This is a genomic window from Acidobacteriota bacterium (genome assembly GCA_039683095.1).
Taxonomy (GTDB): domain Bacteria; phylum Acidobacteriota; class Aminicenantia; order Aminicenantales; family Saccharicenantaceae; genus RBG-16-66-30.
Window position 1 is genome coordinate 1 of the sequence record JBDKSB010000001.1, and the last position, 55,175, is coordinate 55,175.

At 66.4% G+C, this 55,175-nt stretch carries 59 protein-coding genes and 1 tRNA gene (1 of these 60 running past the window's edge); 47 read left to right on the forward strand and 13 right to left on the reverse strand.

Annotation, left to right across the window (positions count from 1 at the left end):
* Positions 1-205 precede the first annotated feature (205 nt).
* The gene (gene rpmB / locus ABFD52_00005; protein MEN6559142.1) at positions 206-397 is read left to right on the forward strand and encodes a 50S ribosomal protein L28; all 192 of its coding nucleotides are present in this window, start codon (positions 206-208) and stop codon (positions 395-397) included.
* A gap of 11 nt (positions 398-408) precedes the next feature.
* On the opposite strand, the gene ABFD52_00010 is transcribed toward rpmB, so the two are convergent.
* The 4 genes from ABFD52_00010 to amrB all read right to left on the reverse strand — a co-directional run bounded on the left by ABFD52_00010 (position 409) and on the right by amrB (position 4,995).
* On the reverse strand, positions 409-2,556 hold the full coding sequence (locus ABFD52_00010) for a bifunctional (p)ppGpp synthetase/guanosine-3',5'-bis(diphosphate) 3'-pyrophosphohydrolase (protein ID MEN6559143.1): 2,148 nt from the start codon (positions 2,554-2,556) through the stop codon (positions 409-411).
* The gene (locus ABFD52_00015) at positions 2,543-3,127 is read right to left on the reverse strand and encodes an HAD family hydrolase (protein MEN6559144.1); all 585 of its coding nucleotides are present in this window, start codon (positions 3,125-3,127) and stop codon (positions 2,543-2,545) included. The genes ABFD52_00010 and ABFD52_00015 overlap by 14 nt, the downstream gene beginning before the upstream one ends.
* Positions 3,128-3,167: 40 nt before the next feature.
* Positions 3,168-3,479: an FmdB family zinc ribbon protein gene (locus ABFD52_00020; GenBank protein ID MEN6559145.1), complete on the reverse strand. Its 312-nt coding sequence runs from the start codon at positions 3,477-3,479 to the stop codon at positions 3,168-3,170.
* Positions 3,480-3,558: 79 nt separating this feature from the next.
* Positions 3,559-4,995, reverse strand: a complete 1,437-nt coding sequence (amrB, locus tag ABFD52_00025; GenBank protein ID MEN6559146.1) for an AmmeMemoRadiSam system protein B — start codon at positions 4,993-4,995, stop codon at positions 3,559-3,561.
* Positions 4,996-5,136: 141 nt separating this feature from the next.
* Here amrB and ABFD52_00030 point away from each other — a divergent pair, with 141 nt between their 5' ends.
* The 26 genes from ABFD52_00030 (at position 5,137) to pdxA (ending at position 26,089) form a co-directional block, all read left to right on the forward strand.
* A complete protein-coding gene (locus ABFD52_00030) occupies positions 5,137-5,271 on the forward strand; it encodes a hypothetical protein (protein ID MEN6559147.1) in 135 nt (44 codons plus the stop codon).
* Positions 5,272-5,343: 72 nt separating this feature from the next.
* On the forward strand, positions 5,344-5,529 hold the full coding sequence (locus ABFD52_00035) for a hypothetical protein (protein MEN6559148.1): 186 nt from the start codon (positions 5,344-5,346) through the stop codon (positions 5,527-5,529).
* Positions 5,516-6,205 carry a hypothetical protein gene (locus ABFD52_00040; GenBank protein MEN6559149.1) on the forward strand — a complete coding sequence of 230 codons (690 nt, stop codon included), beginning with the start codon at positions 5,516-5,518 and terminating at the stop codon, positions 6,203-6,205. Before ABFD52_00035 ends, ABFD52_00040 begins: the two co-directional genes overlap by 14 nt.
* Entirely contained in the window at positions 6,202-7,068 is an 867-nt protein-coding gene (ispE, locus tag ABFD52_00045) for a 4-(cytidine 5'-diphospho)-2-C-methyl-D-erythritol kinase (protein MEN6559150.1), read from the forward strand. The genes ABFD52_00040 and ispE overlap by 4 nt, the downstream gene beginning before the upstream one ends.
* Positions 7,059-7,129 (forward strand) — tRNA-Gln (locus ABFD52_00050). Before ispE ends, ABFD52_00050 begins: the two co-directional genes overlap by 10 nt.
* 29 nt (positions 7,130-7,158) lie before the next feature.
* Complete coding sequence (locus ABFD52_00055) at positions 7,159-8,088, forward strand: ribose-phosphate pyrophosphokinase (GenBank protein ID MEN6559151.1); 930 nt, start codon at positions 7,159-7,161, stop codon at positions 8,086-8,088.
* Between the two features lie 10 nt (positions 8,089-8,098).
* Entirely contained in the window at positions 8,099-8,767 is a 669-nt protein-coding gene (locus ABFD52_00060) for a 50S ribosomal protein L25 (GenBank protein ID MEN6559152.1), read from the forward strand.
* 3 nt (positions 8,768-8,770) lie between these two features.
* Complete coding sequence (gene pth, locus ABFD52_00065; GenBank protein MEN6559153.1) at positions 8,771-9,352, forward strand: aminoacyl-tRNA hydrolase; 582 nt, start codon at positions 8,771-8,773, stop codon at positions 9,350-9,352.
* A gap of 84 nt (positions 9,353-9,436) precedes the next feature.
* Complete coding sequence (gene rpsF / locus ABFD52_00070) at positions 9,437-9,820, forward strand: 30S ribosomal protein S6 (protein MEN6559154.1); 384 nt, start codon at positions 9,437-9,439, stop codon at positions 9,818-9,820.
* 1 nt (position 9,821) lies between these two features.
* Positions 9,822-10,097, forward strand: a complete 276-nt coding sequence (rpsR, locus tag ABFD52_00075) for a 30S ribosomal protein S18 (GenBank protein MEN6559155.1) — start codon at positions 9,822-9,824, stop codon at positions 10,095-10,097.
* Between the two features lies 1 nt (position 10,098).
* Positions 10,099-10,602 (forward strand): 50S ribosomal protein L9, encoded by a 504-nt coding sequence (rplI, locus tag ABFD52_00080; GenBank protein ID MEN6559156.1) that lies wholly within the window; start codon positions 10,099-10,101, stop codon positions 10,600-10,602.
* 37 nt (positions 10,603-10,639) lie between these two features.
* The gene (dnaB, locus tag ABFD52_00085; protein MEN6559157.1) at positions 10,640-11,995 is read left to right on the forward strand and encodes a replicative DNA helicase; all 1,356 of its coding nucleotides are present in this window, start codon (positions 10,640-10,642) and stop codon (positions 11,993-11,995) included.
* Positions 11,996-12,008: 13 nt separating this feature from the next.
* Positions 12,009-13,373, forward strand: a complete 1,365-nt coding sequence (radA, locus tag ABFD52_00090; protein MEN6559158.1) for a DNA repair protein RadA — start codon at positions 12,009-12,011, stop codon at positions 13,371-13,373.
* Between the two features lie 55 nt (positions 13,374-13,428).
* On the forward strand, positions 13,429-14,418 hold the full coding sequence (locus tag ABFD52_00095) for a PIN domain-containing protein (protein ID MEN6559159.1): 990 nt from the start codon (positions 13,429-13,431) through the stop codon (positions 14,416-14,418).
* Positions 14,415-15,080, forward strand: a complete 666-nt coding sequence (ispD, locus tag ABFD52_00100) for a 2-C-methyl-D-erythritol 4-phosphate cytidylyltransferase (protein MEN6559160.1) — start codon at positions 14,415-14,417, stop codon at positions 15,078-15,080. Before ABFD52_00095 ends, ispD begins: the two co-directional genes overlap by 4 nt.
* Complete coding sequence (ispF, locus tag ABFD52_00105) at positions 15,073-15,552, forward strand: 2-C-methyl-D-erythritol 2,4-cyclodiphosphate synthase (protein ID MEN6559161.1); 480 nt, start codon at positions 15,073-15,075, stop codon at positions 15,550-15,552. Before ispD ends, ispF begins: the two co-directional genes overlap by 8 nt.
* A gap of 304 nt (positions 15,553-15,856) precedes the next feature.
* Entirely contained in the window at positions 15,857-17,770 is a 1,914-nt protein-coding gene (locus ABFD52_00110) for a M14 family metallopeptidase (protein ID MEN6559162.1), read from the forward strand.
* Positions 17,771-18,028: 258 nt separating this feature from the next.
* On the forward strand, positions 18,029-18,613 hold the full coding sequence (locus ABFD52_00115; GenBank protein MEN6559163.1) for a sigma-70 family RNA polymerase sigma factor: 585 nt from the start codon (positions 18,029-18,031) through the stop codon (positions 18,611-18,613).
* Positions 18,594-19,082, forward strand: a complete 489-nt coding sequence (locus ABFD52_00120) for a zf-HC2 domain-containing protein (protein ID MEN6559164.1) — start codon at positions 18,594-18,596, stop codon at positions 19,080-19,082. The genes ABFD52_00115 and ABFD52_00120 overlap by 20 nt, the downstream gene beginning before the upstream one ends.
* On the forward strand, positions 19,079-19,531 hold the full coding sequence (locus ABFD52_00125) for a hypothetical protein (protein MEN6559165.1): 453 nt from the start codon (positions 19,079-19,081) through the stop codon (positions 19,529-19,531). The genes ABFD52_00120 and ABFD52_00125 overlap by 4 nt, the downstream gene beginning before the upstream one ends.
* A 12-nt stretch (positions 19,532-19,543) precedes the next feature.
* Complete coding sequence (locus ABFD52_00130) at positions 19,544-20,932, forward strand: efflux RND transporter periplasmic adaptor subunit (protein MEN6559166.1); 1,389 nt, start codon at positions 19,544-19,546, stop codon at positions 20,930-20,932.
* A 32-nt stretch (positions 20,933-20,964) separates the two neighbouring features.
* Positions 20,965-21,654 (forward strand): ABC transporter ATP-binding protein, encoded by a 690-nt coding sequence (locus tag ABFD52_00135; GenBank protein ID MEN6559167.1) that lies wholly within the window; start codon positions 20,965-20,967, stop codon positions 21,652-21,654.
* Between the two features lie 34 nt (positions 21,655-21,688).
* Positions 21,689-22,933: an ABC transporter permease gene (locus ABFD52_00140; GenBank protein ID MEN6559168.1), complete on the forward strand. Its 1,245-nt coding sequence runs from the start codon at positions 21,689-21,691 to the stop codon at positions 22,931-22,933.
* 48 nt (positions 22,934-22,981) lie between these two features.
* Positions 22,982-24,577, forward strand: coding sequence for a TolC family protein (locus ABFD52_00145; protein ID MEN6559169.1), 1,596 nt, complete (start codon positions 22,982-22,984; stop codon positions 24,575-24,577).
* A 169-nt stretch (positions 24,578-24,746) separates the two neighbouring features.
* Positions 24,747-25,115, forward strand: coding sequence for an RNA chaperone Hfq (locus tag ABFD52_00150; GenBank protein ID MEN6559170.1), 369 nt, complete (start codon positions 24,747-24,749; stop codon positions 25,113-25,115).
* Complete coding sequence (gene pdxA, locus ABFD52_00155; protein MEN6559171.1) at positions 25,112-26,089, forward strand: 4-hydroxythreonine-4-phosphate dehydrogenase PdxA; 978 nt, start codon at positions 25,112-25,114, stop codon at positions 26,087-26,089. Before ABFD52_00150 ends, pdxA begins: the two co-directional genes overlap by 4 nt.
* Here pdxA and smpB read toward each other — a convergent pair.
* The 3 genes from smpB to ABFD52_00170 are packed head-to-tail and all read right to left on the reverse strand — an operon-like array spanning position 26,070 to position 28,322.
* A complete protein-coding gene (gene smpB / locus ABFD52_00160; protein MEN6559172.1) occupies positions 26,070-26,522 on the reverse strand; it encodes an SsrA-binding protein SmpB in 453 nt (150 codons plus the stop codon). The genes pdxA and smpB overlap by 20 nt on opposite strands.
* A complete protein-coding gene (locus ABFD52_00165) occupies positions 26,519-27,793 on the reverse strand; it encodes a hemolysin family protein (GenBank protein ID MEN6559173.1) in 1,275 nt (424 codons plus the stop codon). Before ABFD52_00165 ends, smpB begins: the two co-directional genes overlap by 4 nt.
* 10 nt (positions 27,794-27,803) lie before the next feature.
* Complete coding sequence (locus ABFD52_00170) at positions 27,804-28,322, reverse strand: CarD family transcriptional regulator (protein MEN6559174.1); 519 nt, start codon at positions 28,320-28,322, stop codon at positions 27,804-27,806.
* A gap of 113 nt (positions 28,323-28,435) precedes the next feature.
* Between ABFD52_00170 and rpmH the strand changes: the two genes are divergently transcribed.
* The 15 genes from rpmH (at position 28,436) to ABFD52_00245 (ending at position 44,189) form a co-directional block, all read left to right on the forward strand.
* Positions 28,436-28,573, forward strand: coding sequence for a 50S ribosomal protein L34 (gene rpmH / locus ABFD52_00175; GenBank protein MEN6559175.1), 138 nt, complete (start codon positions 28,436-28,438; stop codon positions 28,571-28,573).
* Positions 28,570-28,926 (forward strand): ribonuclease P protein component, encoded by a 357-nt coding sequence (rnpA, locus tag ABFD52_00180; protein MEN6559176.1) that lies wholly within the window; start codon positions 28,570-28,572, stop codon positions 28,924-28,926. The genes rpmH and rnpA overlap by 4 nt, the downstream gene beginning before the upstream one ends.
* Positions 28,923-29,132: a membrane protein insertion efficiency factor YidD gene (gene yidD / locus ABFD52_00185; GenBank protein MEN6559177.1), complete on the forward strand. Its 210-nt coding sequence runs from the start codon at positions 28,923-28,925 to the stop codon at positions 29,130-29,132. Before rnpA ends, yidD begins: the two co-directional genes overlap by 4 nt.
* 12 nt (positions 29,133-29,144) lie before the next feature.
* On the forward strand, positions 29,145-30,815 hold the full coding sequence (gene yidC / locus ABFD52_00190) for a membrane protein insertase YidC (GenBank protein ID MEN6559178.1): 1,671 nt from the start codon (positions 29,145-29,147) through the stop codon (positions 30,813-30,815).
* A 2-nt stretch (positions 30,816-30,817) separates the two neighbouring features.
* Positions 30,818-31,519: a R3H domain-containing nucleic acid-binding protein gene (locus tag ABFD52_00195; protein MEN6559179.1), complete on the forward strand. Its 702-nt coding sequence runs from the start codon at positions 30,818-30,820 to the stop codon at positions 31,517-31,519.
* Positions 31,520-31,673: 154 nt separating this feature from the next.
* On the forward strand, positions 31,674-33,044 hold the full coding sequence (gene mnmE, locus ABFD52_00200; GenBank protein ID MEN6559180.1) for a tRNA uridine-5-carboxymethylaminomethyl(34) synthesis GTPase MnmE: 1,371 nt from the start codon (positions 31,674-31,676) through the stop codon (positions 33,042-33,044).
* An 8-nt stretch (positions 33,045-33,052) separates the two neighbouring features.
* The gene (mnmG, locus tag ABFD52_00205) at positions 33,053-34,933 is read left to right on the forward strand and encodes a tRNA uridine-5-carboxymethylaminomethyl(34) synthesis enzyme MnmG (protein MEN6559181.1); all 1,881 of its coding nucleotides are present in this window, start codon (positions 33,053-33,055) and stop codon (positions 34,931-34,933) included.
* A complete protein-coding gene (locus tag ABFD52_00210; protein ID MEN6559182.1) occupies positions 34,930-35,685 on the forward strand; it encodes a ParA family protein in 756 nt (251 codons plus the stop codon). Before mnmG ends, ABFD52_00210 begins: the two co-directional genes overlap by 4 nt.
* Positions 35,682-36,530: a ParB/RepB/Spo0J family partition protein gene (locus ABFD52_00215; protein ID MEN6559183.1), complete on the forward strand. Its 849-nt coding sequence runs from the start codon at positions 35,682-35,684 to the stop codon at positions 36,528-36,530. The genes ABFD52_00210 and ABFD52_00215 overlap by 4 nt, the downstream gene beginning before the upstream one ends.
* Entirely contained in the window at positions 36,527-36,919 is a 393-nt protein-coding gene (locus ABFD52_00220; GenBank protein MEN6559184.1) for a polymer-forming cytoskeletal protein, read from the forward strand. The genes ABFD52_00215 and ABFD52_00220 overlap by 4 nt, the downstream gene beginning before the upstream one ends.
* A gap of 94 nt (positions 36,920-37,013) precedes the next feature.
* Entirely contained in the window at positions 37,014-38,675 is a 1,662-nt protein-coding gene (locus ABFD52_00225) for a CTP synthase (GenBank protein ID MEN6559185.1), read from the forward strand.
* Between the two features lie 36 nt (positions 38,676-38,711).
* On the forward strand, positions 38,712-40,079 hold the full coding sequence (locus ABFD52_00230) for a phosphomannomutase/phosphoglucomutase (GenBank protein ID MEN6559186.1): 1,368 nt from the start codon (positions 38,712-38,714) through the stop codon (positions 40,077-40,079).
* On the forward strand, positions 40,076-41,164 hold the full coding sequence (locus ABFD52_00235) for a sugar phosphate nucleotidyltransferase (GenBank protein MEN6559187.1): 1,089 nt from the start codon (positions 40,076-40,078) through the stop codon (positions 41,162-41,164). Before ABFD52_00230 ends, ABFD52_00235 begins: the two co-directional genes overlap by 4 nt.
* A 36-nt stretch (positions 41,165-41,200) precedes the next feature.
* Positions 41,201-42,718, forward strand: a complete 1,518-nt coding sequence (locus ABFD52_00240; GenBank protein ID MEN6559188.1) for a pitrilysin family protein — start codon at positions 41,201-41,203, stop codon at positions 42,716-42,718.
* Between the two features lie 10 nt (positions 42,719-42,728).
* Positions 42,729-44,189: a pitrilysin family protein gene (locus ABFD52_00245; protein MEN6559189.1), complete on the forward strand. Its 1,461-nt coding sequence runs from the start codon at positions 42,729-42,731 to the stop codon at positions 44,187-44,189.
* A gap of 164 nt (positions 44,190-44,353) precedes the next feature.
* Here ABFD52_00245 and aspS read toward each other — a convergent pair whose 3' ends face one another.
* From aspS to rlmB, 4 genes are read right to left on the reverse strand one after another with little or no spacing between them, the layout of a single operon-like run.
* Entirely contained in the window at positions 44,354-46,117 is a 1,764-nt protein-coding gene (gene aspS, locus ABFD52_00250) for an aspartate--tRNA ligase (protein ID MEN6559190.1), read from the reverse strand.
* 16 nt (positions 46,118-46,133) lie between these two features.
* Positions 46,134-47,399 carry a histidine--tRNA ligase gene (gene hisS, locus ABFD52_00255; protein ID MEN6559191.1) on the reverse strand — a complete coding sequence of 422 codons (1,266 nt, stop codon included), beginning with the start codon at positions 47,397-47,399 and terminating at the stop codon, positions 46,134-46,136.
* Entirely contained in the window at positions 47,396-48,352 is a 957-nt protein-coding gene (locus ABFD52_00260) for an acetyl-CoA carboxylase carboxyltransferase subunit alpha (GenBank protein ID MEN6559192.1), read from the reverse strand. Before ABFD52_00260 ends, hisS begins: the two co-directional genes overlap by 4 nt.
* A gap of 38 nt (positions 48,353-48,390) precedes the next feature.
* Positions 48,391-49,137 carry a 23S rRNA (guanosine(2251)-2'-O)-methyltransferase RlmB gene (gene rlmB, locus ABFD52_00265; protein MEN6559193.1) on the reverse strand — a complete coding sequence of 249 codons (747 nt, stop codon included), beginning with the start codon at positions 49,135-49,137 and terminating at the stop codon, positions 48,391-48,393.
* Between the two features lie 81 nt (positions 49,138-49,218).
* Between rlmB and ABFD52_00270 the strand changes: the two genes are divergently transcribed.
* Positions 49,219-49,638, forward strand: a complete 420-nt coding sequence (locus ABFD52_00270) for a hypothetical protein (protein MEN6559194.1) — start codon at positions 49,219-49,221, stop codon at positions 49,636-49,638.
* Positions 49,639-49,647: 9 nt separating this feature from the next.
* Positions 49,648-50,460, forward strand: coding sequence for an undecaprenyl-diphosphate phosphatase (locus tag ABFD52_00275; GenBank protein ID MEN6559195.1), 813 nt, complete (start codon positions 49,648-49,650; stop codon positions 50,458-50,460).
* A 58-nt stretch (positions 50,461-50,518) separates the two neighbouring features.
* Here ABFD52_00275 and ABFD52_00280 read toward each other — a convergent pair whose 3' ends face one another.
* The gene (locus tag ABFD52_00280; GenBank protein ID MEN6559196.1) at positions 50,519-51,169 is read right to left on the reverse strand and encodes a lysoplasmalogenase; all 651 of its coding nucleotides are present in this window, start codon (positions 51,167-51,169) and stop codon (positions 50,519-50,521) included.
* Positions 51,166-51,990 (reverse strand): thymidylate synthase, encoded by an 825-nt coding sequence (locus ABFD52_00285; GenBank protein MEN6559197.1) that lies wholly within the window; start codon positions 51,988-51,990, stop codon positions 51,166-51,168. Before ABFD52_00285 ends, ABFD52_00280 begins: the two co-directional genes overlap by 4 nt.
* 153 nt (positions 51,991-52,143) lie before the next feature.
* Here ABFD52_00285 and ABFD52_00290 point away from each other — a divergent pair, with 153 nt between their 5' ends.
* The 3 genes from ABFD52_00290 to radC form a co-directional block, all read left to right on the forward strand.
* On the forward strand, positions 52,144-52,641 hold the full coding sequence (locus ABFD52_00290; protein ID MEN6559198.1) for a methylated-DNA--[protein]-cysteine S-methyltransferase: 498 nt from the start codon (positions 52,144-52,146) through the stop codon (positions 52,639-52,641).
* 56 nt (positions 52,642-52,697) lie between these two features.
* Complete coding sequence (locus tag ABFD52_00295) at positions 52,698-54,473, forward strand: long-chain fatty acid--CoA ligase (protein ID MEN6559199.1); 1,776 nt, start codon at positions 52,698-52,700, stop codon at positions 54,471-54,473.
* 85 nt (positions 54,474-54,558) lie between these two features.
* Positions 54,559-55,175: the 5' portion of a DNA repair protein RadC gene (radC, locus tag ABFD52_00300; GenBank protein ID MEN6559200.1), read on the forward strand. Its footprint extends 133 nt past the window's final position; only the first 617 of its 750 coding nucleotides appear in the window; the start codon lies at positions 54,559-54,561; its stop codon lies off the right edge, out of view.

Sequence of the window (55,175 nt, forward strand, 5' to 3'; positions counted from 1 at the left end):
CTAACCACCCCTGGCGGAGGTGGGAGCCTCAACTTCATCACAACAGTTACCTGGAACGTGCCTGCCGATGAGAAAAGCGGAAGTATTCACGTTGGTAGAAACCGGAAGTATTCATGTTGGCTTGACAAGCGAGCCGGGGGAACTTGCCTCCGGCCCCGTTTTATGGTATAAAGACGGCTCAATCCGAGACGAAAGAGACACGACCATGCCGAAAGTCTGCGAGATCTGCGAGAAAGGCCCCGTCTTCGGGCATAGCGTCAGCCATTCCCACAAGTCGTCCCCCAAGAAGTGGAAGCCCAATCTCCAGCGGGTCAAAGCCCGGACGCCCTCAGGCGTGCGCCAGATCTGGGTCTGCTCTAGATGCCTGCGCTCCGGCAAGGTGGCCAAGGCCGCCTAGCCCGGGCCGGGTCAAACCCTCTCCACCGACTGAACTTCCTTCAGGCCGTCGATCCGCTTCGCGATGGCCTCCAGCTGCTTGATGTCCCTGATCTTGAGGTCCAGCCGGATGCGGGCCCGTCCTTCCGCGATATTGGCCGCTTCCGCCCGGGTGATGTCGGCCTCGAGGCCGGCCACGGCCGCGGCGACCTTGGCCAGCACGCCCGGCGTATCCTGGGCCTTGACCAGGAGCCGGGCCTTGAACGTCCCGGCCAGGGCCGGGTCCCACGACACCTCGACCAGCCGCTGGCCGTCGAGCATCTCCCGCTTCACGAGCGGACAGCGCAGCGAGTGCACGGTCAGGCCCTGGCCGGCCGTGAGGTAGCCGACGACCGGTTCGCCCTTGACCGGCGCGCAGCACTTGGCCAGCTTGATCATCTGCCCGTCGATGTCCCTGATCCGGACGGACGCGTCGGGCCCGAGGGCCAGCCGATCCGCGGCCTTTTCGATGAGGCCCGGCCGGCGCGGCGCCACGGGGCCGAAGACGGCCTCGACCAGCCTGGCGTCGACGACGACCCGGCCCAGGCCGGCCTGGCGGTAGAACTCCTCGAGCGACGGGGCCTTCGGCCCGAGGGCGGCGGCCAGGCGGGCGGCCGTCGCTTCTTCGCCGCGCAGCTCGGCGGGAATGGAGAACTTGCGGAGCTCCTTCTCCCAGAGCTTGCGTCCCAGCGCGATGCTCGTGGCCCGGCTCTTGACGTCGAGGGCCCGCCGCAGGGCCTGGCGGGCGCCCGAGGTGGCCGCGGCGGCCAGCAGGCTTCGCATCGGGGCCTTGGCCGGATCGGTCAGGATCTCGACGATGTCGCCGGTCCGGAGCGCGGTCTTGAGCGGGGCGGGCGAGCCGTTGACCCGCGCGGCCGCGGCATGGAGCCCGATCTCCGTGTGGACCTTGAAGGCGAAGTCGAGGGCCGTCGCGCCGGGCGGCAGGTTGATGACGCGGCCCTTGGGCGTGAAGACATAGACCTCCTCGGGGACGAGGTTGGTCTTCAGCGTGCGCAGGAACTCCTGGGGGTTCTTCTTCTCCTCGAACAGGGCGGCCATCTCCCGGAGCCAGTGCAGGCGGCGGTCCTCGACCATCGGGCTCGGCGGCGTGTCGTCCTTGTACCGCCAGTGGGCGGCGATGCCGTTCTCGGCCAGGTCGTGCATCTCCCGTGTCCGGATCTGGATCTCGAACATCTGCTTGTTCCCGGTGATGACCGTTGTGTGCAGGGCCTGGTAGAGGTTCGGCTTGGGCATGGCGATGAAATCGCGGAAGCGCTGGGGCAGGTGGGTCCAGCGCTGGTGGATGATGCCCAGTATGCCGTAGCAGTCCTGGACCGAGCCGGTGATGACGCGCAGGGCCAGGAAGTCGAAGACCTGGTCGAAGCCGATGTCCCGCCGTTTCATCTTGCTCCAGACGCTGTAGGGCCGCTTGATCCGGCAATAGATCTCGGCCGGCAGGCCGTTGGCGGCCATGAGCTCCTCGAGGGTCTTCTTCATGGCCGCCAGGTCCGCCTCGGCGGCCTTCCTCTGGGGCTCGATCTCCGCGGCGATCTTGGCGAACTCCTCCGGCTCGACGTAGCGGAAGGACAGGTCCTCGAGCTCGGCCCGGATGCGCCCCATGCCCAGCCGGTTGGCGATCGGCGCGTAGATGTCGAGCGTCTCGCGGGCGATCTGGCGCTGCTTCTCCTCGCCGAGGAATCCCAGGGTCTTGAGGTTGTGGATCCGGTCGGCCAGCTTGATGAAGATGACCCGGATGTCGTCGGTCATGGCCAGGATGATCTTGCGCAAGGTCTCGGCCCGGCGGACCTCCGGCGAGACCTCCTGGACCCGGCTGATCTTGGTCACGCCCTCGACGAGGTCGGCGACCTCGCGGCCGAAGCTCTCCCGGATCGCGGCCGCCGTCGTGTCCGTGTCCTCGAGGACGTCGTGGAGGAGCGCGGCGACGAGGGTCGTCTTGTCGAGGCGCATGTCGGCCAGGCAATCCGCGACCTCGAGCGGGTGGCTGAGGTACGGCTCGCCGGAGCGGCGGACCTGGCCCTTGTGGGCCTGGCCGGCGAAGACGTAGGCCTTGCGGAGGGCGGCGACCTCCTTCTCGCTGACGTAGGAGGAAACCTTCTCGACGATGTCGTCAAACCTGACCATGGCCGTCGGGCCTCTCCTGTCCGAGTATCCAGGACGCCGCCGCGAAAATGTCCGCGGCCGTGTGGGCTGGCCGGACGCCGCGGGCGGCCAGGGCGGCGGCGGACCGGCGGCCGTAGCCGGTGAGGACCAGGACGGGGGCCGCGCCGATGTTCCTTCCGAACAGGACATCGGCCGGCTTGTCCCCGATCATGTACGAGGCGTTGAGATCGAGGCCGAGCTCGCGGGCCGCCTGTAGGCCCAGGCCCGGCCGCGGCTTGGCGCAGGGGCAATCCGGCTCCGGACCCTCGCCGGCGTGAAGGCAGGAATAGATGGCGTCGAGCGGCGCGCCCTGTCGGGCGAACTCTTCGGCGAAGCGGCGGTGCAGGTCCCCGAGCTCCTCCGCGGCGATGTAGCCGCGGCCGACGCCCGACTGGTGGGTCACGACGACGGCGGCGAAGCCGGCCTTCCTGAGGGCGCGGACGGCCTCGAAGGCGGCCGGATAGATGTGGATCTGGCGGAAGTCGGCCGGATAGCCGGTATCCTCGTTGAGGGTGCCGTCACGGTCGAAAAAAACGGCCCTGCGCGTCTTCATGGCTCGGGTTCGCCGGCGGGGAAAACCTCCGCTCGAACGGTCAGGACGAGGACTTGCCGCACCCGGCCCCGGCCGTGCCGCAGGACCCGCTGGCGGCCTCGGACTTGGTCTCGGCCGGCGATTCGGCGCCGGCCTTGCGGTCCCTCGCGGTATGCCCGGCGGGGACGGAATCCTTCTTGGCGTAGTCGGTGATATACCAGCCGCTGCCCTTGAACTGGATGGCCGGCGAGGAGATCCTCTTGGCCACCGGCCCGCCGCACTTGGGGCACTTCTCGAGGGGCTTATCCTTGGCCTTCTGGAGAACTTCGGTCGTCTCCCGGCACTTCTTGCACTGATATTCGTAGATCGGCATTTTGGTCTAACTCCGCATAAACAATAGACCATTATAGCAGAATTCGATCGGTTGATTAAAAACAATGGCCACCGCGAGGCTATTCGTGGAAGACGATCGCCTCGAAGACCGAGAGCTTCGCCCCGCGCTTCCAGGCGTCGGCCGGCAGGCCGGCCTTGAGCGAGGCCTGGGCCAGGAACGTCTCGCGGTCCCAGCCGTTCTCGACCGGCACCTGGGGCAGGAGCAGGCCCTTGCGCCCGTCCCTCTCGACGACGACACCGTGGGTGCCGACCTTGACCAGCCCGGGGTCGGCGATCTCCCGGACCGGCGTCAGGACCGAGATCTCGACCCGCAGGCGCCCGATCTCGGACGCGGCGACGGGCGGGAAGCGGGGGTCCTCCGTGGCCGCGTAGATCGCGCAGCGGATGACGGCCTGGCCGAGCGGCATGACGGGCTCGATGAAGCCGATGCAGCCGCGCAGGTCCCCGCTCTTCGTCAGCGTCACGAAGGCGCCGCGCGGCGTCCGGAACTTCTCCCGGCCGGAGAGGTCGTCGATAGTCGCCCCCCGCTCCAGGAACGCGGCCAGGGAGGCGCGGGCCATTTTCAAGAGCTCGGCCTTTTCGTCCGCGGTCAGCGTGAAGGCCTCGGGCGCCGCGTGGCCCTGCGTCCGGACCGCCGCGGCCAGGTAGCCGACGACCGGGCCGCCGAACGCAGCCGAGTCCGTCCGGGCCAGCACCTTGACCTCGGGCCGGCCGAGCCTGGCCGCGTAGAGAAGAAGGGAGGCGACACCGCCGCCGCCGCACATGATATTCTCGCCCGCCTCGACCCGGCGGATGAGCGTCTCGGTCTTGCGGCCTTCGAGCAGCGCGGCCGTGGCGGCGTCCGTGGACCGGGCCTGAGCCTCCGGCAGGTAGTGCGACAGGTCCGTCGAGGCGACGACCAGGACCTTCCGGTCCCGGCAGTTCTTGGCCAGGGCCGAGGCGAGGGCCCTGATGGTCGTCGCCGCCTGCGCGCCCATGACGATGGGGACGATGGCCGCGCCGGGCAGGACGCGCTGGACGAAGGGCACCTGGACCTCGACCGAGTGCTCTTCGGCGAAGGCCTCCGGCCGGAAGCGGAAGCCCGAGGCCTTGGCGATGGCCTTGGCCAAGTCCGCGTCGACCCGGGCGGTCCCGAGCGGCGTCTCGAACCCTCCGTCCGGCCAGACCGAGACCCCCTCGAAGGCGAAGCGGTGGGACGGCCCGATGATGACGACGGTGTCGATGGCCTGGCCGCGGACGAGGGCGTAGGCGGCGGCCGCCGTCCGGCCCGAATACGCGTAGCCGGCGTGAGGCGCGATTATCCCGATGATGCGACCGGATGCGGCCGGCCTGGCCGGGGCGGCCGCGGCCAGGTAGCCGTCGATATCGGCGGCCAGCCGGGCCGGGTCGGCCGGGTAGAACTGGCCGGCGAACACGGCCGGCCTGAGGCCCTGGGCGAAAGCCGCCGCCGGGGCGAAGACAAGCAGGAGGACGATCGAGCGAAGGGTTCTGGTCATCGGCGCTCTCCCGCGGCGCGTCCGCCGCTTCATCGCCCTCAATATAGGGGCGGGACGGGGAAAAATCAATCTGGTTTCCGCGGCTGAACGAGATTGACTTTTTCACGTAATTTAAGATAAAATGCTCACGGGAAGGATCAGATGAAAGGCTTCTTCAAGTTCCTGCTGGCTGTGTTGACGCTGGGCCTGGTGTTTTTCCTCGGTCATCGTCTCGGACAAGAAAAAGAAAAAGCCAAGATCCCGATCTTCCAGGACGAGCCCGAAGGCCGCGAATAGCGCGTCCGGAACCGGCGCGGCCCGAGCGCGCCCGTTCGGCCGCCGGCCCGGGCGAAGGCAAGGCAACCGACCATGAAGTGGAGCACGACGGCGATCCTGATCATTTTCGCTGCTTTCGTTCTGCTCCTTATCATTAATCCCAACATGTCCTGCTTCGGCCGGCGCCTCAAGTCGCCGTTCTATCCCCTGTTCCGGAAGGGGAAGATGAAGGACGGGGCGAAGAAGCCTCCCAAGACCGAAGATTATGGCTTCAAGTAGAGCGGCCGTCCGGAGCCGGTTCCCGCCCGCGGCAGCCCTGCTCGTCGCTTCGTTCCTCGGGTCCCTGTCCTGCGCGGCCCCTCCGCCGCGTCTCGTGCCGCCGTCCGGCGGCGTCGAGGCCGTCGAGGGCTTCGGCTCCGCGTCCATAGCGGGTGCGGAAGCCTCGATCAGGGGCAAGTTCGGATTCGTCTTCCGCCAGCCGGACCTCGGCCGGATCGAGGCCGTCGATCCGCTCGGCCGCACGGCCTTCCTCATCGTTTTCCGCGGCGAGCGGGCCTGGTTCGTCCTGCCGGCTCGCGGCATCTACGCCGAGGACGCCGCGGCGGTCATGATGGAGCGTTTCCTCGGCGTCGCGCTTCTGCCCGGCGAGGCCGTCCGCCTCCTGTCCGGTTCCTGGGGCGCCGGCGGCGACGGCGCCTGGGCCGTCGAGCGGGACGCCGAAGGCCGCGGCGCCCGCGGCGCCCGCGACGGGTTCGCGCTGGAGGTCCGGGCCTTCTTCCCCGGCGGCGCGGTGCCCCGCGAGATCGCGGTCAAAGGGCCCGGGGCCTCCGGCCGGGTCAAGGTCCTGAAGCTCGGCTTCAATCCGCAGCCGCGCGACGAGCCGTTTGACACGGCTTTCCTGCGCGGCTACGCGGCCAAGACCTGGGAGGAGATCCTGGATCTCGTCGACCGATGACCATCCGCTCTTTCGCCAAGATCAACCTCGGCCTCGAGATCGTCGGCAAGCGGCCCGACGGCTACCACGATATCCGGACGCTCTTCCAGACCATCGCCCTGTCCGACGAGCTCGACCTCGGGCCGGCCCCGGACGGCGTCATCGAGCTTTCCGGCGACGACCGGTCGATCGCCTGGGACCGGACGAACCTCATCGACCGGGCCGCCCGGCGGCTTTGCGAGGAGAGCGGGACGGTCCGGGGCGTCCGGATCGCCGTCCGGAAATCGATCCCCGCCGGGCGCGGCCTGGGCGGCGGCAGCTCCAACGCCGCGGCCACGCTTCTGGCCCTGGACGCGCTCTGGGGCCTGGGGCTGGGCCCGGCCCGGCTGGCCCCCCTGGCCCGGGGGCTGGGAGCCGATGTCCCCTTTTTCCTGAAGGGCGGGCTCTGCCTGGGAGAGGGGATCGGCGACCGGCTGACGCCCCTGCCGGACCTGGCGCCGCTCGCCTGCCTGCTGGTCTTCCCCCCGTTCCCGATCTCCACGCCGTCCGTCTACGCCGGCGTCGAGGCGTCCTTGACTTCCCCCGGGAAAGTCAGTAAAATTGAGCGCTTTCTGGAGTCCGGAGACTTCGGACTGTTGGATAATGACCTGGAACGCGTCATTTTCCGGGCCCATCCCGAGCTCGAGCGCTGGACAAGATTTTTCCGGGAGCGGGGGGCTTTGGTGTCCCAGGTCAGCGGTTCGGGCTCCGCGGTGTACGGGCTGTTCCCCGACGCCGCGAGCGCCGAGGCGGCGCGGAGCAGGCTCCCCGGCACGCCGGACGCCCGCCTCGCGGCAACGCTGCCGCGGGAGCACTATTGGGCCCAGCTCGGTGCTGGGGCGTAGCCAAGCGGTAAGGCAACGGACTTTGGCTCCGTCATCGGAGGTTCGAATCCTCCCGCCCCAGTTCGGACGATATGAGACGAGGATAGGACGATGAAGGTATTCACGGGATCATCGAATCCGGCCCTGGCCCAGGAGATCGTCGATTACCTGAAGATCGACCTCGGGCGCTGCGTCCTCAAGCGCTTCAGCGACGGGGAGATCCGGTTCTACATCGACGAGAACGTCCGCGGCGAGGACGTCTTCATCATCCAGTCGGGCTGCTGTGACGCGAACAGCTACCTGATGGAGCTGTTCATCATGATGGACGCCTTCAAGAGGGCCTCGGCCGGGCGCATCACGGCGGTCGTCCCCTACTTCCCCTACGCCCGCCAGGATTGGAAAGACAAGCCGCGGGTGCCGATCAGCGCCCGCCTCGTGGCCGACCTCATCGAGACGGCCGGCGCCAACCGCGTCCTGACGATGGACCTTCACTCGCCCCAGATCCAGGGCTTCTTCGACATCCCCGTGGACAATCTGATGGCCGCGCCCGTGCTGGCCAACCACATCAAGACGCTCAAGCTCGACGACGTGACCGTCGTCTCCCCGGACGCCGGCGGCGTGGGCCGGGCCCGCGTCTTCGCCAAGCGCCTCGACGCCAAGCTGGCGATCATCGACAAGCGGCGTCCGGCGCCCAACGTGGCCGAGGTCCTGCACGTCATCGGCGACGTCGCCGGCCGGAACGTCGTCATCTACGACGACATGGTCGACACCGCCGGCACGCTGACGCTCGGCGCCGAGGCCCTGGCCAAGGAAGGCGCGAAGAGGATCTTCAGCGCCTGCACCCACCCCGTTCTCTCTGGTCCGGCCGTCGACCGGATCATGCCATCGAAGCTCGAGCGGGTTTTCGTGACCAACACGATCCCGCTGAACCCGCAGGCCGCCGCTTCCGGCCGGTTCGCCGTCCTGTCCGTCGCCGAGCTCTTCGGCGAGGCCATCCGGCGGATCAACGAGGGCAGCTCCGTCAGCTCCCTGTTCGCCTAAGGAGAACACCATGAACATCGTCGTCAAGACCGAAAAACGCCAAGGCCTCGGGACCAACGCCTCGCGGCGGCTACGGGCCCAGGGATTCGTCCCGGCCGTCCTCTATGGGGAGTCCATCGAGACGATGCCCCTGGTCCTGGCCAAGAAGGACATCGTCGAGATCCTCCGCCTGGAGAGCGGCGAGAACACGATCTTCAAGGTCGCCGTCGACGCCGACTCGTACGACGCCATGATCAAGGAACTGCAGGTCGACCCGGCCACGGACGAGCTGCTCCACGTCGATCTCATCCGGATCAACATGGACAAGCCGATCCGGGTCACCGTCCCGGTCATCCACACCGGCGAGCCGTTCGGCGTCAAGAACGAAGGCGGCTTCATCGACTTCGTCACCCGCGAGGTCGAGGTCGAGTGCCTGCCGCGCGACATCCCGGAGAGCCTGACGATCGACATCTCCGATCTTCACGTCAACCAGTCCTTCAAGGCCCAGGGCATGACGGTGCCCGCCGGGGTCAAGGTCCTGACCGACCCGAACACCGTCCTCGTCCTCATCTCCATGCCGCACAAGGAAGAGGAAGCCTTCCCCGGCGAGAAGCCGGAAGGCGAGGTGGCGGCCGAGGAGCCCAAGGAGCCCGAGGTCATCAAGAAGGAACGGGCCGAGAAGGAAGAGCCGGAGAAATAATCCTTGTGGCTGGTCGTGGGCCTGGGCAACCTGGGTGACGAGTACGCGGGGACAAGGCACAACGCGGGCTTCCTCGTCGTCGACCGGCTGGCCCGGGCCTGGGGCGTCGAGCTCCGGGGCCGGCTGTTCAAGTCCCGCACGGCCCTGGCCCGGCGGGGCGGCGAGGACGTCCTCCTGGCCGAGCCCAAGACCTACATGAACCTCAGCGGGACCGCCGTGCGGGCGGCCCTCGAAGGCAAGGGCATCGGCCCTGACCGGCTGGTCGTTATCTACGACGATCTCGATATCCCGCTCGGCGAGATCCGGGTGCGCAGGACCGGCCGGCCCGGCACCCACAAGGGCATGATCTCGATCGTCAACGAGATCGGGTCGGCCGAGTTCCCGCGGGTCCGCGTCGGCATCGGACCGCTTCCGGGCGGCCGGGACGCGGCCGATTATGTCCTCGAGCCTTTCCGCAAGGCCGAGCGGGCCGACCTCGAGCTGGGCCTGGACCAGGCCGCCGAGGCCCTGGAGATGGTCCTCGACGGGGACATCGAGAAGGCCATGACCCGGTTCAACAAGCGGGTGGCCCAGGCCGAGGGTTGATTTTTCGCGGATTTCGTTTAAAATAGCCTTTTCTCCTTGCTCCTTCCCGAAGGAAGGGGCTGCTTAAACCACAAGGAGGTCTCGTTGAGACAGTACGAAACGGGGTTCGTTCTCTCCCCCAGCCTTTCCGAAGAAGAGACGACGCAGTTCGTGCAGCAGATGGCCGAGATCGTGGCCCAGAAGAAGGGGCACATGGTCAAGCAGGACATCTGGGGCAAGCGCCGCCTGGCTTTCCCGATCAAGCGCTTCCAGGAAGGCGTCTACGTGTTCTTCACCTACGACGGCGGTGGGGACGTGTCCGCGGAGCTGGAGCGCCGGTTCAAGCAGACCGACCATGTCATCCGCTTCATGACCGTGCTCAAGGACCCGCGTGACCTGGCCCGGCGGAAGAAGAAGAGGCGCGCCGAAGAGGCCGCCCCGGCCCCGGCCCCGGCGCCCGCCCCGGCCGAAGTGAAAGAGGAGAAGTGACATGCCGCGCGACGAACGACCCGAAAGACCCGAACGCAGCGAACGCGGCGGCTACCGGAAGTATTTCGCCCCCAAGAGGAAATTCTGCCGGTTCTGCCAGCGGGATGTCCGCGGCATCGACTACAAGGCCGTCGAGATCCTGAAGAAGTACATCCCCGACCGGGGCCGCATCACCCCGCGCCGGATCACCGGGACCTGCGCCTTCCATCAGCGCAAGCTGGCCCTGGCCGTCAAGCGGGCCCGCCTCATGGCCCTGCTGCCCTACGTCGAGGACTGACATGAAAGTCATCCTGAAACAGGACGTGGAGAAGCTGGGCCGCCGCGGCGACGTCGTCAACGTCGCCCCCGGCTACGGGCGCAACTACCTCATCCCCCGGAAGATGGCCATGGCCGTCACTGCGACGAACATCAAGGCCATCGAGATCGAGCGGGCGGCCCTGAAGAAGAAGCTCGAGGCCGAGCGCAAGGCCTTCCAGTCTCTGGCCGAGAAGCTCAACCAGGTCTCCCTGACCTTCGCCCGGCGGGCCGGCGACAAGGACGTCATCTTCGGCTCCGTCTCGGCCGGCGACGTCAAGGACGCGCTGGACAAGCTGGGCTACGACATCGACAAGAAGAAGATCCTTCTGGACGAGCCGATCAAGCGGCTCGGCCATTTCGCCGTCCCGGTCAAGATCAGCATGGACGACCGGGCCGAGGTGAAGATCGACGTCGTCCGCGAGGCGGCCGAGGGGGAGGCCCCGGCCGCCGGACCGGCCGAGACCCCGGCGCCCGAGAAATCCTGACCGTTCCCGGCCGCGGCCCGGCCGGACCGAGGGGGCTATGGAACTCGACACGATGTTCCTGAAGAAGACCCCGCCGCACAGCGTCGAGGCCGAACGGACCGTCCTTGGCGGGATCCTCGTCCAGAACAGCAACCTCAACGTCGTCCTCTCGACCATCTCCCCCGAGGACCTCTACCTGGAGGCCCACCGGAAGATCCTCGAGCGCATCATCGTCATGGTCGACAAGGGCCAGCCGGTGGAGCTGCTCAGCCTGACAGAGGACGCCCAGCGGGCCGGCATCCTGGAGGAGGTCGGCGGGGCGGCCTACCTGGCCTCGCTCCTCGACGGCGTGCAACGCAACCTCAACGTCGAGTACTACGCCCAGATCATCAAGGAGAAGGCCCTGCTGCGGCGCCTGATCCTTTCCTCGACCAGGATCATCCAGGACAGCTACGACCAGAAGGAGGACGCCGACGAGCTGCTCAACGCGGCCCAGGCGGCCATAGTCGAGGTCGCCGATCAGCGCATCAAGCCCGGCTTCCGGCCCATGAGCCAGCTGACCGGGCCGACCCTGGAGCTCATCCGAGAGACGGCCGCCCGCAAGGAGGCCGTCACCGGCGTGCCGACGGGCTTCCGCTATCTCGACGCCATGACGGCCGGCTTCCAGCCTTCGGAGCTGGTCATCCTGGCGGCCCGGCCGTCGATGGGCAAGACGGCCCTGGGCCTGAACATCTCCCACCACGTCGGGCTCAAGACCGACAAGGCCGTCGGCTTCTTCTCCATGGAGATGTCGGAAACGCAGATCGTCATGCGCCTGCTCTGCGCCGAGGCCAAGCTCGACATCAAGAAGACCAGGACCGGCTTCCTCAGCGACCGCGAGTTCGAGAGGCTCAAGCTGGCCGGGGAGGCCCTGTCCCGGGCCCGCATCTACGTCGACGAGTCCCCGGCCCTGACCATCATGGAGATGAAGGCCAAGAGCCGCCGCCTGAAGATGGAGCAGCGCCTGGACATCGTCTTCATCGACTACATCCAGCTCATGCGCACGGGCGGGCGGTTCGAGAACCGCAACCAGGAGATGTCGTTCATCTCCCGGTCCCTCAAGGAGCTGGCCAAGGAGCTGCGCATCCCGGTCGTCGGCATCTCCCAGCTCAGCCGGGCCCCGGAGAAGGGCCGGCGCGAGCCCAAGCCCATGCTCTCCGACCTCCGCGAATCGGGGGCCATCGAGCAGGACGCCGACGTCGTCATCTTCATCTACCGGCCTGAGTTCTACCACCCGGACGACGAGAGCCTCCGGGGCGTGGCCGAAGTCAACATCGCCAAGCAGCGGAACGGGCCGATCGGGAACCTCCAGCTGGCGTTCATCCGCGAATACGCCCTCTTCGCCGACATGGAACAGCTCGCGCCGGAGTACTGACGACGGGGCGGGGATGAAGGACAAGACCGTTTTCATCTGCCAGAGTTGCGGCGCCCGCTATCCGAAATGGATGGGCCGCTGCTCGTCCTGCGGCGAGTGGAACTCGCTCGTCGAGGAGATCGAGGAAGAGGCCCAGGCCGGCCCCGGCGGCCTGACGTACGCCCCGGCCGAGCCGGTCCTCTACAAGGACATCCGGGAGATCCCCCGCCAGCGGATCGCCGTCGGCATCGAGGACGTCAACAAGGTCCTCGGCGGCGGGCTGGTCGCCGGCTCGCTCGTCCTGGTCGGCGGCGAGCCCGGCATCGGCAAATCGACGCTCCTGCTCCAGGTGGCCCGCGACATGGCCACGGACGAGACGCCGGTCCTCTACGTCTCGGGCGAGGAATCCCTGGAGCAGATCAAGCTCCGCGGCGACCGCCTGGGCGTCCGCGACGGCCGGCTCTTCCTCCTGGCCGAGACCAACCTCGAGCGCATCCTGGCCCAGGCCGAGCGCCTGGCGCCCGGGATCCTGGTCGTCGACTCGATCCAGACGGTCTTCTCGGCCAAGATGACCTCCGGGCCGGGGACGATCAGCCAGGTCCGCGAGGCGGCCAACCAGATCTTCCGCTTCGCCAAGACCCGCCAGATCCCGGCCTTCATCGTCGGCCACATCACCAAGGACGGGTCGCTGGCCGGCCCGAAATCGCTCGAGCACATCGTCGACGTCGTCCTCCTGTTCGAGGGCGAGCGGGACCACAGCCAGCGGGTCCTGCGGGCCATGAAGAACCGCTTCGGCCCGGTCTCGGAGCTGGCCGTGTTCGAGATGACCGCGGCCGGGCTCCAGCCGATCCTCAACCCGTCGGCCTTCTTCCTCCGCGAGCGGCCCCGCGACGAGGCCGGCAGCGCCGTCGTCTGCACGGTCAGGGGCACGCGCCCGTTCCTGGCCGAGATCCAGGCCCTCGTCTCCTCGACCCTTTTCACCGGCAACCCCAGGCGCATGACCATCGGCCTCGACCACTACCGGACGGCCATGCTGCTGGCCCTGGTCGAGAAGAAGGCCGGCTACAGCTTCGCCGGCGAGGACATCTACCTCAACGTGGCCGGCGGCATGTCGATCGACGAGCCGGCCGTCGACCTGGGCGTGGTCATGGCCGTCGTCTCTTCGCTCAAGAACATGCCGCTGCCCCAGGACATGGCCTTTTTCGGCGAGGTCGGGCTCAGCGGCGAGATCCGCTCCGTGGCTCAGCCCCTCGTCCGCATCAAGGAGGCGCAGGCCCTGGGCTTCGGCGGCATAATGCTGCCGGCCGGCAACCTGGACGCCCTGGACCGGAAGGACCTGCCGGAGATCGAATGCCTGGGCGTCCGGACCGTCCGCGACGCCCTGCAGCGCGTTTTCTGAAGTCCCTATGGATCGCAAGGGATAAGAGATAGGTCCGATCGTAAGGAGCGCGGAGATGGGCATCTTGCTCTTCCGGCTGTTCGTGCTCGGGCTGATCACCGTCGGGGGGTACATCTACCCGCCGTTCAAGCTCGGCCCGGTCCCCGGCGCGGCGGCGGCCGCCGCCATCGGCGTCCTGATGATGGTCCTCGAAACCCGCGTCCGCCGGGCCCCGTTCCGGGTCCTCTGGAGCGCCGGCGCAGGCCTGATACTCGGGCTCGTCCTCGGCTGGCTCTTCGGCGCCGTCTACCATTCGGTCGTCCGGACAGCCGAGATGGGCACCTTCGTCCGCATCTTCTTCGTGGTCATCATGCCCTACTTCGGGGTCCTGGTCGGCATGAAGAAGCCGGAGTGGTTCGACCCGGCCCACCTGGCCGGGCTGTTCAAGGAGAAGCGGGCCGGCCGCAGCTTCAAGATCCTGGACACCAGCGTCATCATCGATGGCCGCATCGCCGACCTCTGCGACACGGGCTTCGTCGAGGGCACGCTGGTCATCCCGCAGTTCGTCCTCAAGGAGCTGCATCTCGTGGCCGACTCCCCCGACGGGCTGAAGCGGCAGCGGGGCCGCCGCGGCCTGGACGTCCTCGATCATCTCCAGAAGTCCTCCCAGGTCGAGACCGTCCTCTCGGACGCGGATTTCCCCGAGGCCCGCGACGTCGATTCCAAGCTCATCGAGCTGGCCAAGACGATGGACGGCAAGATCGTCACCAACGATTTCAACCTGAACAAGGTCGCCCGGATCCACGGCATCAAGGTCCTCAACATCAACGAGCTGGTCAACTCCCTCCGGCCGGTCGCACTGCCCGGCGAGATCATGAACGTCTTCATCCTCAAGGAAGGCAAGGAGAAGGAGCAGGGCGTCGCCTACCTCGAGGACGGGACCATGGTCGTCGTCGACAACGCGCGGCGGGTGATCGGCCAGGCCGTCGACGTCACCGTCACCTCGGTTCTCCAGACGACCGTCGGCAAGATGATCTTCGGCCGCTTCAACGGGGAGGCCAAGTGAGCGGCGCCTCGGCCATCATCGTGGCCGCCGGGGCCGGCAAGCGCTTCGGCCAGCCGAAGCAGTTCGCCTACCTCCGGGCCAAGCCGGTCCTCGAATGGACCCTGGAGCGGTTCCAGGGCCACGCCGAGGTGGAGGCCATCGCCCTGGTCCTGCCCGACGAGCGGGACCTCAAGCATTACCGGCTGCGCTATCCCAAGATCGTCGACATCGTCCGCGGCGGGGAGCGGCGCCAGGATTCGGTCTGGCAGGGATTCCGTCTCCTGGCCGCGACGGCCCCCGAGATCGTCCTCGTCCACGACGGGGCCCGGCCGCTGGCCGGCGCGGACCTCGTCAGCCGGGTCATCGCCGCGGCCCGGGCCGGCGGGGCGGCCGTGCCGGTCCTGCCGGTCGAGGACACGATCAAGGAGGTCCGCGAGGGGCGTGTCACGGCCACGGTCGACCGGGCGCTCCTGGCCCGGGCGCAGACGCCCCAGGGCTTCCGTTATGCCGTCCTGAGCGCAGCCCTCGAGGCGGCCCGCAGGGACCGGTTCTACGGAACGGACGAAGCGGCCCTCGTCGAGCGGATCGGCCTGGCCGTGACGGCGGTCCCCGGCGATCCCCGGAACATCAAGATCACGACGCCCCTCGACATCCCCATCGCGGAGGCCCTCCTCAATGCCTAAGATCGGCTTCGGCTACGACATCCACCGTCTCGGGGCCGGGCCCCGGCTCGTCCTCGGCGGGACGGAGATCCCGTTCGCGTCCGGCCTGATCGGGCATTCCGACGGCGACGCCCTCGTCCACGCCCTGATCGACGCCCTGCTCGGGGCGGTCGGCGAAGGCGACATCGGGACGCATTTCCCCGACACGGACCCCCGCTACAAGGGCGCGAGGAGCCTCGTCCTCCTCGAAACGGTCATGGACCTCGTCCGGCGCCGCGGCGCGGCCGTCGTCAACGTCGATACGGTCATCGTCGCCGAAGAGCCGAGGATGGGGCCGCACATCCCGGCCATGAAGGCCGCGCTGGCGCCCGTCCTCGGCATCCCCGAGACGGCCGTCGGCATCAAGGCCAAGACCAACGAAGGGCTCGGCCCCGTCGGCGAGCAGCGGGCCATCGCCTGCTTGGCCGTCGTCCTGGTGGACCTGTCCGTCTGACGGTCCTTCTCCGGCCGATTTTCCCCCGGATATCGCCGCGCCTCCGCGCCTCGTTATCGGGGCCCGGACGTTTCGCCGAGGCGAAGCTTCCTGGGATCGGCGCCGGGCGGCCCGGAGGGGGAAGGGAGTCTGTTCCCCTCCGCCGGCGGGGGGAGGGGTGGAGCCGAAGCCGAACGGAGGCGCCACCGGACAGGACCCGGCGCCGATGCCGGAAAGCTTGCGGCTGGAAAGGTTCGGTCCCTGGTTGACTTGGCCGGGCGTTGCGCATATCCTCCGGTCCTTATCGGCTTCACGAGGAGGACGCATGAACACGCGCGCTCTCAGGCTCGGCGCGGCCGCGGCTTTCGCGGCGGCCCTGATCATCGGCCTCGCGGCTCAGGAATACGGGCCGCCAGGGAGGAGGCAGGCCTCGAAGCTGCCCCCGACCTACACCGTCGGCGGCATCCGCCACGGGATTAGCTACTTCCCGAAGACCGATTATGCCTTCACCAAGCCGAAGAAGGCCGGCGAGATCGACTTCGAGCACTACCACACGTACGACGAGGTCACGGCCATCCTGCGCAAGTGGGCGGCCGACTACCCGAACCTGGTCGATGTCTATTCGGTCGGCCGGACTTTCGAGGGGCGCGACATCTGGCAGATCACGATCACGAACAAGGCGACCGGCAAGGACGCCGACAAGCCGGCCATGTTCATCGAGGGCAACCGGCACTCCGGCGAGGTCACGGCGGCCGAGTCCGCGCTCTGGTTCGCCGCCCATGTCCTCGGCGGCTACGGGCGGGACCAGGCGCTGACGAAGCTCGTCGACACCAAGGCGCTCTACGTCCGGGTGAAAAACAATCCCGACGGGTCCGAGCTTTATCTGAACACGGCTCAGTCGAACCGCAGCACGGTCCGGCCGTACGACGACGACGGGGACGGCCTGCTCGACGAGGACCCGCCCGAGGACCTGGACGGCGACGGCTTCATCCTCCAGATGCGCCAGAAGGTCGAACCGGGCAAGGGCGCGATGATCATCGACCCTGCGGACCCCTCGGGCCGGCTGATGAAGCGGGCGCCGGCGGGCCGGGGCGATTATATGATCTATCCGGAAGGGATCGACAACGACCATGACGGGCGGACGAACGAGGACGGCATCGGCGGGCTCGACCTGCACCGCAACTATCCCGAGAACTGGCGGCCCATGCCCGGCCGCGACCAGACCGGCCGCGGCTTCACCCAGGGCGGGGCGGGCGAGTATCCGCTGTCCGAGCCCGAGACCAGGGCCGTCTTCTCCTTCCTGCTCGAGCACCCGAACGTCAGCATCGGCCAGACCATGGACACGACCGTGCCCATGCTGCTCCACGGCCCGTCGACGAGCCGCATGAGCGAGTCCATGTTCCCCGAGGACATGAAGATCTTCAAGGACTTCGACGAGCAGGGGAAGAAGATCACCGGCTATCCCTACGCCGGCGACACCTACTGGGACTACGCCAACATCGGCCGCGGCGACCGGAACGCGCGGGCCATGGCCGCCGAATCCGGGTTCGAGATGGCCCCGGAGCCCCAGGGCGAACCTCTCTTCGGCCACTCCCCCGACTTCGGCTACCTCTATTACGGCGCGGTCTGGTACGGCGACGAGCTCTGGAACGGAGGCCGGGTCAAGGACTACGACGGCGACGGCCGGGTGACGGACCTAGAGGCCCTTCGCTATATCGACGAAGAGCTCGGCGGCCGCTATTTCAAGCCCTGGACGAAATTCAACCACCCGACGCTCGGCCAGGTCGAGATCGGCGGCTTCAATCCCAAGTTCTGGCGCCAGAACCCGCCCGTCGAGCTTCTCGAGGAGTGGATCAAGAAGGAAGCGATGTTCAACCTCTTCCTGGCCCAGTCGCTGCCCCAGGTCAGAGTGGTCTCGGCGGAGGCCCGGCCCGTCAGGAAGGAGCCGGGCCTTATCGAGATCGCGGCCGTGTTCACCAATGACGGCTGCTTGCCCACGGCGCTCAGGATGGCCGACCGGATAAAGATCGTCCGTCCCGACGCGGCCGCGATCCGGCTGCCCGAGGGGGCCGAGCTCGTCGGCGTCCGTGAACGCCAGGACATCGGCTTCCTCCGGCAGAACGAGAAGAAAGAGGTCCGTTGGAAGGTTAAGGTCAAGCCGGGGACGGCCGGGGAGGCCGAGATCTCCATCCTGTCCACCCGCGGCGGCGTGGCCCGGACGACGGTCAAGATCGGCTAGGGGAGTCCGCGGGGCGGCCCGGATCGGGCCGGGCCTTCTCTTCCGTACCCGCTGATCGTCCGTCAGGCCCGGCATGGCCTGCCCACGGTGAATCCTGTATAATTGACGCCGGTAGGCCCCTGGGAACCGGCCGTTCAGGGGAATGCGCCGCTGAAACGGGACTCCCCGGGCCGGCGTCTTGGGGAAAGACCCCGTTCCGGGAAGAATTGCCTCCTCCCCCCGTCTAACAGGGTGCGGAGGACAAGTGAGCTTATCCGCATGGAAGAGAAACAGCTGGTTCGACTGGCTCAGGAAGGAAGCCCAGGTGCTTTCGAGCAGCTGGTCACGAAATACCAGCCGAAGGTGTTCAGCATGGCTTTGAGTTTCACCCGCAACCGGGAGGCGGCCGACGACCTGGCCCAGGAGATCTTCCTGAAGGCCTATCTCGCCCTGCCCCGGTTCCACGGGAAGTCGGAGTTCGGGACGTGGCTTTACCGCGTGTCCATGAACCATATAAAGGATTTTCTCCGGAAGAAAGGCCGGGCCAAGGAAGTGTCCCTGGACGATGTCGGCGAGGCCGCCTTCTCCGACAAGGAGCAAGCCGAGCGGGCCGAACAGGAGCGGGAAACGGAAGCCCGCCGGTCGCTCGTCCGGAACGTGGTCCAGGGCCTGCCGGAGAAATACCGGATCATCCTGACGCTCCGCGACATCCAGGGGCTGGCGTACGAGGACATCTCGCGGATCCTGCGCCTGTCGCCGGGGACGGTCGACTCCCGCCTCCACCGGGCGCGCCGGATGCTCCGGATCAAGCTGGAGCCGTATCTCGCCGGCGAAGGAGGGGCCTATGAACTGCCGCAAAGCTGAGGAGCTGCTCCTTCGGTCTATCGACGGCCGCCTCGGCGGGCGCGACAGGGACCGCCTGGCGGCCCACCTCGCGGCTTGTCCGGCCTGCCGGAAGGTCGAAGCGGAATACCGGTCGATGCTCCGTCTCCTGAAGGACGGGCGGGAAGCCCAGCCGCTGCCCCGCTTCTGGGAGCGCCTCGAACCCCGGCTCCGCGAAGAGACGGACCTCGTGCCCCTGCTCTTCTGGGAACGCTGGAGCCTCAAGGCCATTCCCGTGTTCCTGGCCCTGGTCATCCTCCTGGGCGGCTTCCTCTTTTTCGCCCCCAGGGTCCGCGAGCTGAGCCAGTCGGCGGCCCTGCTCCTCGAGAACAGGGATCCGATGTCGGAGACCACGGCCATTTTCGAGACCGACAAGCCGGAGACGCGGACCATGATGCTCATGTTCGCCTCCCTGGACGATAAGTCGCCCCTGAGGAGGCCGACGCCATGAAGACGAAATACAAGATCCTGATCGCGCTGACGCTCGTCGTCGTCTTCGGGCTCGGCGTCGCGGCCGGCGTCATCGGCGAGCGCTACTTGGTGCACCGGGCCGCCCGTCGGGCCGCGGCCTCGCGGCTGCACTCCCCGTCCCCCGAGGAATGGACCAGGGAGCTCGGCCTGACGCAGGAGCAGCAGGACAAGATCCACGAGATCTTCAGGAAGAACGACGAGCGGATGAAGGCCTATCGGACCGAAAGCCGGGCCAGGCTGGGCGAGCTCCGCAAGATGCTCAGGGACGAGATCGACGCGGTCCTGACGCCCGAGCAGAAGCAGAAGAACGATGAGATGATCCGCCGCTTCGAGGAGTGGCGCAAGAAGGAATCGGACCGGAACCCCTCGCGCGAGCGGCGGGACCAGGATCCCCCGAAGGATCCCCCCCGGCCGGATCGCGAACATTAAAGGAGATCTGAGATGAAGAAGAAAGTCCTCTGGATGATCGTCGCCCTGGTCGCGGTGACCGCCCTGGTCCTCGGCCTGACCGTTCTCAAGGGCGGCAAGGGCAACGAAGTCAAATACAGGACGGAAGCCATCGGCCGCGGCGACATCGAGGCCGTGGTCGTCACCTCGGGCACGCTGAACCCGATCGATACGATCGACATCGGAGCCCAGGTGTCGGGCAAGGTCACCAAGCTCTACGCCGACTTCAACACCCCGGTCAAGGCGGGCGACATCGTGGCCGAGCTCGACCAGGAGCAGTTGAAGATGAAGATCCAGCAGAACGAGGCCAGCTATCAGACCCGCTCGGCCGCGCTGGAACAGGCCAAGGTCAGCCTCCAGACGTCTCAGAAAGCCTACGAGCGGGCCAAGGCGCTGTTCGCCAAGAGCCTTCTTTCGGTCGAGGAGATGGACACGGCCGAAGCGAACTATCTCACCGCCAAGAGCTCGCTCGTCTCGGCCCAAGCCGGCCTGTCCCAGGCCAAGAGCTCCCTCGACCAGAGCCGGGTCGACCTGAGCTATGCCATCATCCGGTCGCCGGTCGACGGCGTGGTCATCACCCGCAAGGTCAGCCTCGGCCAGACGCTCCAATCGGGCTTCAACGTGCCGGTCCTGTTCCAGGTGGCCACCGACCTGACCAAGATGAAAGTCGAGTGCGACGTCGACGAGTCCGATATCGGCAAGGTCAAGGAGAGTCAGGCGGTCCGCTTCGGCGTCGAAGCCTACCCGAACGAGCAGTTCCGCGGCATCGTCCAGCAGGTCCGGGTCTCGCCGACGACGACCAACAACGTCGTCACCTACACGATCATCGTCAACGTCGACAATCCCGAGAAGAAGCTGCTGCCGGGCATGACCGCCACCGCGTCCATCATCGTCGGCGAGGCCAAGAACGTGCTGCGGGTGCCCAACGGCGCCCTTCGCTTCACGCCCACCCTGTCCGAGGCCGAGCTCAAGAAGATGCAGGACGAGATGCGGGAGCGCTTCATGGCCCAGCGGCAGGCCCAGGGCGGCCAGCCCGGCGCGGCCGGCCCCGGCGGGGCCGCTCCGGCGGCCTCCGGCGCTCCGCAGGGCGCGCCTCAGGGCGGTCCGGCCGGCCAGCCCGGGACCCTCACCCGCCAGGGCGGAGGCCAGAGCCGGCCGCAGATGCCGCGCGTCTGGATCCTCGACGCCCAGGGCAAGATGCGGATGGCCATGATCCGGACGGGCGTCTCCGACACGAGCTACTCGGAGATCGTCCGCGGCGACGTCAAGGAAGGCGATCTGGTCATCCTCGGGACGCAGGGTTCGACCCAGGCGGCGGGCGCCAACCAGCCCGGCATGGGCGGCATGATGTTCATGGGCGGGCCTCCGGGCGGGCGGCGCTGAACGCCGGGACCAGCCCCGAAAGGACCATCATCATGGCCGCAAATGTCATCGAGCTGAGGGATCTCGTCAAAACCTACCATGTCGGCGAGACCGACGTCAACGCCCTGCGCGGCGTCTCCTACGTGGTCAGGGAGGGCGACTTCCTGGCCATCATGGGGCCGTCCGGATCGGGGAAGTCGAGCCTTATGAACATCCTCGGCTGCCTCGACCGCCCGACCTCAGGTCAATATTTCCTTGACGGCGTCGAGGTCTCCACGCTGGACAAGAACAAGCTGGCCGGCATCCGGAACCAGAAGATCGGCTTCGTCTTCCAGAGCTTCAACCTGCTGTCCCGGACGACGGCCCTGGAGAACGTCGAGCTGCCGCTGTTCTATTCGGCCACTAACGGCAGCGACATGACCGAGCGCGCCCTGAACGCCCTGGCCGCCGTCGGCCTCAAGGGCCGGGCCCAGCACAAGACCAACCAGCTCTCCGGCGGCGAGCAGCAGCGCGTGGCCATCGCCCGGGCCCTGCTCAACAACCCGTCCCTGATCCTGGCCGACGAGCCCACCGGCAACCTCGACAGCAAGACCTCCTCCGAGGTCATGAACATCTTCAAGTCGCTCAACGAGGACAAGGGCATCACCATGGTCATGGTCACCCATGAGCCGGACATCGCCGCCTGGGCCGGCAAGCGCATCTACCTCAAGGACGGCCTGATCGTCCGCGAGGAGACGTCGTGAGGCCGACGGGAAGGCCCGCGCTGGAGCAACCATCATGATCAAACGAACCTTGAAACATATCGGCAAGACCTTCAAGATCGCCTTCCGGGCCCTGGGCCGGAACAAGATGAGGTCGTTCCTCACGGCCCTGGGCATCATCATCGGGGTCGGCGCGGTCATCGCCATGGTCAGCATCGGCGAGGGGGCCAAGCGCGGCATCGAGGACCGGTTCGCCTCCATGGGCACGAACCTGCTGTTCGTCATGCCCGGCAGCCAGAACGCCCGGGGCGTCCGGCAGAGCTGGGGCAGCATGACGACCCTCAAGGAGGACGACGCCCTGGCCATCGAGCAGCAGTGCCCGTCGGTCATGTACATCTCGCCCTCGGTCAACGCCCGGGCCCAAACGGTCTACGGCAACAAGAACTGGAACACGTCGATCTCCGGGACCGGGTCCCGCTACCCGGACGTCCGCAACTGGGACGTCGAGTTCGGCACGTACTTCGACGAGGCCATGGTCAAGGCCGGCGCCAAGGTCTGCGTCCTCGGCTACGACGTCAAGCAGAACCTGTTCGAGAGCGAGGACGCCATCGGCAAGGTCATCCGCATCAAGAAGATCCCGTTCCGGGTCCTGGGAGTCCTGAAGAAGAGGGGCGAGTCGGGCGGCTTCGGCAGCCGCGACGACATGATCACCATCCCCTACACGACGGCCATGCGCCGGCTCCAGGGCATCGACTACATCCAGTCGGTCGACGTCCGGGCGGTCTCCTCCGACAAGATCCACGAGGCCCAGACCGAGATCGAAGAGCTGCTGCGCCTCCGCCACCGCATCGCGCCCGGGGCCGAGGACGATTTCACCGTCCGCAACATGTCCGACGTCGCCGAAACGGCGGCCTCGGCGACGCAGATGATGACCGTCCTGCTCGGCAGCATCGCCGGCATCTCGCTCCTGGTCGGCGGCATCGGCATCATGAACATCATGCTGGTCTCGGTGACGGAGCGGATCCGCGAGATAGGCCTGCGGATGGCCGTCGGGGCGCGGGAGAAGGACATCCTTCTCCAGTTCCTGACCGAGGCCATCGTCCTCAGCCTGTTGGGCGGCCTGATCGGCATCGGGGTCGGCGTGGGCGCGTCCAAGCTGCTCAAGAACATCAAGATGTTCGCGTCCATGAAGACGGTCGTGTCGCTCAACTCGGTCCTGCTGGCCTTCGGCTTCGCCGCCGCGATCGGCATTTTCTTCGGCTTCTACCCGGCCCGGAAGGCCTCCCGGCTCGATCCGATCGAGGCCCTGAGATATGAATGACACCCGGCGGAGCGCGTCCGGCCGCCGGCTCGCGATAAGGAGATGGATATGACGAAGAAAGCGATCTTCCCCCTCATAGCCGCCGCGCTTCTCGCGGCGGTCCCCGTCCTGGCCCAGGAAACCCAGGCCCGGACGGGGGTCCTGTCGATGTCCCTCGACGAATGCATCGCCAAGGCCCTCAAGGACAACCTGGGCGTGGCCATCCAGGTCCTCGGCCCGCAGATGTCGGCCGAAGCGGTCAGCCAGGCCCGGGAAAAGTACATCCCCACGCTCAGCCTGAGCGCCCGGTCCTCGAAGTCCGAGAACGCGGCCTATTCGTACCTCGATTCCCCCGGCGACAGCACGATCAGCCGGAACCAGAACTACCAGTTCCTGAACGCCACCGAGACGCTGCCGACCGGCGGCACGCTGAGCCTGGGCTTCAACGGCTCGAGGACGACGGCCAACACCCGCGGCATCACGATCGACCCGCGCTACTCCACGACCCTGTCCTTCAACCTGACCCAGCCCCTGCTCCGGAACTTCGGCCTCAAGGTTAACCAGAACGAGATCCTGGTGGCCCGCAACAACCTGGGGGTCTCCGAGGAGACGCTCAGGAATACGCTGATGACGACGGTCTTCGACGTCGAGAGCGCCTACTGGAACCTGGTTTACAGCGTCGAGAACCTCGACGTCCGCCAGCAATCCCTCCAGCTGGCCAAGGACCTGCTCGATAAGAACCAGCGTTCGGTCGAGGTCGGCACCCTGGCCCCGATGGAGGTCCTCAGCGCCCAGGCCGAGGTGGCGACCCGCGAGGCCGACCTGATCCAGGCCGAGACGCAGATCAAGAGCAACGAAGACCAGCTGAAGCTCCTGCTCCACATCACCGGCGAGGAGGACAAGGCCTTGACCGCTCTCGTCCCCAAGGACAAGCCGACCTACGTCCCGCGCGAGGTCAACCTGGACGAAGCCCTGGCCGCGGCCATCCAGAACCGGACCGACCTCAAGATCGCCGAGTACGGGCTCGCGAGCGACCGGCTCAACCTCAGCTACGCCAAGAACCAGATCCTGCCCGACCTCAGCCTTTCGGCGTCCTATTCCAGCCCCGGCATCGACGGCACCCGGATCTATTATAACGGCAACCCCCTCGACAATGACATCGCTTACACCGTCCCTGGCGATATCGGCGGCGCCCTGAAGCAGACGTTCAAGCTGAAATACCCCAACTGGAACCTCGGCCTGACCTTCAGCCTGCCCCTGGCCAATATCTTTTCGAAGGCCTCCCTGGCCCAAGCCAAGCTGAACCTGCGCCAATCCATCCTGGACCTCGAGAACCAGAAGGACCAGATCTACGTCGAGGTCAAGAACGCCGTGCGGTCCGTCGAGGCCAACTACAAGCGCATCCTGGCCTACACCAAGGCCCGGGAGCTGGCCGAGCAGAAGCTGGCGGCCGAAGAGGAGAAGCGCCGCGTGGGAATGAGCACGAACTACATGGTCCTGTCCTACCAGCGCGACCTGGCCAACGCCCGGATCTCCGAGCTCAACGCCATCGTGTCCTACAATGTCTCGATCGCCTCCCTGGAAAAGTCGATGGGCACGAACCTGAAGTCCAGGAATATCCAGCTCGCCGACTTTGCGCCCGACCTTCATCAGGATCGACCCTGACCGGCCCTTCGATCGCCCGCCCGGCCGTCGCTTTACCGGCGCCCGCCGGGCGGGATTTTACCCTTTTCCTGTTGACACTAAACGATTTACTTGCATTCGGACCGCCGCTGTGCTATCTTTAAATAAAGGGGTTTCAAACCCGATCCAACCCAGACGTTGGAGTAATTCAATGAACAGAAAACTCATCCGGCCGGACCTCACCGAGATCAAGGAACGCATGAGCCAGGAAAAAGAGCGCGAGCGCGAGCGCGAACGGGAGCGCGATAAGGACGCGTCCCGCAAGCGTATGCACCCGCCGACCGACACCTTCGCCGAGAGCTACTACTATCTCAAGCAGATGAACAAGAAGACGCCCATGACCGTCGTCTACACCGACGGCGAGGTCGTCGAGGGTTATATCGAGTGGTACGACCGCAATTGCATCAAGCTCAACCGCGAGGGCGCCCCCAACCTGCTCATCTATAAGTCCAGCATCCGCTGCGTCTACAAGGCCGGCGAAGTCCCCGACGACGAGGGAGCCGCGCCGGGCCGGAAATGACGATCCCCACGATCGGGGTGACCTCCGGCGATCCGGGCGGCATAGGCCCCGAGATCGTCGTCAAGGCCCTGTCCCGTGCCGGCGCCCTGCCGCCGGCCGCCTATATCCTCTACGCCGACCCCCGCGTGATCGAGTCCGAGGAAAAGCGCCTCGGGCTCCGGATCGACCGCCGCGACTGGCGCCCCGACGGTCCCGCGGAGCCGGGCGTGTTCCTGGCCGCAGTTCCCGGTCCTGACGGTCCCGCCGCTGTCGGCCGCGTGTCCGCGGAGAACGGCGAGGCTTCCTTCCGCGCCTTCGAAACGGCCGTCGAGGCCGCCCGCGCCGGCCGGCTGCGGGCCGTTGTCACCGCGCCCATCTCCAAGGCCGCCTGGGCCCTGGCCGGACACCCCTTCCGGGGCCATACCGAGTACCTGGCCCGGCTCTATCCTGACGCCGTCATGACCTTCTGGTCGGAGCGGCTCAAGGTGGCCCTTTTCAGCCACCACCGTCCCCTCCGGGAGGCCGTGGAGGCCGTCCGGGCCTGCGCCTTGGCCGAATTCCTCGGGACCCTTAATCGCGGCCTGGCCCGGGTCCCCGGCGGGCCTTACCGCCTGCTCCTGGCCGGCTTGAACCCGCACGCCGGCGAGAACGGCGAGCTGGGCCGGGAGGAGATCGACGAGATCGGCCCCGCCCTGGAGAGGGCGGCGGCCGCGGGCATCCCCGTGACCGGGCCCTACCCGCCCGACATCGTGTTCCTGGAAGCGCTGGGGAAAAAGGACGCCGTGGCCGTGGCCCTCTATCACGACCAGGGGCTCATCGCCTTCAAGATCATGGCCTTCGTCACGGGCGTCAACGCCACCCTCGGGCTGCCGTTCGCGCGCACCTCGCCGGACCACGGCACGGCCTTCGATATCGCCGGGAAAGGCGTCGCGGACGCCCGCAGCTTCGAAGAGGCGGTCCGCCTGGCCGCGGCCTTCAGCGCGACCGGTTCTTGAGCGCGGCCCGGATCTCCCGGTCCGTGTCCCTCTTCTTGATGGCTTCGCGCTTTTCGTGCTCGCGCTTGCCCCGGGCCAGGGCGAGTTCCAGCTTGATCCGGCCCTTGTCGCCGATATAGACCCGCGTCGGGACGAGGGTCAGGCCCCGTTCCTGGGTCTTGCCGGCCAGCCGCCTGATCTCGCGCCGGTGGAGAAGGAGCTTGCGGTCGCGGAGCGGCTCGTGGTTGAAGATGTTGGCCGCCTCGTAGGGGCTGATGTGGCACTTGACGAGGAAGACCTCGCCGCCGCGGACCTCGGCGTAGCTCTCCTTGAGGCTGACGCGGCCGGCCCGGACCGACTTGACCTCGCTCCCGACCAGGGCCAGGCCCGCCTCGAAGGTCTCCAGGACGATATAATCGTGCGAGACCGTCTTGTTGAGGGCGACGTTCTTCATGACCCGGCGGCTCCGGCCGGCTGGGCCGGCGCGATCTCGACGAGGGTGATGCGGCGCTTGCTCATCTTTTCGACGGTCAGGCGATAGCCGCCGAACACGAGGGAATCCTTCTCGCGGGGCAGGCGCCCGAACTCGTCCAGGAAGAAGCCGGCCAGGGTGGTGTACTCCGGTTTCTCGGGGATGCGGAGGGGCACGAGGGCGTTGACGTCCTTGACCGGCGCCGCTCCGGCCACGCGGACGCGGCCGCCGTCGAGGCGCGAATACCAAGCCTCGGCCTGGCCGTCGTGCTCGTCCTGGATGTCCCCGACGATCTCCTCGATGATGTCTTCCAGGGTCACCAGGCCGTCGACATTGCCGAACTCGTCGACGACCAGGGCCATGTGCACGGCCTTCTCCTGCATCTGGAGGAGGACCTTCTCGAGCGAGGCAAGGTCCGGGACGAACATCGGGCTGCGCAGCACGTCCTTTACCGTAAACGCTTTATTGTCTATGAGATAACCGACAATGTCCTTGCTGTGGACGATGCCTTCGATGTTGTCGAGGCGGGTCCGATAGACGGGGTAGCGAGAATAGCCGGTCGAGCGGACGGCCGCCAGGACGGCTTCGCGGCCGGAGTCGATCTCGATGGCCTTGATCTCGGGCCGCGGGACCATGACCTCCTTGACCGGCCGCAGGCCCATGTCGAGGGCGCCCGAGACGATCCGGCGGCGGAGCGAGGACAGGCCCCGGGCCCCGGCCCGGAGGGCGATGCGGGTTTCCTCTTCGTTGAGCAGGCGCCCGGGGGCGTCCTTGGACGACCGTGACGAGGGCATGATCAGGCCGGTCATCAGGGTGAACAGCTTGAGGAGGGGCGAGAGCAGGAACATGATGCCCCGCAGGGGGTAGGCGAAGGCCATGGCCAGCCGGACCGGGTTATGGGCGGCGAAGGTCTTTGGATTGATCTCGCCGAAGATGAGGAGCAGCAGGGTCGTGGCCGCGGTGGCGTATAGCACGGCCTGGTTCCCCTTCCCGGCCGGCAGGAGGCTGGCGATGACCGACGTCGCGAGGGACGCCGCCGCGGCGTTGACCAGCGTGTTCCCGAGCAGGATCGTGGTCAGGAGGTCGTTCGTCCGGCCCTTGATCTTGCGGGCCAGGGCGGCCCCCCTGGAGCCTTTCTTTTCCTGGTATTCGAGCGAATAAGGGTTGGCCGCTATGAAGGCCGTTTCGGAGGAAGAGAAAAAGGCGCTCAGGCCCAGGCACAGGAGAAAAAGGAGGATCCCCGTGAGGATCATAGGCGTCGGGTCAGGCGGCGGCGCGGTGCTTGGCGGTCTTGAACGAGCGGGACAGCGTGTCCAGGAGCTTCTCTTCGATCTTGGCCTTGGGGCCGTCGACGGCCTCGGAGATCTCGGAGACGATGAGTTCCCTGACCTTCTCCATCATCTTCTTTTCCCGGAAGGACAGCGGCTTCTGGGTGCTCAGGTAATAGAGGCTCTTGAGCACGGTGGCCATGTCGAGGAGCGTCCCCGACCTCATCAGGTTGAGATGCTCCTTGTAGCGCCCTTTCCAGTCGGTCGTGACGTCGACCTCGCCGTTGCCCAGGAATTGGAGGACCTTCCGGATGGTGTCTTCCGCCACCGGGCGCCGGATGCCGAGCTCCAAAGCGGTCGAGCTTGGGACCGTGACCAGGGTGTTGTTGGAGATGATCCTCAGGTTGAAGACCCGGAACCTCTCCCCGTTATAGGCCTCCTCGTGGATGGCTTCGACGACGCCAAGGCCCTGATTTGGATAAATGACCTTATCGCCGATTTTCAATGATTTCATTTCCTCATATTATACGCGCCTTCAGGGGGAAAATCAAAGATTCCAGGGGACGCCGGCCTTGACAGGCAGGGGGGGTTCGGGTAACATACCGTTTCCATTAAAGTTGGGTCACCATGAAGAGAACGTTTCAGCCGAACAACAGAAGACGCAAGAAAACACACGGTTTCCGGGTCCGCATGAAGACCAAGGCCGGCCAGGAAGTCATCAAGAGCAGAAGGCGCAAAGGCCGCAAGCGCATTTCTGTCGGATGAACGAGCGCCTGACGCCTCTCGAGAGAATCCGTAAAAAGGGCGATTTCGCGGGCATTTACAGGGAAGGAAGCCGCTTCAGGGGACGGTATTTCACCCTGGTCTTCCGGGGGAACGGGCTGGCCTATTCGCGCCTGGCGGTCGTCGCCAGCCGGAAGGTCGGTTCGGCCGTCGTCAGGAACAAGGTCAAGCGGCGGTTCCGGGACCTGTTCAGGCGGAATAAGGGCCTCCTCGGGACGCCCCTCGACCTGATCGTCGTCGCCCGGCCGGAGGCCGGGACGGCGGCCTGGCCCGACCTTAGGGATTCGTATCTCTCGTCGTTGACAACGATTTTTCGAAAACGGATATCATCGTGAAAGCCGTCGCCCTGGCCCTGATCCGCCTGTACCAGATCGCCCTCTCCCCGCTCGTCGGCAACCGTTGCCGCTTCCACCCGACATGCTCGGCCTACACTTATGAGGCGATCGCCAAGTACGGCTTCCTTCGGGGCTCCTGCCTGGGGGCCCGCAGGCTCCTGCGCTGCCATCCGTTCCACGCGGGCGGGATCGATCCCGTACCCTGAGAGTGAGCCTATATGGAAAAGCGACTCATCCTGGCCATTGTCCTGTCCTTCCTGGTCCTGATGGGCTACCAATATCTCTTCGTCAAACCCCAGCAGGCCCACCTTAAGCCGCCGGTCACCGCGGCCGCCCCGGCCCCCGAGGCGCCGCTGCCGGCAGCAGCGGCGCCAGCCCCGGCCCCGGCCGCGGCCAGGCCGGAAGCCGCTCCGGCCCTGCCGCCGCAGGATCTGGCCGCCGTGGCCGGCCAGTCCGAGAAGGACGTCGTCGTCGATACGCCGCTCTACCGGGCGGTCTGGTCGAACAAGGGTGCCGTCCTCAAGAGCTGGACGCTCAAGAAATATAAAACTAGCCGGAAGAAGGACCAGAAGGACCTGGAGATGGTCCCCGCCCTGGCCGCCGAGCTCGGCCGCTATCCCTTCTCCGTCGGCCTCGACGACGCCGCCCTGGCCGGCCAGATCAATGCCGCGCTCTTCGAGGCCTCCGCCCCCGGCCTAGACCTTGCAGAAGGGGCCAAGGGCGAGATCCGCTTCGTTTATTCGGACGGCGCCAGCGTCAAGGTCGAGAAGAACTTCGGCTTCGCCGGCGGCACCTATGCCATGACCACAGAGATCAAGGTCTGGAAGGCCGGCCAACCGGTCGCGGCCTGGTCCCTGTGGGGGCCCGGCATCGGCAACATGACCATCGAGGAAGCCAAGCAGAGCTATAGCGCCGTGCGCGGCTCGGCCGTCTATACGGGCGGCAAGGTCGTCCGGATGAACGAGCGCAAGTTCAAAGCCGGCCAGAACAGCTACGCCTCCGTCGACTGGGCGGCCTACGATGAGAACTATTTCACGGCCCTGTTCCTGTTGGCGCCGCAGCTGGGACAAGCGGCCTTCCAGCAGGAGCCCGGCCAGGCCGCGGCCGGTCCCGTGACCGCCTATTTCCTCTACGTCACCCAGCCGGCCGAGACCTTCATCGGGCCCAAGGAATCGCTGGCCCTCAAGGCCTTCGGCCACGGCGCGACGAAGGTCATCAACTACGGCACCTTCGGCTTCATCGCCGAGATCCTGCTCGTCGCCACCCGGTACTTCCACACGCTCATCCCGAACTGGGGCGTGTCCATCATCCTCCTGACCATCCTCCTGAAGATCCTGTTCTTCCCCCTGACCTACAGCTCGACGAAGTCCATGACCAAGATGGCCGAGATCCAGCCGAAGGTCCGGACCCTGCAGGCCAAGTACAAGAAAGCCAAGACCGATATCGAGCAGCGCCAGGCGATGAACGAAGAGCTGATGAGGCTCTATAAGGATAACGGCATCAATCCGGCCGGCGGCTGCCTGCCTCTGCTCATCCAGCTGCCCGTCTTCTGGGGCGTGTTCCGGATGCTCGTCGCGGCCGTCGAGTTCCGGCATGCCCCCTTCGCCCTGTGGATCACCGACCTGTCGGTCAAGGATCCCACTTACATCACGCCTATCCTCATGGGCGTCACCCAGTTCATCTCCCAGAAGATGACGCCGTCGACAGCGCCGCCGTCGCAGGCCAAGATGATGCTCGCCATGCCGTTCGTAATGACCATATTTTTCATCAACTTCCAGAGCGGCCTGGTCCTCTACTGGCTGACCACGAACGTCCTCCAGATCGTCCAGCAGGCCATCATGAACGACATGATGAAGAAGGCCAAGCCCAAGACCGCCAAAGCGAGATGACAATGGACAACGATACTAAGATCGAGACCGGCCAGCCGGACGAAGAGCCCCGGGAAGCCCCGGGCGCGGCCGCCGGCGCGCCGGCCAACGGACAGCCGGCCGACGAGCGGCCCGAGTACAAGGGCCGCAACCTCGAAGAGGCCATCAGCCTGGCCGAGCACCGGCTGAAGCTGCCGCGCGAGAGATTCAACTACGAGATCGTCACGGAAAAGACGCGGCTCTTCGGCATGAAGAGCAAGGAGATCGTCATCCGGGCCTGGCCCAAGGACGAGGACGCCGAGAACGCCGCCGAGCGCTTCCTGGAGCAGCTGATGACCGTCTTCCCGCTGGAGCTGACCTTCCAGGTCAAGAAGCGCGCCGACATCCTATTCGTCATCTTCGACGGCCCGGACAAGGCTATCCTCCTGCGCAACGACGGCTCGCTGCTGCTGGCCGTCCAGCATGTCCTGAACAAGATCTCCCCGGTCAAGGTCCAGGTCGATTGCGAGTTCTACCGCAAGCGCAAAGAGAAAAAGCTCAAGGACTACGCCCAGCGGATCGCCCGGCAGGTGGCCGATTCGGGGCGCGAGGAGATCCTCGACCTGATGAACCCGTACGAGCGGCGCATTGTCCACATCGTCGCCAACGAGACCCCCGGCGTAACGAGCGAGAGTCTCGGCGAAGGGTTCCTGAAGAAGGTCAAGATCTTCAAAGTCCGCCGCTGATTCGGCGGGCTGAAGCCGCCCTTTCCTCGTTCATGGATCGTCATGTCCGGCCGCCGGGCGGCCTCGGGGGTCGCCTCCGCCTGCGGCAACGCTGCTGAAACCTTGTCAACGGCCGTCGTGTCACCTAGAATGGGGAATTGGACAAGAGATGCATATGCTCGAGGATACGATCATCGCCATCGCGACGCCGCCTGGCTTCGGCGGTCTGGGCATCGTCCGGATCAGCGGGAAGCAGGCCTTGGCCGTGGCCCGGCGGATCTTCGAACCGAAAGGAAGAGCCGGAAAGCTGTTCCCGGAAAGGACGCAGATCTTCGGCACCGTCCGGGACCCGGAGAACGGAGCGGCCTTCGACGAGGCCTTCCTGACCTATTTCAAGACGCCCCGGTCGTACACCCGCGAGGACGTGGCCGAGATCTCCTCCCATGGCAGCCCGGCCGTTCTTGACGCCATCCTGAGGATGGGGACGCAGGCCGGGGCCCGGCTGGCCCGGCCGGGGGAATTCACCCTGAGGGCTTATCTGAACGGCCGGCTGGACATCCTTCAGGCCCAGGCCGTTGACGATCTTGTACGTTCCGTGTCCCTGGCCCAGGCCCGCGTCTCGTCACGCCAGCTTGGCGGCAGCTTGTCCCGGAACGTCCTGCAGCTCCGGGGGCGCCTCATCGGGCTGCTCTCGCGGATCGAGGCCGGCCTCGAATTCCCCGAGGATGGGGTCCGAACCAGCGCCGCGGCCGTCCTGAAGACCATGGACCATCTCGCCGGCGAGGTCGGCCGGCTCGTCTCCAGCTACGAGGCCGGCCGGGCCCTGGCCGAGGGCGTCACCCTGGCCATTGTCGGCCGGACGAACGTCGGCAAGTCCACCCTGTTCAACGCCCTCCTCGAGGAGGACAGGGCCATCGTCACGCCGTTCCCCGGCACGACCCGGGATTACCTCCGGGAGCGGGTGGTCATCGACGGGGTCATTTTTCACCTGGTCGATATGGCCGGGCTCGGGCGTCCCGCCCATCCCATCGAGAGGACAGGCATGGCCAGGGGAAGGAAGATCGCCGGGCAGGCCGACGGCCGGCTGCTCGTTCTCGACGCTTCCAGCCCCGACAGCGGGGAAGACGCCAGGCTCATCCGGAAATACCGGGGGAAACGGTCGATCATCGTCTTGAACAAGTGCGACCTGCCCAGGAAGATCGGCGGGGCGAAGATCAGGAAAATGGCCGGCGCCAGCCCCGTCATCGAAGTCTCGGCCCTGAAAGGCCGGAATATCGCCCGTTTGCGCTCGCAGCTCAGATCCTTCTTCGTTCCCGGCGCGGGCAAGAACGAGGAGATCGTTCTCCACGCTGGACAGAGAGACATCCTTCGGGACATCCACGAGGCCCTTGGCCGGGCCCGGGCCATCCTGGCCAGGGGGCACGACGATGAGCTCGCCGCCGAAGAGATCCGGGCGGCCCTCGAGCGGGTCGGCCAGCTGACCGGAGAAGTCCGGTCGGAGGAGATCCTGAAGGAGATCTTCGGACGCTTCTGCGTCGGGAAATAGTGGCGAGGATGGCGCGGACGAGCGATTTCGACATCGTCGTCATCGGGGCCGGGCACGCCGGCTGCGAAGCTGCCGCCGCGGCCTCGGCCATGGGGCTCAAGACGTGCCTGGTGACCATCCACCTCGATATGATCGCCCAGATGTCCTGCAATCCGGCCATCGGCGGCCTGGCCAAGGGGCACCTGGTCCGGGAGATCGATGCCCTCGGCGGCCTTATGGGACTCCTGGCGGACGAGACGGGCATACAGTTCCGTCTCCTCAACAGCAGCCGGGGAGGGGCGGTCCAGGCGCCGCGGGCCCAATGCGACAAGGCGGCGTATCGCCTGGCCATGAAGCGGCGGCTCGAAGCCATGCCGGGGCTGACTCTCTTCCAGGGCGTCGTCTCCGAGATCGTCGTGTCCCGGGGCGTGGCCGGCGGAGTGCGCACCCTGGACGGGACGTTTCTTGGAGCCAAGGCGGTCATCCTGACGCCGGGGACATTCCTCAACGGCCTGATCCACATCGGCCTCCAGAGCTATCCGGCCGGCAGGGCCAACGAGCCGCCCTCGATCGACCTGGCCGAACAGCTGAAGCGGCTCGGATTGAAGACCATCCGTCTGAAAACGGGCACTCCCATGCGCCTGGACCGGGATACGATCGACTGGAGCCGCTTCGACCCCCAGGCCGGGGACGACGAACCGGTCCCATTCTCTTATCGGACCCGTTCGCGCCTCGAGAACCGGGTCCTCTGCCATCTGGGCTACACGAACGCCGCGACCCATGCCGTGATCCGCCGCAATCTCGATAAATCCCCGCTCTACAGCGGCAGGATCAAAGGCATCGGGCCGCGTTACTGCCCGTCGATCGAGGACAAGGTGGTCAAGTTCCCGCACCGGGCCCGCCACCAGTTCTTCCTGGAGCCGGAGGGCCTGGACACGACCGAAACCTATGTCAACGGCCTGTCCTCGAGCCTGCCTCTCGAGGTCCAGCGCGAGATCCTTTCGACCATCCCCGGGCTGGACGAGGCCAAGATCCTGAGGCCGGCCTACGGCATCGAATATGACGCCGTCTCCCCCGTCGAGATCCTGCCGACGCTCGAGACGCGCCGGATCAAGCGGCTTTACCTGGCCGGGCAGATCAACGGCACCTCGGGCTACGAAGAGGCCGCGGCCCAGGGCCTGATGGCCGGCATCAACGCCGTTCTTGCCCTTGGGAACAAGGCCCCGTTCGTGCTTAAGCGGGACGAGGCCTATATCGGGGTGCTGATCGACGATCTGGTTTCGACCGGGATCGACGAGCCCTACCGCCTTTTCACCTCCAGGGCCGAGCACAGGCTGATGCTGAGGATAGACAATGCCGACCGGCGGTTGATGGGATACGGCCGCCAGTTTGGGCTTATCCCCGACGATGTCTGGAATGGCCGCCTGGAAAAGGAGCGGCGGATCGAGACGGTCACGACTTGGCTGAAGAAAACCCGATTCAAGGACGGATCGGGGGACCGTCCGACCCTGTTCGAATATTTGAAAAAGCCGTCAGTCGGGCTCGAAGATGTGCTAAAATACGGGCAGCTTCCAGCGGCCCTGAGCCCTGAGGAAACGCGGTTCGTCGAATCGGAAGTCAAATATGAAGGCTACATCAGGAAGCAGGAAAAAGAAATCGCCAGGGCGCGCAGGATCGATTCGATGAAGATTCCCCGGGACATGGACTTTAAGAAGGTTTCCGGGCTGACCCGGGAGGCCGTCGAGAAGCTTGAAAAGAAGAGGCCTGCCACGCTGGGCGACGCCCGCAGGATCCCCGGCCTGACCCCGGCCGCGGTCCAGAACATCGGCCTTCATCTCGAGATCCAGAGGAAGAGGGGCGCCAAGCCATCGGTCGTTTCACGTGAAACTGGCGCTGACGACGAGTCATGAACAAGGTAATCGCCGTAGCCAACCAGAAGGGCGGGGTCGGCAAGACCACGACCTCCATCAATTTGTCCGCCTGCCTGGCTCTCAAAAGCCGCAGGACGCTTCTTATTGACCTGGATCCGCAGGGCATGTCGACGCTCGGCCTGGCCAAACCGAAGGAGAACGGCAAGGGGATCTACGAGGCCATGATGAATGGCCGCGATTTCATGGATTGCGTCCTGGGGACCGAGCTGGAGAACCTTTATCTTTGCCCTTGTTCGCCCGAGCTGGCCGGGATCGAGGCCGAGCTCTACGAGGCCGATCAAAGAGAAAAGCGCCTGGTCGAAGCGGTCGAAAAGGGGCGGCGATATTTCAACTACATCATCATCGACTGTCCGCCCTCGCTCGGCTTCCTGACGATCAACGCCCTGTCCGCGGCTGACTCTTTGATCATCCCGGTCCAGACGGAATTTTTCTGCATGGAAGGGATCCCGGATCTCTTCCAGACCCTCGAGACAGTCCGGACCTATTTCAATCCCAGGCTGGCCGTCGAGGGCATTCTGCTGACCATGTACGACGAGCGGACGAACCTGTCCAAGCAAGTCGCCGACGAGATCCGCAAGTCCTTGAAGCATATCATGTTCGAATCCATCATCCCGCGCAGCATCCGTCTGGCCGAGGCCCCGAGCTTCGGCAAGCCCGTCGTTCTCTACGACGTCAAGTCCAAGGGCGCGGAAGCCTATATCAACCTGGCCGAGGAGATCATCCGCCGATGAGCAAGAAAGCCCTGGGAAAAGGTCTGGGAGCGTTCATCCCCGAGGAATTCAGCATCCTCAAGGACGAGCGCTTCGCCGAGCTCGATCTCGAGCAGGTCAAGCCGAACCCGTTTCAGCCGAGGACGAAGTTCGTCGACCAAACCATAGACGAGCTGGCCCAATCGATCAAGGAGACGGGTATCGTGCAGCCGATCGTCGTCACTCCCGACGAAGATCATTACATGATCATCGTCGGGGAGCGCCGGTGGCGGGCCGCCCAGAAGGCGGGTCTGCGCAAGGTGCCGGTCCTCATCCGCAATATTCCTAAGGAAAAGCAGCTCGAGATCTCCCTCATCGAGAATATCCACCGGGAGGAGTTGAACGCCCTGGAGATCGCCCAGGCTTACCAGAGGCTGATCGACGACCACGGCTACGCCCAGCACGAGCTGGCCGACAAGGTCGGCAAGGACCGCAGCTCGGTCACGAACTATCTCCGGCTGCTCAAGCTTCCTCCGGAGATCCAGGAACGGCTGACCAACGGGGAGATCTCCATGGGGCACGCCCGGGCCCTGTTGGCCCTCGAGGACGCGGCAACCCAGCTCTTCTGCTGCAAGCAGGTCATCGAGCGGGGGCTGTCGGTGCGCAACACCGAGTCCCTGGTCAACCGGCTCAAGAAGAGGGCGCCCCGGACCCAGCGCAGCCTGTCCGATCCCGACCTCCATGCCCTGCAGGAGGAGATGCTCAAGATGCTGGGCACCAAGGTCCTGGTCTCGGGCTCCAGGAACAAGGGCGTCCTGAAGATCTTTTATTTCTCCCTGGACGACCTCAATCGGATCTATGATAGGATCAAAGGAGCAAACGCATGAAAGACAAGCCTCGCGAGCTCAACGAAACCAAACTGGCCGGCCTGATCGACATGGATTCGGAGTTCAAGGGCGACCTGACCTTCAAGGGCTCGTTCCGGATCGAGGGCACCTTCAAGGGCACGATCAACTCGGACTCCCTCCTCGTCATCGGGGAGCGGGGCAAGGTCGAGGCCGACGTCAAGGTCGGGCAGCTGGTCATCAACGGCGAGATCCGCGGCACGCTGCAGGCGACCGAGCGGATCGAGGTTCACGACAAGGGCCGCGTTTTCGGCACGCTCCTGGCGCCGACGCTCATCGTCGAGGAAGGCGCGTACCTCGAGGCGACCTGCCAGACCAAGGGCGAGCCGCGGCGCGGCGCGTCTTCGGCGCAAGAGCCGGCCGCGGTCTGAGGCGGACTTTCGTAGATCGCTCCCCGGCGCGGCGCTTGAGTGCGGCGCGCGGCCGAGATATAATCGGGGCGACAGTTTCCGCGAAGTGAGTTCCATGACCAAGTATATCTTCGTGACAGGCGGGGTCATATCCGGTCTGGGCAAGGGCATCGCCGCGGCTTCGATCGGACGCCTCCTCGAAAGCCACGGCTACAAGATCACCATCCTCAAGCTCGATCCGTACCTCAACGTCGATCCGGGGACCATGAGCCCGTACCAGCACGGGGAGGTCTACGTCACCGACGACGGCGCGGAGACCGATCTCGATCTCGGGCATTACGAGCGTTTCACGTCGACCAGGACATCGCGGGCCCACAACTGGACGGCCGGGAGGGTCTACGAATCCATCATCCGGAAGGAACGAAAAGGCGAGTATCTCGGCAAGACCGTCCAGGTCATTCCTCATGTCACCGACATGATCAAGAGCGCGATCGAGGCCGTCTCTGACGGTAACGACATTGTTATCTGTGAGATAGGCGGGACGGTCGGCGACATCGAGAGCCTGCCCTTCCTCGAGGCGACGCGCCAGATGCGCCTGGCCCTCGGCGTCGATCGGACCCTGTTCATCCACTTGACCCTGGTCCCCTACGTCGGCGTTTCCGGCGAGCTCAAGACCAAGCCGACGCAGCACAGCGTCAAGGAGCTGCGGGCGATCGGCATCCAGCCGGACATCCTGCTCTGCCGCACCGGCCGCCATCTCTCGGCCGAGATCAAGTCGAAGATCGCCCTCTTCACCAACGTCCCGGTCGACGCCGTCATCACGGCCCTCGACGTCGACACCGTCTACGAGATCCCGTTGAACTACGCCGACCAGGGCCTGGACGCGACCATCCTCAAGATGCTGCGCCTGCAGCGCCGGCAGAAGAACCTGGCGGCCTGGGAGGCCATGGTCGACCGGCTCAAGCACCCGAAGGACGTCGTCGAGATCGCGCTGGTCGGCAAGTACGCCGGCCTCCACGATTCCTACATGAGCCTCAACCAGGCCCTCATCCACGGCGGCCTGGCCCACCGGCTGTGCGTCAAGATCGACTGGATCGAGTCCGAGGCGCTGGAGAAAGGCGACCCCGCCCTGATCCTGGGCCAGAAGGACGGCATCCTCGTGCCCGGCGGCTTCGGCAAGCGCGGCATCGAGGGCAAGATCCGCGCCGTCACCTACGCCCGCGAGAACAACGTCCCGTTCTTCGGCATCTGCCTGGGCATGCAGTGCGCCTCGATCGAATACGCCCGCTCCCTGGCCGGGCTGAAGAAGGCCAACAGCACCGAGTTCGTGCCGGACGCGCCGCACAAGGTCATCGTCCGCTGGCGCGAGCTGGCCCTGGACGCCGACATCGGCGGCACGATGCGCCTGGGCCAGTTCCGCTGCGACATCAAGAAGGGCTCCCTGGCCCACCAGGCCTACCGGGCCCTGCACATCTCGGAGCGGCACCGCCACCGCTACGAGTTCAATCCGGCCTACAAGGACGCTCTGGCCGACGCCGGCATGATCTTCTCCGGGATCAACCCGGATTACGGCCTGGTCGAGATCGTCGAGGCCCCGAACCACCCCTGGTTCCTGGGCTGCCAATTCCATCCGGAGTTCAAATCCAAGCCCCTGGCCCCGCACCCGCTGTTCAAGGCCTTCATCGGCGCGAGCTACGCCCGGCGGCGCCGGGAGGGACGCGCCGGGAAGGCCGGAGAGGGAGCGGCCGCCAATCCTGAACATACTGATAATAAATAAGATATTAAGGGAGACGTCTTAACCGAGGAGGGCGGCTTGGACATCAACCCAAAGATCTTCAGGGAATACGACATCCGCGGCATCGCCGGCGTGGACCTCGACGAGCCCGTGGTCGAGATCCTGGGCCGGGCCATGGGCACGTTCTTTCTCGGCCGCGGCCAGAACGACGTCGCCCTCGGACGCGACGTCCGGTTGAGCTCGCCCGGCTTCGCCCAGGCCCTGACCCGCGGGCTTCTCTCGACGGGCTGCGACGTCGCCGACCTGGGCGTCGTGCCCACGCCGCTCCTGTACTTCTCCGTGTTCTATAAAAGGATGCCGGCCGGGGTCATGATCACGGGATCGCACAACCCGCCGGAGCACAACGGCTTCAAGATTATGTCCGGGGAGGAGACGCTCTACGGCAAGACGATCCAGGGCCTCTACGAGATCGTCCGCAAGGGCGTCTTCCCGCGCGGCCAGGGCCGCGTCCGCCCGCTCGACATCGTCCCCGAGTACCAGGACTATGTGGCCGGGAACGTGCATCTCGCCCGCCCGGTCAGGATGGTCGTCGACGCCGGCAACGGCACCGGCGGCGTCGTGGCCGTTCCCCTTCTCCGCCGGCTGGGCGCCGACGTGACCGCGCTTTTCTGCGAGCCGGACGGCCGCTTCCCCAACCACCATCCCGACCCGACCATCCCCGAGGCGATGGAAAAGCTTGTCGCCAGGGTCCGCGAAACAGGCGCCGAGGTCGGGGTCGCCTACGACGGCGACGCCGACCGGATCGGCGTCGTGGACGACGCCGGCCGGATCCTGTGGGGCGACCAGCTGCTCATCGTCTTCGCCCGGGACATCCTGCCGTCGCGGCCCGGCGCGGCCGTCATCTCCGAGGTCAAGGCCTCCAAGGTCCTCTACGAGGAGATCGAGAAGCTCGGCGGCCGGCCGATCATGTGGCGCACCGGCCACTCGCTGATCAAGGAGAAGATCAAGGAGGAGAACGCCCCGCTCGCCGGCGAGATGAGCGGTCACATCTTCTTCAACGACCGCTGGTTCGGCTTCGACGACGCCATCTACGCCTCGGCCCGGCTCATCGAGATCCTGTCCCGCTCCCGGGACAAGCTCTCGGTGATGATGGCCGGCCTGCCGAAAACCTGCGTCACGCCCGAGATCCGCATCTACGCTTCCGACGAAGTCAAGTTCAAGATCGTCGACGAGGTCCGCAAGATCCTGGCCGCCCGCCATCCGGTCATCGACATAGACGGCGTCCGGGCCGTCTTCCCGAAGGGCTGGGGTCTGGTCCGGGCCTCGAACACCCAGGCCGTCATCGTCATGCGCTTCGAGGCCGACACCGAGGCCGACCTGGCCGCGATCCAGGCCGAGGTCCGCGGCGTCCTGCAGCAGGTCATCAACAGCCTCGGAGCGTCATGAAAGGGCGTGACGTCCGCGCCGTCATCCTGGCCGGGGGCCGGGGGACCCGCTTCTGGCCGCTCGGCCGGGCGGCCCGGCCGAAGCAGTTCCTGCGCATCGCCGGGCCCGACCCCATGCTGCTCGAGACGGTCCGGCGCATCCGGCCGCTCGTCCCGCCGCGGCGGCTGACGCTCGTAGCCGACGCCGTCCAGACGCGACAGGCCCGCAAGCTCCTGCCGAAACTGCCCAAAGGCTGTTTCCTGGTCGAGCCGGAGGCCCGCAACACCGCCCCGGCCCTGATGCTCGCGACCGCCCGGGTCTGGCTCGAGAACCCGGAAGCCGTAGTGGCCGTCCTGCCCGCCGACCATCTGGTCCGCGGGCAGGACAGGTTCCTGCGGCGGCTCGGCGACGCGGCCGAGGCCGCGGCCCGCGAGCGGGTCCTCGTCACCTTCGGCATCCCGCCGACCTACCCCGCGACCGGGTTCGGCTATATCCGCCATGATCGGGGCGCCGGCCGCAGGATCGGCGGCACGATCTTTTTTCCGGCCCGGGAGTTCAAGGAAAAGCCCAGCCTGGCCCAGGCCGACGAGTACCTGGCTTCGGGCGATTACGCCTGGAACTCCGGCATGTTCCTGTGGCGGGCCGGCGTGTTCGCCGAGAAGCTCGAGCGGTTCGCGCCCGAGCTGGTCCCCGCCTGGAAGGCCATGACAGCCGCGCTGAGATCGGGGAGCCGGGCCAGGCTCAAGGCCGCTTTCAAGCTCGCCCCCGCCCTGTCGATAGATTACGCCCTCATGGAAAAGGCCGGGGGCGTCCTCGTGGCCGACGGCGATTTCGGCTGGTCGGACGTCGGCTCCTGGTCGACGCTGGCCGAGATCTGGCCCCGGGACCCGTCCGGCAACGCCGCCCGCGGCGACGTCCTCGCCCTCGATTCCAGGGATTGCCTCGTCTGGAACCCGGGCCGGTTGACGGCGCTCGTGGGCGTCCGCGACCTCGTCGTCATCCAGGCCGGCGACGCCCTGCTCGTCTGCGACGCCGCGCTCGACCAGAAGGTCAAGGACGTCGTCGAGGCCCTCAAGCGGAAGAAGCGGCTCCGCAAGTACGTCTAAACGGTCGGTACCGTCAATCCCCAGGAGGTGTCGGAGATGAACAAGCGCATCGTTGTCCTCGCCGCGGCCGCCTTCCTGCTCGCGGCCTTCGCCGCCGCCGCCGACGTGACCCTGAACGTCCAGGAGCACGTCCTCGCGAACGGCATGAAGATCCTCATGATCCCCAAGCCGGGCGTGCCCCGGGTCGTCTGCCACATCTACTTCAAGGTGGGTTCGATCAACGAGCGGCCGGGCATCACCGGCAGCGCCCACGTCCACGAGCACCTGATGTTCAAGGGCACCGAGGTCATGGGCGTCACGGATTATGCCGCGGAGTCCAAGATCGACGCCCGGATCGACGAGCTCATGGGCCTGGTCTACAAGGAGAAATACTGGAAGGCCGACGGCGACCAGGCCAAGATCGCCGCCTGGCAAAAAGAGGTCGACGATCTGGTCAAAGCCCAGAAAGCCTACATCATCAAGGACGACCTCTGGACGCAGTACATGAAGAACGGCGGCACCGGGCTCAACGCCTCGACCAGCCAGGAGACGACCGGCTACTACGTTACCCTGCCGTCCAACAAGGTCGAGCTCCAGATGCTCATGGAATCCGACCGGCTGATGAACGCCCGCTTCCGCGAGTTCTACTCCGAGAAGGACGTCATCATGGAGGAGCGCCGGTTGAGCGAGAACCAGCCCGGCTACTTCTTCAACGAGCAGGTCAACGCCGGGTTCTACACGGCCTCGCCCTACCACTGGGACGTCATCGGCTGGATGGACGACCTGAAGAAGATGACCAAAGAGGACCTGGTCGCGTTCCACAACACCTACTACGTCCCCAACAACGCCGTGGCTATCTACGTCGGCGACTTCGATCCGAAAGCGATCGTGGCCATGGCCGAAAAATATTTTGGGCGCATCCCCAAGGGCCCGGACCTCGAGCCCATCCGCGACGGCGAGCCGCCCCAGTACGGGGAAAAACGCTTTTACGGCGAGGGCCCGGCTCCCACCAGCCTGCAGATGATGTTCCACACGCCGCGCGACGGCGATCCGGATACGCCGGCCCTGTCCATCCTGGCCACCACGCTGGGTTCGGGCGGCGGCGGCTTCCGCGGCGGCATGGGCGGCGGGGGCGGCACGGGCCGCCTCTACAAGACGCTCGTCCGCGACAAGCAGCTGGCCGTCAGCGCCTCGGCCTCGAGCCGGCCCCAATGGTACGTCGGGGCCTTCCAGTTCCGGGCGACGCCGCGCGTCGACAAGGGCGTCAAGCCCGAGGACCTGGAGAAGGAGATCTGGGCCGAGATCGACAAGATCAAGAAGGACGGCCTGACGGAGGACGAGATCCAGAAGGCCAAGAACCAGGGCGAGGCCATGTTCGTCCGCAGCCTCGGCAGCGCCATGGGCCTGGCCAGCCGGGTCGGCCGGGCCGAGCTCATGCGCGGCTGGCGGGCCATCCTGACCGACCTCGACGCCCTCAAGCAGGTCACCAATGACGACATCAAGCGCGTCGCCGCCAAGTACCTCGTCAAGGACAACAGCCTGGCGGCGATCTACACCCGGAAGTCGGGCCGGTAAGGAGGACGCCATGAACAGAAAGATCTTCGCCATCCTGGCCCTCACGCTCGTCTGCGCCGGACTCGGGCTGGCCCAGGCCAAGCACCCGTCCGAGCTCAAGTACCCGGCCCTCAAGTACGATCCGCCGGACCCGAAAGCGTTCAAGGTCGTCTACGCCGGCGGCCTGCGGGCCTATGTCCAGGAGGACAAGAGCCTGCCTCTCTTCAACATCACCGCGCTCGTCAACTGCGGCGATCTCTACGTCCCAAAAGATAAGACGGGGCTGGGCACCGTCCTCGGCGACCAGCTCATCAAGGGCGGCACCGCGGCCAAGGACGGCTCGGCCATCGAGGAGCGCATCGATTTTCTCGGCGGCACGCTGAGCTTCATGGTCGGAGAGCGGACCTCGACGCTGAGCCTCTCGGTCCTGTCGAAGGACCTCGACGAGGGCCTGGCCACGTTCTTCGACGTCCTTCGCAACCCGGCCTTCCGCGAGGAGCCCCTGAAGCTGGCCAAGGCCCGCTTCGTCGAACAGCTGCGGCAGGCCAACGACCAGCCGAGCCAGGTCCTCAACCGGGAGTACGAGCGGCTTCTCTACGGCGACAACGCCGTGACCTGGCAGCCGACCAAGGCCGTGTACGAAGGCCTCACGGCGGCCGACCTCAAGGCCTTCCACGCCAAATACTTCTCGCCGAAGAACGTCATCCTGGCCGTATCGGGCGACTTTTCCAAGGCCGCCCTCAAGGCCAAGATCGAGAAGCTCGCCGCCGGCTGGCAAGGCGGCGCCGCCTCGTTCCCGGCCCTGCCCAAGTCTTTCCCGTCGCCCGAGCCGGGCGTATATTTCGTCCAGAAGGCCATCAACCAGGGCTACATCAGCCTCGGTCACCTCGGGTTCGAGGACACGAATCCCGACTATTTCGCCGTCCAGGTCATGAACTTCATCCTCGGCGGCGGCAGCTTCACCTCGCGGATCACGACCAAGGTCCGCTCGGACGAGGGCCTGTCCTATAACCAGGGCAGCCGCTTCAACTTCCGCTGGGGCCTGCCGGGCACGTTCGCCGGTTACGTCCAGACGAAATCCGCCACGGTCGGCTACGCCATCTCCCTGATCCTGGCCGAGTTCGACCGCATCCGCAGGCAGCCCGTTACGGACGCCGAGATGGAGACGGCGGTCAACTACTACCTTGAAAGCTTCGCCGACAATTTCCAGTCGCCGCAGACGACCATGATGAATTTCGCCAATCTGGAGATGACCGGCAAGCCGGCGGACTACTACAAGACCTACCTCGCGAAGATCAAGGCCGTGACCAAAGCCCGGGTCCAGGAGGTGGCGACGAAATACATCCAGCCGCAGAAGATGGCGATCATGATCGTCGGCGACTGGGAGCCTTGCAACAAGGGCGGCGACAAGTGGCCCGGCCCGCTCGACAGGCTGGGCAAGGTCCACAGGGTCAGTCTGACCGACCCGATGACCGGACAGGAGATCAAGTGATCCGCATCAGCCTCGATTGACGCGCTAGCGCGGGAGGGCCGGGGGCGGGACGCTCCGCGGCCGGGCCCCGGCCTTCCCGCGCGGCGATCTTCGTATGTCCATCGTTATAGCGATTAGAAGTTCCCCGTCCGATAACGGCTGGCTGCCCGAGCCGGGCTGAAGATTCAGCCCTTGAGCTTCAGCCCCAGCTCGTCGAGCTGGCGCTGGTCCACCGCCGAGGGCGAGCCGGTCATCAGGTCGAGGGCCCCGGTCGTCTTGGGGAAGGGGATGACCTCGCGGATGGACTCTTCCCCGGCCAGAAACATGACCACGCGGTCGAAGCCGTGGGCGATGCCGCCGTGCGGCGGCGCGCCGTAGCTCAAGGCGTCGAGAAAATAGCCGAACTTCGTCTGCGTTTCTTCGTCCGTCAGTCCGAGGGCTTTGAAAATGCGGCGCTGGACGTCCATGTCGTGGATACGGATCGATCCTCCGCCGACCTCGACGCCGTTGAGGACGAGGTCGTAGGCCTTGGCCCGGACCCTGTCGGGGCTCGTCTCGAGAAGGGGCAGGTCCTCTTCGTAGGGCGAGGTGAAAGGGTGGTGCATGGAGACGAAGCGCTTCTCCTCCTCGCTCCAATCGAAGAGCGGGAAGTCCGTGACCCAGCAGAACTCGAGGCGGTCCTTGCGGGCGGCGTCCTCGATCGGCCAGGTCCGGCGGATCTCGCCGAGGGCCTTAAGAGCCGTGTCCTTCTTGTCGGCGACGAGCAGGGCCAGGTCGGCGTCCGCGCCGCCCAGGACAGCCCAGATCTTCTCGTAATCGGCCTCGGCCGTCTTGAGCGACGACTTCCAGCCGTCCTGCTTCTTGATCCAGATCAGGCCCTTGGCCCCGAGCTCCTTGGCCTTCTCGCCCAGCTTGTCGAGCTGGCCGCGCGAAAGGGCGCCTCCGCCAGGGATGAGCAGGCCCTTGATCTCGCCGCCGGCAGCGACGACGTTCTTCAGGATCTCGGACGAGCCCTCGCGTCCGAGGGCCGTCAGGTCGCGCATCTCGAGCGGCACGCGCAGGTCGGGCTTGTCCGAGCCGTACTTCTCCATGGCCTCGGCGTAGGGCAGCCGGCGGAACGGCCGCTCGACCTTCCGGCCGACGAGGCCGAAAAGCGCCTCCATCAGGCCCTCGTTCATGGCGAAGAAGTCGTCGAGGTCGACGAAGCTCGTCTCGATGTCGATCTGGGTGAACTCGAGCTGGCGGTCGGCCCGCAGGGCCTCGTCGCGAAAACAACGGACGATCTGGAAATAGCGGTCGCAGCCGGCGACCATCAGGGTCTGCTTGAACTGCTGGGGCGACTGGGGCAAAGCGTAGAACCGGCCCTTGAACATGCGGCTGGGGACCAGGAAGTCGCGGGCGCCCTCGGGCGTGGGGTTGGCCAGGATGGGCGTCTCGATCTCGAGGTAGCCGTGCCGGCTGAGGTAGTTCCTGGCGGCCAGAGCCGCCTCATGGCGGAGGCGGATATGGCGCTGCATGGTCGGCCGGCGCAGGTCGAGGTAGCGGTACTTCAGGCGCAGCTCCTCGGAGGCCTGGGGCGGATCGGCCACGACGAACGGCGGCACCTTGGACGCGGCGAAGACGCGGAACTCCGCGGCCTCGACCTCGACCTCGCCCGTGGCGATGTCCTTGTTGACGGAGGAGCGGCGGCGGACCCGGCCGCGCACGCCGACGACGAATTCGCCGCGGAGCTTCTTGGCCTCCTCGGCGAGTTCCGGCCGGTCGGATTGGAAGACGACCTGGGCCAGGCCCTCGCGGTCGCGCAGATCGACGAAGACGAGATGTCCCATGTCGCGGGTCTTGTGGACCCAGCCGCAGAGGACGACCTCGCGGCCCTCGTCGGCGGCCCGCAGGGCGCCGCAGTAATCCGTTCGTTTCAGGGGCGTGCCGGTCGGGTTCGAAGTGTTCATGGGGATCCCCGGGAGGTCAGCTTGGCCGGAGGAGCGCCAGCAGCTCCTCGCGGGGGCCGTCGACCTGGCGGCCCGTGGCCATATCTTTGAGGGCGAAGCGGCCGGACTTCATCTCGTTCTCGCCGACGATGAGGACCCAGTCCGCGCCAAGCTTGTTGGCCCGGCCGAAGTGGGCCTTCATGCCCCGGTCTTTGTATTCGACCAGGCACTCGACGCCGTTCGCCCGCAGCCAGCGGGCCAGCTCGAGGCCCGCCATCTTGGCCTCGTCGCCGAGGTAAGCGAGGTAGACCAGCTTCCTCTTCGGCGCGGCGATCTGGGCCATCGACAGGACCCGCTCGATGCCCATGGCGAAGCCGGTGCCGCAGATGTCCGGGCCGCCGAAATCCTTCATCATGTCGTCGTAGCGGCCGCCGCCGAGCAGGGCGTTCTGGGCGCCGAGGCCGGCCGAGACGATCTCGAAGGTCGTCTTGGTGTAGTAATCGAGGCCGCGGACGAGCCGCGGGTCGACCTTGTAAGGGATCTTGAGCGCGTCCAGGCAGGCCAGGAGCTTGCGGAAATGCTCCCGGCATTCCTCGCAGAGGTAGTCCTGGATGCTGGGGAAGGACGCGGCGATCTCCCGGCAGGCCTCGATCTTGCAGTCGAAGATGCGCAGGGGGTTGGTCTCGGCCTTGCGCTGGCAGTCGGGGCAGAGCTCCGACTTGCGCTTGGCGGCCGCCTCCCGCAGGGCGGCGCTGTAGGCCGGGCGGCAGGCCCGGCAGCCGACCGAGTTGACCAGCGTCTCGGTCCCGGCCACGCCGAGCTTGCGGAGCAGGGCGTGGGCCATCTCGATGATCTCGGCGTCGACGGCCGCGTCCTTCTCGCCGAAGACCTCGATGTCGACCTGGTGGAACTGGCGGTAGCGGCCCTTCTGGGGCTTGTCGTAGCGGAACATCGGGCCCATAAAGTAAAAGCGCAGTGGCGCGCCCTCGAGGTCGAGCCGGTGCTCGACGATGGCCCGGACGACCGAGGGCGTGTACTCGGGCCTCAGGGTCAGCGACCGGCCGCCCTTGTCGACGAAGGTGTACATCTCCTTGGTGACGACATCGGAGGTGGCCCCGCTGCCCTTCTCGAAGAGCTCCGTGGCCTCGAAAACGGGGGCCCGCAGCTCGCGGAAGCCGTAGAGCTCGAAGGTCGTGCGGGCCAGGGCCTCGAGGGCCTGCCACTTCTCGACCTCGCCGGGCAGGATATCGCGCGTGCCCTTGACGGCGGCGAGCTCTTTCTTGACCGCGGCGTCTTCGCTCACCGCTCTTCGAAGACCCCGATCTTGCGGATTTTCCTGTAGCGGGCGTCGAGCAGTTCCTCGACGGGCACGGCCTCGAACTTTTTCAGGGCCTGATAGATGGCCTTGTCGACGTTCTTGAAGGTCTGCTCGGGGTCGATATGGGCGCCGCCCGGCGGCTCGGGGATGATCCTGTCGATGATCCCGAGATCGAGGAGGGTCTGGGCCCGCAGGCCAAGGTTCTCGGCGGCCTCCTCGACGGCGTTCTGGTCCTTCCAGACGATGGCGGCGCAGCCCTCGGGGGAGATGACCGAGTAGAAGGAATGCTCGAGCATCATCAGCTGGTCGCCGTAGCCGATGCCGAGACCGCCGCCGCTGCCGCCCTCGCCGATGACGACGTTGATGATCGGCACCTTCAGCCGGGCGATGATCTTCAGGTTGTAGGCGATGGCCTCGGCCTGGCCGCGCTCCTCGGCCCCGATGCCGGGATAGGCCCCGGGGGTGTCGATGAAGGTGATGACCGGGAAGCCGAACTTCTCGGCCTCCTGCATGACCCGCAGGGCCTTGCGGTAGCCCTCCGGGTTGGCCTGGCCGAAGTTGCGTTCGATCCGGGCCCGGGTCGTCCGGCCTTTCTGGTGGCCGATGACGGCCGCCGTCCGGCCCTTGTAGAAGGCCAGGCCGGCCACAATGGCCGGGTCGTCGGCGAAGCGGCGGTCGCCGTGCATCTCCATGAAATCCTGGAAGAGGCAAGCGATGTAATCGAGGGTGTAGGGGCGCCTGGGGTGGCGGGCGATCTGGACGATGTTGATGGTCGAGAGCCGGGGCAGTATCTCGGCCCACTCCTTCTCGATCTCGGCGCGGAGGGCGGCGATCTTGTCCTTTCGGGCGAGGTCGTCCGTCTCGTTCAGGGCGTCGATCTGCTCCTTGAGGGAGACGATGCCCTTCTCGAGAGTATAAAACTCCAGCGCTCTGTCCATGTTCATCGCTCTCAACAGGTTAGGATAACGGGGCTATTCTATGGCCGCCGGGGGGCTAAGTCAAGGACGCCGCCCCGGCGCTGGCGGACGACCTCGAAGAAGAAAACGGCCGCGGCGGCGGCCACGTTCAGGGAGTTCACCTTGCCTGTCAGGGGGATGGCCAGGACCTTGTCGCAGGTCCGGCGGACCAGGGGACGGAGGCCCCTGCCCTCCGAGCCGAGGACGATGCCGACCGGCCCGGTGTAGTCGAAGGAGTACCAGGGCTCGTCCCCCGAGCCCTCCGCCCCGACGAGCCACAGGCCCTTGTCCTTGAGCTCCTCCATGGCCCGGACCAGGTTCGGCACCCGGGCCACGAGGAGGTGCTCGAGGGCGCCGGCCGAGACCGTATCGACCGTCTCCGTCAGCCCGGCCGAGCGGCGCTCCGGCAGGATCAGGCCGTCGGCCCCGGCTCCCTCGGCGCTGCGGACGATGGCCCCCAGGTTCTGCGGGTCCTCAACCTCGTCGAGGATGACGACGAAAGGCTTGGGAGAACGGGCCAGGATGTCCTCCAGGGAGGCGTAGCCCTTGGGCGCGACCTCGGCCATGACGCCCTGATGGCCGGGCGCGATCTGGTCCAGCCGCCGGGCGGGCACGAAGACCACGGGCACGCGCCGGGTCTTGGCTTCCCGGATGACCTCGCCGAGCCGGGCGTGGCCCCGCTCCTCCTGGACGAAGACCTTGTTGACCCGTTCCGGCGCGGACCGCAGGGCTTCGAGCAGGGGATTGATGCGGATGATCCTGTCCATGGCCAGCTCCGGCACCATTATACATTTGTTTCGGCCCGGCGCATCGGGTAAAATGAGCCCGAGAACAGGAGGATCCGGGACATGCCGAACAGCATCAAGACGACCAGGATCGCGTTCATCGTCGCCGCGGGGCTCGATTTCGCCGCGGCGGCCCTCCTCCTCTTCATCTTCTTCGCCGGCGCCGTCTTCATCGGCTGGGGCACGGAGCGGGCCGCGCTCCTGGGCAACGTCCTGCTCGGCGCGACCGGGATCATCCTGGCCGCGATCTTCGCCGCTTTCGGCATCATCGCCCTCGTTGTCGCGGCCGGGATCGCCAAGGGCCGGCCCTGGGCCCGGATCGCGGGCATCGTCCTGTCCGTACTCTATCTCGCCGCCGTCCCGGTCGGCACGATCATCGGTCTCGTCGCCCTGGCCGGTCTCCTCGGGCGGGACTCCCGCGACTGGTTCCTGGGCGGCCGTCCGGCCGCCGGCATCCCCCAGGTCCCGCCCGCTTCCGTCTGACCGCTTCCCATGGATTACCTTTATTCGCTTCTGGCCGGCGTCATCCAGGGCCTGACGGAGTTCCTGCCCGTTTCGAGCTCCGGGCACCTGGTGCTCATCCACGACATCCTCAAATTCGATTTCTTCGACAACGTCCTCTTCGACGTCGCGATGCACCTGGCGACGCTTGTCGCCCTGGTCGTCTATTTCCGCCGGGACATCGTCCGCCTCGTCCGGGGCTTCTTCGCCAGCCTGTCCCGCCGCGACCTGAGGAACGATCCGGACCAGCGCCTGCCCTGGCTCATCCTGCTGGCGATGGTTCCGGCCGTCGCCGTCGGCTACCTGCTCGAATCCTTCATCGGCGCCGTCCTGCGCCGGCCGGCCGTTGTGGCCGCCGCCCTGGCCTTGGTGGCCGGGCTCTTCTTCGCCGCCGAACGGTTCGCCGCGAAGACGAAGACGCTGGCCGGGATGACGGCCGCGGACGCGGCGGCCATCGGCGCCGCCCAGGCCGTGGCCTTCATCCCCGGCGTCTCCCGCTCGGGCATCACCATGGCGGCCGGCATGGGCCGGAAGCTGACCCGGACGGACGCGGCCCGCTTCTCGTTCCTTCTATCCATCCCGACGGTCTTCGGCGCGGCGGTCAAGAAGGGGCTCGAGATCGGCGCCGCCGGCGGGGCCGACTGGGCCGTTCTGGCAGTGGGATTCGTCGCCGCCCTGGCCAGCGGGATCCTGGCCATCCGCTTCTTCATGGGTTTCGTCGGCCGCCATTCCCTCCGTCCCTTCGCCTGGTACCGGCTGGCCCTCAGCGCCCTGGTGATCGTCTGGCTCCTGGCCAAAGGCTGATCCCCGGGCCTCGACGGCGGGAAGCACAGGGGGCAAACGACGCGGGCCGCGGGACGGCTCAGATCGAAAGCGCGATCAGGAGCTGGGCGGGGAAATACGTTCCGAGGATGATGACCCGGGCGGCCGGGACCTTCTTGCCGAACTTGTCATAGGCCAGGACCGAGTCGGAAACCAGGAAGAGCACGGCCCCGGCGAAGGCCAGGAGCGGTTTCGTGCCGCCCCGATAGACGAACCGGCCGGCCGCGAACCCGGCCATGGTCGTGATCGCCCCGACGTAAACGAGGACCGGCAGCTTCATCGGGCCGAGCCCGGGGGCCAGAAGGAAAAACATCAGCAGGCCATAGAGGACGAAGGACAGGAAGACCGCCGCCGGGACCGGCTGCCCCGGTTCCGGCCTGAAGGCCAGGACATACAGGGCTTGGGCGGCCAGGAAGGCTGCCAGCCCGGCCGTGAACCACTTGCCGGGGAACATCAGGGCGATGTCCCCCAGGAGCGAGCAGGCCAGCCCGGCCAGGATGAGGACCTTGTAGGCCGCCGGGGCGGGAGCCGGGGCGAGAGCGGCCACGGCGATGATCAGCCCCGTGGCCAGCGGCTTGGCGGCGTAATGGAGCCTTTTGCGCCCCCCGGCCAGGGACCACGCGGCCAGGGCCGCGGCGACGAGCGCGCAGGCCGGCAGGATCATGATCCGGAGCGTCGCCGCCGCGTTCATTTCCCCGCTTCCCGTTCCTGACGCAGGCGCTCGCGGGCTTCCTCGAACATGGGCTCGGCGTAGGCGCTGGGCCAGGTCCGGTCCCCGAACGAACGTCTCTCGACCATCTTCAGGAAGCCCTCGAACTCGCGGAAGTACGAGCCGTAGATGTGAAAGCTGTCGACCAGGTCGGCGTAGCGGCCGACCCGGACGGCTCGCCCGGCCTTCGCGGCGACGCGGCCGGCCACGACGCGCTGGAGGTCGGTCAGGGCGAAGACGTTCATGTAGGCGGCCTTGTAGGCGTCGCGGGACCGCCAATGGGCGTTCATGTTGAGGACGAGCTCTCCCCGGTCGTCCTCGAGCATGCGGAACCAGAGCCGCTGCAGGCAGGGCGGATCCTCGGTCGGCGCGTCGAGCTTGGGATTCCAGGTGATGGCCTGGGCCCGGCGGGTGTGGCCCGTCCGCGACAGCCGGTCGACGGCCGCGGCGATCTGGTCGATCGTCCGGCCCTCGATGTCGTAGGCGAAGAGCCGCTTGTGGTAGGTGTAGGTCCACTTGCCCTCTTCCGGCGAGATCCAATGGTCGTGGATGCCGTCGACGACCTCCTGGCGGTAGATCTCGAGGTCCTCCAGGCCGCCCGGGAAGGCCCGGTGGATGCGCGGCTCGGCGAAGGGGTCCTCGACCGTCCAGAGCATGGTGCAGTCCCGGCTGGGCGGGTCGCCGGGCTTGTCGTACTCGGTCTGGATGGGGACGCCCTCATTCCAACAGGCCAGGACGGCCTTTTCCCAGGCTTCCGGAAGGGTACGTCCGGAGACCGCCAGGGCCGGGATGTTTCCGTTCATGAGCTCACCTCGATCGTCTTCCCCGCTTTTAGCACACGGCGCCGGCCCCGTCAACGCGGCCGGGGGACCGGCGTCCCCGTTTTCCGTCCGGCCCCCCCGGCGGGATTGAAGGTCCGGCCGGAAAGTATTATTGTTATAAGGAAGGAGGCGGCTATGCCCGAATCCGACGCTTATAGGGCCCGTTATGAATCGCCCATCGGAACGATCGAGGTCGTGGGCACGGACGCCGGGGTTTCCGGCCTGAGCTTCGTCGACATCAAAGAAGAAAAGAACGACCGCCGGGCCGGTGGACGGCTGCCCGCCCCGCTCGCCGCCGCCCTGGCCCAGCTCGAAGGCTATTTCCGGGGCGACCGCAAGGTTTTCACCGTCAAGCTCGATCTTCGCGGGACCGACTTTCAGAAAATGGTCTGGTCCAAGCTCCTCCAGGTCGAATACGGCCGGACGACGACCTACGGGGCCTTGGCCGCGGCCGTCGGCCGGCCCGCGGCGGGCCGGGCCGTCGGCGGGGCCAACCACAGCAACCCCGTCTCGATCATCGTCCCCTGCCACCGGGTGGTCGGCAGCGACGGCCGCCTGACGGGCTACGGCGGCGGCCTGTGGCGGAAGGAATGGCTCCTCCGCCACGAAGGCCGGGACGGACTTTTCGTTTGACAGCCCCCGGCCGGAGCATAGAATAGAGTCCGCATCCGACAGGAAGGAGAATCCCGATGGTCGAAACCCTCAGCCAGCTTTTTCTCAACACGCTCAAGACGCACGTCCGGCCCGATCTCCTGGCTGCCAAGATCGACGGGGAATACGTCCCGATCTCGACCGAAGAGTACGGCCGCCGGGTCCGGCACCTGTCCCTGGGGCTGGCCGATCTCGGCCTGGGCGCCGGCGACAAGCTGATCCTTCTCTCCGAGAACCGCCCCGAATGGACGATCACGGACATGGCCGCCCTCTGCGCCGGAGCGATCACCGTGCCCATCTACACCTCGCTCATGCCGGAGCAGATCAAGTACATGATCAACGATTCGGACGCGAAGATCGTGGTCTGCTCCAATCGGAATCTCTGGCTCAAGGTCGAGGCCGTCCGGTCCGGGCTTCCCAAGGTCCGGCACTTTGTCCTCATGGACGAGGAGGGCCCTGAGGGCGTTCTCAGCCTGTCGGAGATCGCGGCCCGGGGCAAGACCGTCGAAGCCGCCGACCCGGGGCTGTTCGAGAAGCGGGCCCTGGCCATCAAGCCCGCCGACGTGGCTTCGATCATCTACACGTCGGGGACGACGGGCATCCCCAAGGGCGCCATGCTGACCCACGCCAATTTCGTGGCCAACACGAAGTCCCTGGACGCGGTGACGGACTTCAGCGACAAGGACACGATCCTGTCCTTCCTGCCGCTGTCCCACGTCCTCGAGCGGATGACGACCTTCTCCTTCCTCTACAAGGGCGCCGCGATCTATTACGCCGAGAGCATCGAGACCGTGGGCGAGAACCTGCTCGAGGTCCGGCCGACGATCATGATCAGCGTCCCCCGGGTCTTCGACAAGATCTACGCCAAGGTCATGGACAACGTCCTGGAGGGATCGGCCCTCAAGCGCAAGATCTTCTTTTGGGCCGTCGGCGTCGGCAAGAAGTACGGGGCCCGCCAGATCCGCCACCGGTCGATCCCGTGGGGGCTCGAGGTGCGGCGCGGCATCGCGGCCAAGCTTGTCTACGGCAAGATCATCGAGAAGACCGGCGGCCGGGTCCATTTCTTCGTCTCCGGGGGCGCGCCCCTGTCGGCCGACGTGGCCGAGTTCTTCTACGCCATCGGCATCACCATCCTCGAGGGCTACGGCCTGACCGAGACCTCGCCCGTCCTGGCCTGCAACACGTTCGACAGGATGAAATTCGGGACGGTCGGACCGCCGGTCCCAACCGTCGAGATCAAGATCGCCCCGGACGGAGAGATCTGGGCCAAGGGCCCCAACGTCATGAAGGGCTACTACAAGAGGGAGCAGGAGACGCGCGAGGCCTTCCAGGACGGCTGGTTCAAGACGGGCGACATCGGCCATATCGACGAGGACGGGCTGCTGGTCGTCACCGACCGGAAGAAGGACATCCTGGTCACGGCCGGCGGCAAGAACGTCGCCCCGCAGCCGATCGAGAACCTGCTCAAGACCAATCCCTACATCGAGACGGCGGTCGTGGTCGGCGGCGGCCGGAAGTTCATCTCGGCCCTGATCGTGCCGAAATTCGACAAGCTCGAAGCTTATGCCAGGGCCCAGGGCATCCCCTTCGCCGGCCGCAAGGAGCTGGTCGAGCGCGAGGAGATCCGGAGCTTCATGCTGGCCGAGGTCAACCGGGCTACGCCCAACCTGGCCTCCTACGAACGGATCAAGAAGATCGTCCTGCTCGACCACGACTTCGACCCCGACACCGAGATGACGCCGTCGCTCAAGGTCAAGCGTCACATCGTCGAGAAGGTCTTCAAGCCGCTGATCGACCTCCTGTATAAGGACTAGCAGGACTGCGGTTTCGGGCGCTCTCCCACTTTGTCGATCGTGCGATTAAATCGGCCTCTGCGTCGTCCCTTATAACAGGGACGTCATGAGCGACCAGGCGAGCGGGCCGGACAGGCCGGACGATCCTGCCCCCGACGGGGCCGGGCACCGGGACCGCCTGCGCCAGAAGTTCCTCAACGGCGGGCTGGCGGCCTTCCTGGACTACGAGATCGTCGAGCTGCTGCTGACCCTGGGGACGCCGCGGCGGGACTGCAAGAAGCCGGCCCGCGAGGCCCTCCGGGAATTCAAGACCTTCGGCGGCGTCCTCGAGGCCCGGCCGGAGGACCTCCAGCGCATCCCGGGCATCGGGGCCCGGAACGTCTTCGGCCTCAAGCTCATCCACGAGGTCTCCCGTCGCTTCCTCAAGGACAGGATGATGAGCCGGCCGGTCTGCCACTCCTCCCAGGAGGTCCATGATTACCTCTGCCACGCCCTGCGCGACCTCAAGACAGAGCGCTTCAAGGTCATCTTCCTCGACCCCAAGAACCAGGTCATCGAGGAGAGGACCCTGTTCGAGGGCACGGTCGACTCGAGCGCCGTCTACCCGCGGGAGGTCATCCGGGACGCCCTGCGCTACGAGGCTTCGGCCCTCATCTTCGCCCACAACCACCCCTCCGGCGATCCGGAGCCTTCGCTCTGCGACCGGGAGGTCACCCGGGACCT

Coding starts and splice junctions, on each gene's coding strand:
- ABFD52_00145 (MEN6559169.1), top strand. CDS start 22,982: ATGACGAAGAAAGCGATCTTCCCCCTCATAGCCGCCGCGCTTCTCGCG.
- rpsR (MEN6559155.1), top strand. CDS start 9,822: ATGCCGCGCGACGAACGACCCGAAAGACCCGAACGCAGCGAACGCGGC.
- pdxA (MEN6559171.1), top strand. CDS start 25,112: ATGACGATCCCCACGATCGGGGTGACCTCCGGCGATCCGGGCGGCATA.
- ABFD52_00060 (MEN6559152.1), top strand. CDS start 8,099: ATGAACATCGTCGTCAAGACCGAAAAACGCCAAGGCCTCGGGACCAAC.
- ABFD52_00280 (MEN6559196.1), bottom strand. CDS start 51,169: ATGAACGCGGCGGCGACGCTCCGGATCATGATCCTGCCGGCCTGCGCG.
- ispF (MEN6559161.1), top strand. CDS start 15,073: ATGCCTAAGATCGGCTTCGGCTACGACATCCACCGTCTCGGGGCCGGG.
- ABFD52_00125 (MEN6559165.1), top strand. CDS start 19,079: ATGAAGACGAAATACAAGATCCTGATCGCGCTGACGCTCGTCGTCGTC.
- ABFD52_00235 (MEN6559187.1), top strand. CDS start 40,076: ATGAAAGGGCGTGACGTCCGCGCCGTCATCCTGGCCGGGGGCCGGGGG.
- ABFD52_00285 (MEN6559197.1), bottom strand. CDS start 51,990: ATGAACGGAAACATCCCGGCCCTGGCGGTCTCCGGACGTACCCTTCCG.
- aspS (MEN6559190.1), bottom strand. CDS start 46,117: ATGAACACTTCGAACCCGACCGGCACGCCCCTGAAACGAACGGATTAC.
- ABFD52_00150 (MEN6559170.1), top strand. CDS start 24,747: ATGAACAGAAAACTCATCCGGCCGGACCTCACCGAGATCAAGGAACGC.
- ABFD52_00095 (MEN6559159.1), top strand. CDS start 13,429: ATGGGCATCTTGCTCTTCCGGCTGTTCGTGCTCGGGCTGATCACCGTC.
- ABFD52_00120 (MEN6559164.1), top strand. CDS start 18,594: ATGAACTGCCGCAAAGCTGAGGAGCTGCTCCTTCGGTCTATCGACGGC.
- ABFD52_00275 (MEN6559195.1), top strand. CDS start 49,648: ATGGATTACCTTTATTCGCTTCTGGCCGGCGTCATCCAGGGCCTGACG.
- ABFD52_00290 (MEN6559198.1), top strand. CDS start 52,144: ATGCCCGAATCCGACGCTTATAGGGCCCGTTATGAATCGCCCATCGGA.
- ABFD52_00195 (MEN6559179.1), top strand. CDS start 30,818: ATGGACAACGATACTAAGATCGAGACCGGCCAGCCGGACGAAGAGCCC.
- ABFD52_00240 (MEN6559188.1), top strand. CDS start 41,201: ATGAACAAGCGCATCGTTGTCCTCGCCGCGGCCGCCTTCCTGCTCGCG.
- yidC (MEN6559178.1), top strand. CDS start 29,145: ATGGAAAAGCGACTCATCCTGGCCATTGTCCTGTCCTTCCTGGTCCTG.
- ABFD52_00010 (MEN6559143.1), bottom strand. CDS start 2,556: ATGGTCAGGTTTGACGACATCGTCGAGAAGGTTTCCTCCTACGTCAGC.
- ABFD52_00020 (MEN6559145.1), bottom strand. CDS start 3,479: ATGCCGATCTACGAATATCAGTGCAAGAAGTGCCGGGAGACGACCGAA.
- ABFD52_00040 (MEN6559149.1), top strand. CDS start 5,516: ATGGCTTCAAGTAGAGCGGCCGTCCGGAGCCGGTTCCCGCCCGCGGCA.
- ABFD52_00220 (MEN6559184.1), top strand. CDS start 36,527: ATGAAAGACAAGCCTCGCGAGCTCAACGAAACCAAACTGGCCGGCCTG.
- ABFD52_00245 (MEN6559189.1), top strand. CDS start 42,729: ATGAACAGAAAGATCTTCGCCATCCTGGCCCTCACGCTCGTCTGCGCC.
- dnaB (MEN6559157.1), top strand. CDS start 10,640: ATGGAACTCGACACGATGTTCCTGAAGAAGACCCCGCCGCACAGCGTC.
- ABFD52_00030 (MEN6559147.1), top strand. CDS start 5,137: ATGAAAGGCTTCTTCAAGTTCCTGCTGGCTGTGTTGACGCTGGGCCTG.
- rpmH (MEN6559175.1), top strand. CDS start 28,436: ATGAAGAGAACGTTTCAGCCGAACAACAGAAGACGCAAGAAAACACAC.
- ABFD52_00015 (MEN6559144.1), bottom strand. CDS start 3,127: ATGAAGACGCGCAGGGCCGTTTTTTTCGACCGTGACGGCACCCTCAAC.
- rlmB (MEN6559193.1), bottom strand. CDS start 49,137: ATGGACAGGATCATCCGCATCAATCCCCTGCTCGAAGCCCTGCGGTCC.
- rnpA (MEN6559176.1), top strand. CDS start 28,570: ATGAACGAGCGCCTGACGCCTCTCGAGAGAATCCGTAAAAAGGGCGAT.
- ABFD52_00110 (MEN6559162.1), top strand. CDS start 15,857: ATGAACACGCGCGCTCTCAGGCTCGGCGCGGCCGCGGCTTTCGCGGCG.
- ABFD52_00135 (MEN6559167.1), top strand. CDS start 20,965: ATGGCCGCAAATGTCATCGAGCTGAGGGATCTCGTCAAAACCTACCAT.
- ABFD52_00270 (MEN6559194.1), top strand. CDS start 49,219: ATGCCGAACAGCATCAAGACGACCAGGATCGCGTTCATCGTCGCCGCG.
- ABFD52_00115 (MEN6559163.1), top strand. CDS start 18,029: ATGGAAGAGAAACAGCTGGTTCGACTGGCTCAGGAAGGAAGCCCAGGT.
- ispE (MEN6559150.1), top strand. CDS start 6,202: ATGACCATCCGCTCTTTCGCCAAGATCAACCTCGGCCTCGAGATCGTC.
- ABFD52_00035 (MEN6559148.1), top strand. CDS start 5,344: ATGAAGTGGAGCACGACGGCGATCCTGATCATTTTCGCTGCTTTCGTT.
- ABFD52_00215 (MEN6559183.1), top strand. CDS start 35,682: ATGAGCAAGAAAGCCCTGGGAAAAGGTCTGGGAGCGTTCATCCCCGAG.
- ABFD52_00225 (MEN6559185.1), top strand. CDS start 37,014: ATGACCAAGTATATCTTCGTGACAGGCGGGGTCATATCCGGTCTGGGC.
- ABFD52_00165 (MEN6559173.1), bottom strand. CDS start 27,793: ATGATCCTCACGGGGATCCTCCTTTTTCTCCTGTGCCTGGGCCTGAGC.
- amrB (MEN6559146.1), bottom strand. CDS start 4,995: ATGACCAGAACCCTTCGCTCGATCGTCCTCCTGCTTGTCTTCGCCCCG.
- rpmB (MEN6559142.1), top strand. CDS start 206: ATGCCGAAAGTCTGCGAGATCTGCGAGAAAGGCCCCGTCTTCGGGCAT.
- mnmG (MEN6559181.1), top strand. CDS start 33,053: ATGGCGCGGACGAGCGATTTCGACATCGTCGTCATCGGGGCCGGGCAC.
- ABFD52_00210 (MEN6559182.1), top strand. CDS start 34,930: ATGAACAAGGTAATCGCCGTAGCCAACCAGAAGGGCGGGGTCGGCAAG.
- ABFD52_00055 (MEN6559151.1), top strand. CDS start 7,159: ATGAAGGTATTCACGGGATCATCGAATCCGGCCCTGGCCCAGGAGATC.
- ABFD52_00170 (MEN6559174.1), bottom strand. CDS start 28,322: ATGAAATCATTGAAAATCGGCGATAAGGTCATTTATCCAAATCAGGGC.
- ABFD52_00140 (MEN6559168.1), top strand. CDS start 21,689: ATGATCAAACGAACCTTGAAACATATCGGCAAGACCTTCAAGATCGCC.
- radA (MEN6559158.1), top strand. CDS start 12,009: ATGAAGGACAAGACCGTTTTCATCTGCCAGAGTTGCGGCGCCCGCTAT.
- rplI (MEN6559156.1), top strand. CDS start 10,099: ATGAAAGTCATCCTGAAACAGGACGTGGAGAAGCTGGGCCGCCGCGGC.
- mnmE (MEN6559180.1), top strand. CDS start 31,674: ATGCTCGAGGATACGATCATCGCCATCGCGACGCCGCCTGGCTTCGGC.
- smpB (MEN6559172.1), bottom strand. CDS start 26,522: ATGAAGAACGTCGCCCTCAACAAGACGGTCTCGCACGATTATATCGTC.
- ABFD52_00130 (MEN6559166.1), top strand. CDS start 19,544: ATGAAGAAGAAAGTCCTCTGGATGATCGTCGCCCTGGTCGCGGTGACC.
- ABFD52_00295 (MEN6559199.1), top strand. CDS start 52,698: ATGGTCGAAACCCTCAGCCAGCTTTTTCTCAACACGCTCAAGACGCAC.
- ABFD52_00260 (MEN6559192.1), bottom strand. CDS start 48,352: ATGGACAGAGCGCTGGAGTTTTATACTCTCGAGAAGGGCATCGTCTCC.